The following is a 56,962-nucleotide window of genomic DNA, read 5'->3' as shown; positions in this document are numbered from 1 at the left end:
AGGCCACTGGTGGCTTCGGCCTGGAAGGCGGGAACGGGCTGGTCGATTTCTACGGACATGGACGTTTCCTCAGGGGGTTTGCGGGCGCCAGGGTTCGATCAGGGCATCCAGGTTCAAGGCATCGGCGAAATCCAGGAACTGGTCGCGCAGCCAACTGATCTGGGTGCCGGCGGGCAGGGTGACGGTCAGGGTCGCGTTGAGCATGGTGCCGCCGGTCTGCGGCGCCTGGTAGGTGTCGCAGCTCAGTGCTTCCAGTTCCACCCGGTGATCGATGAAGAACTGGCACAGTTCATTGAGAATGTCCGGGCGGTAGACCGCGCTGACATAGGCGACGTAGGGCAGGGCGTGGGGGCGCGCTTCCAGGGGCTCGCTGCGTACCACGTCGGCGCTGAAGGCGTGCTTCTTGGCCAGGGCCGGCAGCAGGCTTTCCATGCGCGCCAGGGCATCCCAGCTTCCCGTGATTTCCAGGACCAGCGCGCTGCACTCGCCGTGGCGGGACAGGCGGGTGCTGACCACCGAACAGCGGTTTTCGCTGCTGGCGCGGCAGAGCACATGGGTGAGCTCCATGGGGTTGGCGCCCAGGGCGCTGATGACAAGGAACTGTTCGCGGGGGGTGGCGGGGGTGGACATGCAGCATTCCTGGCGATGATGACTCGATCGGCCAGCCCGGCGAACGGATCGTCCGGGCTGAAAAGCCTTCAAGAGTAGCGAAATGCGCCCGGATAGGGAATGAGTGGCGTGCTCATGGCGTTAAATGCCGGCTTCGGGGGGCTGGCCCACATGGAATGGATGGAATCTGCATACTCGCAAAGCGTAATGGAGCCTTGTACCATAACGCCTCCCTATTTTCCGCCAGGAGCGATTGCATGATTTCGGGCAGTATTGTGGCATTGGTCACGCCAATGGACCCAACGGGTGGTCTTGATTGGAACAGCCTGAGCAAGCTGGTGGACTTCCATCTGCAGGAAGGTACCAATGCAATCGTTGCGGTGGGTACGACGGGCGAGTCGGCCACGCTGTCCGTTGCAGAGCATATCGAAGTGATCCGTCGTGTCGTGGACCAGGTCAATGGTCGTATCCCGGTCATCGCCGGTACGGGCGCCAACTCGACCAGCGAGGCCGTCGAACTGACCGAGAATGCCAGGAGCGCCGGGGCGGATGCCTGCCTGCTGGTCACGCCCTACTACAACAAGCCGACCCAGGAAGGCCTCTACCTGCACCACAAGCACATCGCCGAGGCCGTGGCGATCCCGCAGATCCTCTACAACGTGCCTGGGCGTACGGCCTGCGACATGCTGCCGGACACCATCGCGCGCCTGTCGCAGGTGCCGAACATCATCGGGGTCAAGGAAGCCACCGGCAACCTGGTGCGTGGCCAGGAAGTGCTCGATCGTGCCGGCAAGGACTTCCTGGTGTTCTCAGGCGATGATGCCACCGCCGGCGAGCTCATGCTGCTGGGGGCAAACGGCAATATTTCCGTGACTGCCAACGTGGCGCCCCGCGCCATGGCCGAACTGTGTCGCGCAGCGCTGGCGGGAGACGCGGCGGGCATGCGCGCCATCAACGAGCGCCTGCAGCCGTTGCACGAGAAGCTTTTCGTCGAGTCCAACCCGATCCCGGTCAAATGGGCGCTGCATGAAATGGGGCTGATGCAAGAAGGCATCCGCCTGCCGCTGACCTGGCTGAGCGAGCGATATCACGGGCAGGTTGCCCAGGCTCTGCGTCAGTCCGGCGTACTGGTTTAACAACGAAGGAACATCCATGAAGCGACTGGCCGGATTCTCTACCCTGGCACTGATCATCACCGGCACCAGCGGGTGCGGCTGGTTGTGGGGCGATGACGGATATTTCCGTGACCGTGGCGGTGATTACCTGGAGGCAAGCCAGACGCCTGCCATGCAGGTGCCTGACGGTGTTCAGGTGCGCGGGCTGGACCCGCTGCTGCCGATCCCGCGCCGGGTGGCCGATCTTTCCGTCGAGCCGGGTTCGTCCGAAGTCCCGCGCCCGCAACGCTTGCCGTTCGCCGCCGAGAGCGGCGATTTCAGCCTGCAGAGTTCCGAGGATGCGCGCTGGCTGGTCGCTATCCGTACACCGGCCCAGGTCTGGACCTCCGTGCGGCAGTATCTGACGGACAACGGCTTCGCTATTGCCGATGAGCGTCCGCAGACGGGCGAGCTGGTTACCGACTGGCAGAGCGGGGCACGCCTCGACCAGGCGCTGGCCCGCAACCTGGGGCTGCCGGCGGACAAGGAGATTCGCGTTCGTCTTCGTGTCGAGCCGGGCGTACAGCGCAGCACCAGCGAGATCTTCCTGGTCAGTGTGCAGCGTCCTGCAGGCAGTGGCACCGATGTACCCTGGCCGGAGACTTCCAGCGACAAGGAAGTCGATCGCGTACTGCTGGACGAACTGCATGCCAGCCTGTCGCGTACCGCCCAGGAAGGCGACTCGGTTTCCCTGCTGGCCGAGCGCGATTTCGATGCGCCAAGTCGTGTAGCGCTGGAAACGGATGGTAGCGGCAGCCCGCTGCTGCGCCTGGACAGCAGCTTCGACCGTGCCTGGTCGCGTATCGGTCGTGCGCTGGAGGCCAGCGATATCCGTGTCGATGACCTGGACCGTACGCTCGGCCTGTACTACATCAACCTGGCCGAGAGCGCCGACAAGGAAGCGGACAAGCCAGGCTTCTTCGCGCGTCTCTTCGGTTTCGGCGACAGCAAGCGTGAAATCGAAGCGCGTGCCGAGCGCTACCAGGTCCGCCTGACCAGCGTAGCCAGCGACGTGCTGGTCACACTGGAAAAGGATAGCGATACCCAGGCGCCGGCGGATGTTGCGCGACGCGTGCTGAACCAGTTGAACGAAAGCCTGGGGCAGTGACCCAGGCTCGCGCGCCGGCAGGCCTGGCCTACCCGGCGTGCGCTTATTTGCCCCGCTTATTTTCCGAACATCTTCTGGAAGCCTGCCATGACAACGCCTAGCGGCCTGAGTCTGAAGAAAATCTATTCCGGGAAAGTCCGCGACCTCTATGAGATCGACGACAAACGCATGCTGATGGTCGCCAGCGATCGCCTGTCGGCCTTCGACGTGATTCTCGACGAGCCGATTCCGCAGAAGGGCAGGATCCTGACGGCGATCTCGAATTTCTGGTTCGAGAAGCTGAAGGGGCTGGTCCCCAACCATTTCACTGGCGACCGGGTGGAAGATGTGGTCAGTGCCGAGGAACTGCCTCTGGTCGAGGGGCGCGCCGTGGTGGCCAAGCGTCTGAAGCCGCTGGCTGTCGAGGCCATCGTGCGTGGCTATATCGTCGGCTCGGGCTGGAAGGAATACCAGAGCAAGGGCACCGTATGCGGTATCGCCCTGCCTGCGGGGCTGCGTGAAGCGGCCAAGCTGGCGCAACCCATTTTCACCCCTTCGACCAAGGCCGCCGTGGGCGACCACGACGAAAACATCTCCTTCGAGCAGTGCGAGGCGATCATCGGCCCGGAGCTCGCCGCGCAGGTGCGTGATACCGCCATCGCCCTCTACAGCGCCGCTGTCGAGTACGCGGCGACCCGCGGCATCATCATCGCCGATACCAAGTTCGAGTTCGGCCTGGACGAGGATGGCACCCTGACCCTGATGGACGAGGTGCTGACACCGGATTCGAGCCGTTTCTGGCCAGCGGACAGCTACCGGGAAGGCAGTAACCCGCCGAGCTTCGACAAGCAGTTCGTGCGCGACTGGCTGGAGTCCACCGGCTGGAACAAACAACCGCCAGCCCCCGCTGTTCCGGTCGAGGTTGCGCAGAAAACCGCCGACAAATACCGCGAAGCCCTGACGCGGCTGACCGCCGAATAACCGAGAGGCGGCCGGAAAGGGCAGGGCGCGCCTGGACGCGCGCTCCATCTGCTTGAAAATAACGAAAAAACTATCGCAGCGGGCTTCGACAAATACGTTCGAGCTGCTATCATGCGCGCCGCTGGAGAGATGCCGGAGTGGTCGAACGGGACGGATTCGAAATCCGTTGTGTCAGCAATGGCACCTAGGGTTCAAATCCCTATCTCTCCGCCATATTGAAATAACGATAAGCCCCTGATTATGTTGAATATTTCAGGGGCTTTTTGTTTGTGGGGCGGAATGTTTAGGGCAATTTTAGGGCAAAATCGACGTTTTCCAGTCCGCTACTGGCCGTCGTTGTCCGCTTTGAACCCCATCATTTCGGAAACCATCTTGGCCATGCTCTTGGTATTTGCAGGTATCCAGCGGCCATAGTGTTTCTTGACCATGGTCGTGTCGGTGTGGCCAAGCTGCCGCGCTACCCACTCCAGCGGCACATAGCTGGAAATCGCCTGGCTGGCGAAAGTGTGTCGGCATTGGTTCGGCCCGCGATGGGTGACAGCCGATCGCTGCAGTTGATCCAGACATCTGCAGCAGGCTGGGCGGTGGCGGATACGGTTTATGTGCTCAAGGACGCATTGAAGGAAGTCTGGTACGCCCCGAGCGTATGGGAAGGCTGGCAACGCTGGCGGGCCTGGCTACGGCAGGCCCGTGACAGTGGCTTGGCACCACTACAGCGCTTCGCCAAAAACCTCGGGCGTTATATCCGCGGCATCCTCGCCAGCGCTAATTTCCCGATGCATACCAGCCTGCTGGAGGGTGTGAATAACCGCATCAAGGTGATCAAGCGCATGGCCTATGGCTTCCGGGACTCGGACTACTTCTTCCTGAAAATCAAGGCCGCCTTCCCCGGGAAAGTGCGATGAACCCTTTTTTAGCGGCGAGCGGTCACGCCTTTGCCTGGTATGTCGCTCTCGCTTCTGTTGGTTCCGGGGCGCAGGGAGCGCTTCAGGTCCGGTTTTTTTCGCGCCGGGACAGGATCTTCCTGGCCGAGGCGACGATTTCCTTCAGGGTTTCCGGGTCTTCTGTCCGGTAGGCGATGTCGCAAAGACTATGCCGCAGCTCCTGGCTGTCTGGTTCTGGCGGGGCCGGGATGGGTTTCAATAGGTCGTTGAAGAACGACTCCAGTGGATGCCCCAATGCCAGGGCTATCTCTTGCAGCGCCTCAATGCTGGGGGCGTAGCTGCCGCGCTCATAGCGGCTGACGGTCATGGGTTCGCAACCCAGAGTCTCGGCCAGTCGGGCCTGTGTCCATCCCTTGGCTTCGCGGAAGGCTTTGATCCGTTTGCCTAGAGCTGTGATGGCATTTTGACTCATAGGAAAGCCCCGAAAAATCAAATGCTTGCATCTGAGTACCTCCCTATGAAGGCCAAAAAATGGCTAGTAGTGATTTTTAGAATAGATATTTATTGTATAGTTTTGCTTGTCCTGACGAGCGGTGAAACACCTTTAAGCGTGGAAAATGGCTTTTTAAACAAGGTGTTAGGTTTTCGTTTGGGTTCTCTCGGCGATCACCGGCAGTGGCAAGCGCCGAGAGGTCAAGGTGCATTCCGAGGTGACAGGCTGGGAATGGGCAGGCATACGATCTGGAACTGGAGTTTTCAACATGCCGCATTGGTTCGATAACCTTGGTGTGACCTACAAGCTGGGGCTTGGCTTTGGCCTGGTCTTGGTGCTTACCACCCTGCTCGCACTGGTCGGCTGGAATACCCGCGACGAGTTGCTCGCCCGCAGCGAGGCCCAGGAAGTCTATGGTGGGCTCAATGAGTCGTTGGGCGATCTGCGTCTGTCGTTGCAGCGCTACCTGCTGGATAGTGACAATCCGGCCACCGAGCAGGCAGTCATCGCGGCGCTGGATGATTTCCAGCACAGGCAGTCGGCGGCACGGGCGCTGAGACTCTTTTTCCAGCCGGAATTCCTGGCGCGCGAGGACAGGCAAAGCGAACTGGTCGGGGACTATCGCAAGGCGCTCGGCATATTGCGGGCGGCCAACCGGGAGGCCCATGAAGCCGTCGTGGGCATGGTCGAACATGGCGATCACGCTTTCGCGTCTCTCGATGTCCTGCGTGACCTGGCTCTGCGCATGGATGTGCTGGATGAACGCCGCTTCGCTTATTTCCAGGTCGGTACGCTGTTCAGGGAGGAACTGTTCAAGGTCCGTTACCTGGCGCGCAGCTATATCGGTGATCACTCGGCCGATATCGAACGGCAACTGGAGGAGCAACTGCGCCTGGCGAATGAGAATGCCCAGCGCCAGGCTGGGGTGTTTGGCGAGCAGCCTCCCGAGGAACTGCAGGTGTTCCTGGCGGATCAACAGGCGTACGCCAGGAATATCGGTGAATACCGGGCCTCGATCGCCAGGCTGGAGCAGGCCCGGCAAGCGATGGTGCGGATTGCCGAAGAGACCCGGGACATCACCCATGCCTTGGGCCTGCGCCAGCTCGAGCTGCGAGATGAGGTGGCGGCGTCCAGTCGCGTCACGCAGTTCACGGTCACCCTGCTGGCGCTGCTGATCGGCTTCCTGGCCGCCTGGTTCATCACTCGGCAGATCACCCACCCATTGAATGAAACCCTGCTGGTGGTGAATCGGATTGCCGAGGGTGATCTGACCGGCATCCCGGATTTCCAGCGTCGTGACGAGATCGGTGTGCTGCAGCAGGGCGTGCAGCGCATGGGCAATGCCCTGCGCGAACTGATCGGTGGGGTCACGGAGAGTGTGACGCAGATCGCCAGTGCGGCCGAAGAGTTGTCGGCGGTCACCGAGCAGACCAGTGCCGGGGTCAACAGTCAGAAGCTGGAAACCGACCAAGTGGCCACCGCGATGAATGAGATGAGTACGACAGTGCATGATGTGGCGCGTAACGCGGCAGAGGCCTCGCAGGCGGCATCCAGCGCCGATGAGGAGGTCCGCGAAGGCGACCGGGCGGTGCTTGGGGTCATCGAGCAGATCGGCCTGCTGGCCGGGCAGGTCAACCGTTCGGCCGAGGCGATGCAGCACTTGCAGCAGGAGAGCGGGCGGATAGTCAGTGTGATGGACGTGATCAAGTCGGTGGCCGAGCAGACCAATCTGCTGGCCCTCAACGCCGCTATCGAGGCGGCCCGCGCGGGGGAGGCCGGGCGTGGCTTCGCGGTGGTCGCCGACGAGGTGCGGGGCCTGGCACGGCGTACCCAGCAGTCCACCCAGGAGATCGAGGATCTGGTGGCCGGGCTGCAGACGGGCACCCAGCAGGTGGCTGGCGAGTTGCATAGTAGCCAGGCATTGGCCGAGCGCAGTGTGGAGTTGACGCGCCAGGCCGGGGAGACCCTGGCGGGCATCGCCGGCAAGGTTTCCGCCATCCAGTCGATGAATCTGCAGATTGCCGCGGCGGCGGAGCAGCAGAGTTCGGTCGCCGAAGAGATCACCCGCAGTGTTGTGCAGGTTCGCGATATTGCCGATCAGAGTGCGGCGGCCAGCGAGGAAACCGCAGCCTCCAGTGTCGAGCTGGCCCGCCTGGGAACCCGTTTGCAGGCATTGGTCGGGCGCTTCCGGGTCTGACCCTCCGGTACTGGCGACGATGGGCATGCCTATGTTCCCGGGCCTGGACTGGCGGGACAGGGCGATGGCGCTATACCGTTACTCACCGGCAAGGTGCTTCGACAAAAGCGCTGGAGGCTGGAAAGCTGGGCGAAAAACACCGGTTGCCGCGCCCTTCCGTCCAGTCTCAAGCCTTCCAGCGCTGTTGTCGGCTCTTTGGCCGCATGGCGCGATTGCCCTGATTGGCGGGATCATGTCGGGCGCCTGGCAAGGTTGGCTTAGTGTACAATCCGCCCCCTGTCAATGACCTCGCTTGCCGATCAGGAGTCCCCGGTGTCTGTCGTGTTCGTCGCTGCCTCTCTACTGCCGACGCCGTTCGGTGTCTTCACCATGCACGGATTTCTCGACCAGGACACGGGCAAGGAACATGTCGCGTTGACTCTCGGGCAACTGGATGACGGTGCTCCGGTGCTGGGGCGCTTGCACTCCGAATGCCTGACCGGGGACGCCCTGTTCAGCCTGCGCTGCGATTGCGGTTTCCAACTGGAGGCCGCCTTGCGTGCGATTGCCGATGAAGGCCGCGGGGTTCTGCTTTACCTGCGCCAGGAGGGCCGTGGCATCGGGCTGTTGAACAAGATACGCGCCTACGCATTGCAGGATGCCGGGGCCGATACCGTCGAAGCCAACGAGCGTCTGGGCTTTGGCGCGGATATGCGCGACTACGCCATTTGCCTGCCGATGCTCGAGCACCTGGGCGTCGCCTCCATCCGCCTGATGACCAACAACCCGCGCAAGGTCAAGGCGCTGGAGGGCTTCGGCATTCGCATCGCCGAGCGTCGGCCCCTGCAGGTAGGGCGCAACCCGCATAATCAGCGCTATTTGCTGACCAAGGCCGGGAAACTGGGGCATATGCTGGGCGAGCTTCACCAGGGTGAAGCCAGAGAAGGCTGATGCGTTCGCGCTTGCGTGCCGAGGGCTGGTTGTGGGTGCTGCTGCTGGTGGCGCCCGTGCTGCTGGCCAGTGGGTTGCCTCGGGTTGGCACGGGATATGGCCCGCTGCTCTTCTCCCTCGGGCTGGCGCTGCTGTTTTTCAGTTTGCCTCGTTTCAACGCATTCAAGCATGCCCTGATCGATATGGAGCGTGCGCTGGGAAGTGGGCGTGAAGAGGACGCCTGGCGGCACCTCGCCAAGGTGCGCCGGCGAGCCCTGCCGTGCGCTGCCTTGCCAGCGTGGCTGGGCGCCCTGGGGATGCCGGCGGGCCTGGAGCCGGTCGCCGCTTATCTGTTGTTGACGGCCAGCCTGGTGTTGCTGCTGCTCTATCGCATACCCGGGCAGCTCGGCTGATGCGTATTGGCTGGCTGCTGTTCGCGCTCTGCCTGCCGGTTGTTTCCGTGGCCGCCGAGCGAGTGATCAGCCTGGCGCCCTCCCTGTCTGAAATCGTGCTGGAGCTGGATGCCGCCGGGCAACTGGTGGGTATGTTCGACGGTGGCGACAGGCCTGCGGCGCTGGCCGATGTGCCCTCGGTCGGGCGCATCGGGCAACTGGAGATGGAAACCCTGCTGGCGCTCGAACCGACCCTGGTACTGCTCTGGCCGGACAGTGTGTCCCAGGCGCAACTGCGCCAGTTGCGGCAGTTCGGGGTCGAGATACTGGTGGCGCGGCCCGATTCCCTGGAGCGTCTGGCGCAGGAACTCGAGCTGATCGGCGCGCGCCTGGGGCGGGCGGATAAAGGGCAGGCACTGGCCCGGCGCCTGCGCGAAAGAGTGGCCCAGTTGCGGCAGTTGCATGCGCGCGAGCGGCCCTGGCGCGTCTTCTACCAGATATGGGACAAGCCCCTGTATACCGTGGGCGGCCGGCAGATCATCAGCGAGGCCATCGCCGTATGCGGCGGGCGCAATGTCTTCGAGGATCTGCCGGTGGCCGCTCCCCAGGTGAGTGTCGAGGCTGTGCTGGCGCGTGATCCCGAAGTGATCCTGGCGGGTAGCGACGCGCAACTGGATGGCTGGAAGGCCTGGCCGCGTTTGGCGGCCGTGCGCGAGGGGCGTCTGCTACAGGTTCCGGACAAAGGCCTGGAGCGTCCGAGCTTCCAGATGCTGGGGGCTATCGAGCGATTGTGCGATGTGATGCGTTAGGTGTCGTACGAAAAGTGCCCGCACCCGCCGATTACGGCCCGGCACCCTTTCGTACAGCACCAGGAACCTGAATTTTTCTATTTGCGTGGCGAGTCCTATGAAGTCTTTCTCTGCGTTTCAGATAGCCAGCGCTGCGATCGTCGCTGTCGCGCTGCTGCTGGTACTGCCGTTCAAGCTGTTGCCGGCGCTGCTGGCGGGGCTGCTGGTGCATGCGCTGATCAACAGCCTGACGCCGCTGTTACAGCATATGTTCGCCGGGCACCTGGGGCGGGTGCTGGCTGTGGGCCTGCTGAGCGTGGTGATCATCCTCGGGCTGGGGGCGATCTTCGCGGGCGCCTTCTCCTTCATCCTGCATGAGGTGAGCAACCCCGGGCAGTTGCTGGGCAAGCTGATGGGGCTGATCGACCGTGCCAGGGCGCAGTTGCCGGAAGCCCTGGTGGCGTACCTGCCGGCCAATGTCGACGATATCCGCCAGACGCTCTACGACTGGTTGCGCGGGCATATCAGCGAGTTGCAGTTGCTCGGGCGCGGGGCGGTTCACCTGTTCGTGACGGTGCTGATCGGCATGGTGCTGGGGGCGGTGATCGCGCTGCAGCGCATGCCGCCGCCGGAAACCTTGAAGCCGCTGGCCGGGGCCTTGCTGGAGCGGGTGGCGCTGTTCGTCATGGCTTTTCGCAATGTCGTCTTCGCCCAGGTGAAGATTTCCCTGCTCAATACCCTGTTCACCTCGGTTTTCCTGGTGATCGTGCTGCCGCTGTTCGGCGTGCACTTCCCGCTGGTCAAGACGCTGATCCTGGTGACCTTCGTCGCCGGCCTGCTGCCGGTGGTGGGCAATCTGATTTCCAATACGGTGATCTTCGTCGTCGGCCTGTCGCTGTCCATCTGGATCGCCATGGTGGCCCTGGGCTACCTGGTGCTGATCCACAAGGTCGAGTACTTCCTCAATGCCCGCATCGTCGGCGGGCAGATCAAGGCCAGGTCCTGGGAGCTGCTGCTGGCGATGCTGGTGTTCGAGGCCGCGTTCGGCCTGGCGGGGCTGGTGGCGGCGCCGGTCTACTATGCCTATCTGAAGAGCGAGCTGAAGGGGCAGGGCTGGGTCTGAGCGGCATGTTGGGGGAGAGGCAGCCGGAAGCTGGAAGCGCAATCCACGTAACGCGATGGACTCGCTGTCGAGTCCATACTTAGGATGGGTTGAGCGCTGCGATACCCATCGGGTGCATGCCCCGGGTATCGCTGCGTTCAACCCAGGCTACGAGAAAGCGGCGGGATAGAGACGTTGAAAGGCATGGCTTCGAGCACCCAAGGCCGTCGGCTCGAAAACAGGCTGGCTTCACTCACTGATCGCTCGGGGTCGCGAAGTACACCAGCATTTTCAGATGCCGGTGCTGATCGACCACCAGCGTCTCATGCTGGAAATCCATGCGCACGCCATCGGTATTTTCGACCGAGCTGATGCCGCGCCGGGCGATTTCGCCATTCGACGTTTGCCACCCTTTCCTGAAGGCGGGCGAGAGGCGCTTCAAGTCATCTACCAGGGCCAGCATCGCCGGGTCGCCCGGGGCCACGGCGAAGTCGTAGCGGAACTGTGCCAGCAGCCTGGGCGCATCGTCGCCCCAGGCGGGCAGGCGCCGTCGCATGTCAGGGGCGGAGAACAGCATGCGCAGGAAGTTGCGCGTATCGCGGTGCCGCTGGCTGAAACCGAACAGGGTGTCGGCTGCGGCATTCCACGCAATCACATCCCAGCGCAGATTGAGCACGTAGGCCGGCCTTGCCTGCAAATCATCCAGCAACTGCTGGATCAGCGGCGTGACCGAAATCAGGTGGTGAGCCTCCGGCGGGGGCGGCCGCTTGTGGGCCAGCAGGAACAGGTGGCTGCACTCGGCATCGTCCAGCTTGAGCGCGTAGGACAGGCTCAACAGGAATTTCTCCGAGACCTGGATATCACGCCCTTGCTCGAACCACGTGTACCAGGTCAGGCCGACGCCGGCCAGCGCGGCCACTTCTTCCCGGCGCAGGCCGGGTGTACGCCGCCGCCCGCCGGAGGGCAGCCCGACATCGGCGGGCATCAGCTTTTGCCGATGCCTGAGCAGAAACTCGGACAGCTCGCCCTTGGTGCGGCTGAGACTTCGCTCGATCATGGCCATTACTCTCTGTAATAGGATAATTGCTTAAATTGTACTGTGATTATAGCCGCCTGAAGATGTGCTCTCCGCAACCGATCCGAGCATATCTGGAGGCTGGTTTTGATAACCCATGGCGACCCTTGCCCGCTTCAGCAAAGACCTGAGGAAACGACCCCTCTCCACCCCCGGGCTGCCGGGCCGCGCGAGTGGATCGGGCTGGCGCTGCTGGCGCTGCCCACGCTGCTGATCGGACTGGAAGTCACCCTGCTGCATCTGGTGTTGCCGGTGCTGGCGGTGGATTTGCGCCCAACCAGCGTGCAGACGCTGTGGATCGTCGATATCTACGGCTTCATGATCGCCGGCTTTCTCGTCACCATGGGCACCTTGGGCGATCGCATCGGGCGGCGCAGGCTGATGATGATCGGCGCCGCCGGCTTCGCCATTGCGTCCGTGATCGCCGCCTTCTCGAGCAGTGCGAGCATGCTGATCGCGGCGCGCGCGGCGCTCGGCGTGGCGGGTGCGACCTTGATGCCTTCGACGTTGGCGCTGATCAGCAACCTGTTTCTCCAGCCCCGGCAGCGCGCCCTGGCCATTGGGCTGTGGGCCACCGTGCTGGCACTGGGCATGGCTGCCGGCCCGGTGGTCGGCGGCGTGCTGCTGGCGCATTACTGGTGGGGCGCGGCGTTTCTCATCGCCGTTCCCATCGTCGCCTTGGTGTTGCTGGGCGCACCCATTCTGCTGCCGGAGTACCGTGCCCCGTGGCCGGGCCGGCTGGACATGCCGAGTGTCGTGCTGTCGCTGGCAGCCTTGCTACCGGTCATCTACGGCATCAAGCAACTGGCCAAGGGTGGGCCTGGCGCTGTGGCTGGTTTCGCCATCATTGTCGGGCTTGTACTGATGGCCTTGTTCGTCCGGCGGCAACGCCGGCTGGCCAGCCCCTTGATCGACCTCGGTCTGTTTGCCAGCCGTGCATTCAGCGTCGCCCTGGGCGTGCTTCTGGTCGGCCTGGTCGGTGTGGGGGGAACGCTGTTGCTGGTCACCCAGTACCTGCAACTGGTCGCCGGATTGTCGCCCCTGGCGGCCGGACTATGGCTGATGCCACCCGCACTGGCCATGCTGGCGGCCGGCATCGGGGCGCCCCTGCTGGCCCGCTGCGTTCGCCCCGGAAGCCTGATCGGCCTGGCGCTGCTGCTGTCCGCCGTTGGCTACCTGATGCTGGCACGGCTCGATAGTGGCTCCGGGGAGATCCCATGGGTGATCGCGTCCTTTTCGCTGGTGTACTTCGGGCTGGGCACGCTCGCCGCGTTGGGTACCGAGCTGGTTGTCAGTGCCGCGCCCGCCGAGAAGGCCGGATCGGCCGCGGCTCTCTCGGAGATGGTACAGGAACTGGGGCTGGCGCTCGGCATCGCCACCCTCGGTAGTTTGGCCGGTACGCTCTATCGCTTGCGCATGACGGCTCAATTGCCCGGCGGCTTGCCCCCCGGCGTCGAGGATGCGCTGGTGGACAGCCTGGCGGGTGCCGTTTCGCAGGGGAAAGCGTTGCCGGCCGGTTTGCTGGAGCAGGCGCAAGACGCTTTCGTCGCCGGGTTCAGCCTGGCCACCACGACCTGTGCCATCGCCATCGCCCTGCTCGCACTGCTGGCGGCCGCGATGCTGCGGCATGTCGATTGATGGCGCATGGGCGGGCGCTGGAACTGCGCCCCTGTGCTGTTGCTTGCCATCGCCGAACAACTGCGTTCTGCCCGCGCAGCGGAGCTGCGGTATCTCGAACAGTGCCGCTGCCGCGGGCTGTCAAGGAGCCTGAAGCAGGTTGCAACTGCTCCCGTCTCGCGCAGCAGATCGTGAACAGGCTCTCAGAAGCATGCCTTTCAAGGTCTTTGCCAGGGCGAGCAGTGGGGACGACTGGACGGCGGGTATCCGTGCATACGCAGATGTCCCCCCCTCGCGGGAGAGGTCCGGGGAGAGGGGCTGCCGTCAGGCAGTCCGGGACTGAGTGCCATCACAGAAGTACCCTGGCGGGTACCACCCCTCTTCCCCAACCCTTCTCCCGCAAGGGGAGAAGGGAGTCGTACGCTGCACACCGAAGCGATAATGGAAGTGGGTTACGACAACCGCAGGCAACACGTTGAAAGACCTGGTTCTCAGAAGCGATAGCCGACGCTGAGCTGGATGTCTTCTTCGGCCGCCGGGTAGCGGCTGGTCTTGCTGGCGAAGCCGTCGTAGCGTTTGCCGGTCAGGTTGTTCAGCCGCAGCCGTGCATCGAACTGGCGATAGTCATAGCGCAAGGCGGCGTTGAACAGGGTGTAGCTGCCCGCCTGCCCTTGCTCATTGGAATCGTCCCCCGAGTAGTAGCGCTTGCCGGTGTAGAGCGTTTCCAGGTAGCCCCTGAGCCCGGGCAGGATCTGGTAGGCCAGGTGGGCGCTGGCGCTGTGGCGGGAAACCCAGGGGACCTGCTTGCCCTGGAAGCTGCCGGCGCGGTATTCGGCATCGGTGAAGCTGTATTGGCCGCCGATGCTCAGGGCGCCGCTGAGCTGGCGCTCACCCTCCAGCAGCAGGCCTTTGCGCAGGGTCTTGTCGAGGTTGATGTTGGCGCCGTCCGACCAGGGGCTGTAGGGGCCGGTGGCGAAGGGGTCGTACATCAACTCGTTGTCCAGGGCCAGGCGATAGAGCGTGGCCTGGTAGCGCTGGCGCGCATCCTTCCACTCGATACCGGTTTCCCAGGAGTCACCGGTCTGCGGCTTGAGGAACACCACATCGGGAGCGGTGAAGGCGTTCTCGTCGACGTTCGCCCAGCGCAGCACATCCTCGCGCTTGATGAAGGCGCGCAGGTTCCGCTCGATCTGCCAGCTCAGGCCGATGCTGGTGCTGCCTTCACGGTCGCGGTGCTCGAGGTCCAGCCCGTGGTTGTCATCGTCCACCTCGCTGGCGCGATAGCCGAGGGTGAGGGTCAGGTCGTCGTGGAAGGTCTGGCTGAACTGGGTGTACCAGTCGCGCAGGGTCTGGCGGCTGAGGGTGTCGCTCCAGGCCGCGCGGTTCTCGTAGTCGCTGGTGATATGGTCATGGCCCAGCAGCCATTCGGCACGCCCCAGGCGGTTGTCGAAGCGGCCGGTCAGGCGCGGGCTGAAGGTTTCGATCCGGGTGTCCTGGCTGAACTCGGAGCCTGGCCCCCAACTGCCAACGCCATCCTGGTCGCTGTCGCTGTAGTCGAAGTTCAGGCTCCAGGTATCGTTCAGGCGCTGCTCGAGTGCGAAGCGATGGACCTGGGTCTTGCTGTCGAACCAGGCTTGCGAGTCGCTGAACTGGCGGTCGATATGGCGCTGCGCACGGGATAGCGCGTTGGGGTAGAGCAACTCATCGTCGACGGTCTGGTATTCGTAGAGCAGGTGGCCGTTCGCGTGGTCGTGGCGCAGGCGGGCGAAGGCGCTGCTGTAGTTACCGTCGTTGTGGTCGCGGTAGTTGTCGCTGTTGCGCGTCTCGCCGCTGGCATACAGCGAGAATCCCGCCCCCAACTGTTGGTTGACATGGCCGCGATAGGCTTCCAGGTCATGGCTGCCGCGGCTGGCCTCGAGGTAGGCCTCGTTCTGCCGCGGGGTGCGGGTGATGATGTTGATCACGCCGCCGACGGCCTGGTCGCCGTACAGCACGGTACCGGCGCCACGGATGATTTCGATGCGCTCTATGTTGGCCAGCGGCACGCTGTTGAGATCGGGGCCGGCCAGGGTCGGCTGGTTCAGGCGGCGCCCGTCGACCAGCACCAGGGTGTTGTTCGTCGAGTTCTCGCCAAAGCCGCGCAGGCTGGGCATGGCGCGGTTGCCATCGCCCATGCTGTCGCGGATCTGCAGGCCGGCCTGGCCGCGCAGCAGGTCCAGCAGGTCGTTGCTGGCACTGGCGTCGATCTGTTGCCGGGTGATCACGGCAACACTGGCCGGCGCCGGGTTCTTCAGCTCCGTGGCGCGGGTGATGATGGTGGGGGACAGTTCCAGGGGATCGTTGCCGGCAGCGTGCGCCGCGAGGGGCAGCACGCTGGCAAGCAGGGCGAGGCGTGACAGTTTCATCGGGATATTCCTCAAAAGAGCGTAATGCTTTTGAGGAGGGCAGGAGCAGGTACCGGGTCTGCCGGAGCCTGATGGTGCTGCCCTCCGCAACACCAGTGGGTTCCATGCAGGCCGGTCTCCGGGCTTTCGATTCATCCCCCGCCTTCCCACACCGGAGTGCAGTGGCTGCTGAGGGATGCCGAGGGTCAGTCGGGATCGATTACCGTTGCGGGGGCAGCGCCGGCCTTGCCATGGGCTCACCGGCTTCCCGTTTAATGCCCTGGTGGGCACACCTGTACGGATATGAAGCGTGCGCACCATACGGCCTGTGCCTCCGGTGCGCAAGGGATGGGCTGGCGTTCAGCCAGCCACCAGTACGCGGATCGCCTCCAGGCGCAGCGCGGCTTTTTCCAGCATGGCCAGGCCATCCTCGCGCTGCTTGCGCAGGGCGTCGATCTCGCTGTCGCGTACGCTCGGGTTGACCGCCTTGAGGGCGATCAGGCGCGCCAGTTCTTCATCCAGGTCGGCCGTGAGCCGCTGCTGGGCCTCGCCGACACGCTTGGCATGGCCAGGCGCGACCTTGCTCTCGGCGACGGCGATGCGCTTGCCCAGTACGTCACGCTGGGCCTGGATGAATTTGTTGGCGCTGGCGCGCGGCACGCTTTCCAACTGGTCGTTGATGGTGTCGAAGGCGACCTTGGGCGCGAGATCGTTGCCGTTGGCGTCGAGCAGGCAGCGAATCGCCAGGGGCGGCAGGAAGCGCGCCAGTTGCAGCGCGCGCGGGGCGACCACCTCGCTGACGAACAGCAGCTCCAGCAATACGGTGCCCGGCTTCAGCGCCTTGTTCTTGAGCAGCGCCACCGCGGTGTTGCCCATCGAGCCGGACACCACCAGGTCCATGCCGCCCAGCACCATCGGGTGTTCCCAGGTGATGAACTGCATGTCTTCGCGCGACAGCGCCTGGGCGCGGTCGTAGGTGATGGTCACCGCCTCGTCGTCGCCCAGCGGGAAGCTGGCGTCCAGCATCTTTTCGCTGGGGCGCAGGATCAGGGCGTTTTCCGAGTGGTCCTCGCTGTCGATGCCGAAGGCGTCGAACAGTTCTTCCATGTAGATCGGCAGGCTGTACTGGTCATCCTGCTCGGCGATCGCCTCGACCAGGGCGGCGCCTTTTTCGCCGCCCGCCGAGTTCAGCTCCAGCAGGCGGTCGCGGCCATCGTGCAGTTCCGCTTCGAGGCGTTCGCGCTCGCTGCGTGCTTCCTCGAGCAGCGCCTGGAAGGGTTCGGCCGCTGCCGCGTCGAGCAGGGCCAGCAGGCGCGGGCCGAAACGGTGCTGTAGCGCGTTGCCGGTCGGGCAGGTGTTGAGGAAGGCGTTCAGGGCCTGGTGGTACCACTGGAACAGGCGCGCCTGCGGGCTGTTCTCCAGGTAGGGCACATGCAACTGGATGGTATGGCGCTGGCCGATACGGTCGAGGCGGCCGATGCGCTGCTCCAGCAGGTCCGGGTGGGCCGGCAGGTCGAACAGCGCCAGGTGGTGGGCGAACTGGAAGTTGCGGCCTTCGCTGCCGATTTCCGAGCAGATCAGCACCTGGGCGCCGAACTCCTCATCGGCGAAGTAGGCGGCGGCGCGGTCGCGCTCGAGAATGCTCATGCCTTCATGGAAGACCGTGGCGGGGATACCGGAGCGCACGCGCAGGGCGTCCTCCAGGTCCAGGGCGGTTTCGGCGTGGGCGCAGATCACCAGCACCTTGTGCTTCTTCAGGGTCTTGAGGGTCTCGATCAGCCACTCGACCCGTGGGTCGAAGGTCCACCAGCGCGGTTCGCCCTCATCCTGCCGGTCCTGCAAGCCGACTTCCGGGTACAGCTCGGCCTGTTCGCCGCCGGCCAGTTCGCCGTATTGCTCGGGGCAGGGCAGCGGATAGGCATGCAACTGGCGTTCGGGGAAGCCCTGTACCGCCGCCCGGGTGTTGCGGAACAGCAGGCGGCCGGTGCCGTGGCGGTCCAGCAGTTCGCGTACCAGGCGCTGGCCTGCCTCGGCGTCGCCGTGGTTGACGGCATCGAGCAGCTCCTGGCCCTGGGCGCCGAGGAAGTTAAGGATGGTCTGCCGCGCCTGGTCGCTCAGGCGGCCCTGGTCGAGCAGTTCCTGCACGGCCTCGGCCACCGGCTGGTAATGGCCGCTTTCGGCGCGGAAGGCTTCCAGGTCGTGGAAGCGGTTCGGGTCCAGCAGGCGCAGCCGCGCGAAGTGGCTGTCCAGGCCCAACTGTTCCGGCGTAGCGGTGAGCAGCAGCACGCCAGGGGTGACCTGGGCCAGTTGCTCGACCAACTGATACTGCGGGCTGGCGCCTTCGGGGTGCCAGACCAGGTGGTGGGCTTCGTCCACCACCAGCAGGTCCCAGCCGGCGGCGAACAGCGCATCCTGGGCATGTTCGTCGTCCTGCAGCCATTCCAGCGCCACCAGCGCCAGTTGGCTGTCCTCGAAGGGGTTGCTGGCATCGCTCTGCAGGAAGCGCTCGGCATCGAACAGCGCCACTTCCAGGTTGAAGCGCCGACGCATTTCCACCAGCCACTGGTGCTGCAGGTTCTCCGGCACCAGGATCAGCACCCGGCTGACCCGCCCGCTGAGCAACTGGCGATGGATCACCAGGCCGGCCTCGATGGTCTTGCCCAGGCCCACTTCGTCGGCCAGCAGTACGCGCGGGGCGATGCGGTCGGCGACCTCGCGGGCGATGTGCAACTGGTGGGCGATGGGCTGCGCGCGAACGCCGGCCAGCCCGGTCAGCGTCGACTGCGACTGCGCGCTCAGGTGCTGCAGGGTGTGGTAGCGCAGGGTGAACCAGTTCAGCGGGTCGATCTGCCCGGCGAACAGACGGTCGCTGGCCAGGCGGAACTGGATGAAGTTGGAGAGCTGGGTCTCGGGCAGGGTACGGGCTTCGTTCTGTGTATCGAGACCGTGGTAGACCAGCAGGCCGTCGATGTCGTCGACCTCGCGCACGGTCATCTTCCAGCCTTCGAAGTGGGTCACTTCATCGCCGGGGACGAAGCGCACCCGTGTCAGCGGCGCACTGCGGGTCGCGTACTGGCGCGTTTCACCCGTCGCCGGGTAGAGCATGGTGAGCATCCGTCCGTCCTGGGTCAGGACGGTTCCCAAACCCAGTTCCGCCTCGCTATCGCTGATCCAGCGTTGTCCTGGTAGATACTGCTGCGCCATGCTGCCTCCCGCGGTGAAAAAAGCCGCTTATGGTAACGGAACACTGCCCACAGAGCGATGAAATATGCCACTGTAGCGGCGGTGAAACCCGCGCCAGTCCGATGACTCCAATGATTACGACGGGCATGGTGGCCCTGTCGCTGCCCAGGAGATCGATATGCTGCCTCCGATTCCATCCGGTGTGATCCAGGTCACCGCCCAGCAGGATGTGCCCAAGCCGCGTCCGGATATCCCGCCGGTCGTCCCGGCGCAGCCGAGTTCGTCGGAGACTAACGTTGGCCTCGATCAGCGCAATCCGCACGAGGCGGGCGATCTGCTGCGGGAAGAGCAGCAGCGCCGACAGCGCCGCGAACGCAAGCCCGCCCAGCCGGGCGGGCTGGAGGAAGAGGGCGGCCCGCCGCTGCCAGGCGCTCCCGACGAGCCGCCGCGCCAGGGCCAGTGGGTGGATATAGAGGTTTGACGACTGTACAGAGATGCCGAGCGTGCCTGCATGAGCCATGACGAGAAACTGATCGACTTCACTGCCGAACGCGCCAGACGCATTCATGACCTGCATGACCAGCGTCTGGACGAAATGCGCCGCGCCTTCGAAAAGGCCCTGCCCCTGGGCAAGGGCAAGAAACGCGGCAAGAGCAAACCGAAGAAGCGCTGACAGATAAATGCGGCCGCAGGCTTCAGGTCGCCAAGCTTCAAGCGATACTCCTTCCCTGGATTGCACCGCGTCGCTTGCCAGATGTGTACGAGCACGCCCTGTCCGAGGTTCAAGCTGCAGGCTTGCGACTGCCAGGGCGGTCGTACTCTCACGACAAACGACCGAAAAGAGCGCTGGAGGCTGGACGAAAAACACCGACCGCCGCGCTCTTTCGTCCAGCCTCCAGCGCTTTTATCGAAGCCCCCTTCCCCATGAATCACGGCATAGCGCTATCGCCCTGTTGCAATTGCCCTTGCGACCCTCTGTCGCGATTATTTCGCCTCTATCTTCCGTTTTCTTGATTTGGATCAGCCGCGCCGGATGCGCCGTCCTGGGCTTTCCTGGGTATTGATCTGGATCAATTTTTTTCCGTCGTTCCGGGGTAATTTCTCCACATCGGATTCAGGGGCATTATTACGGAGGTCGATCATGTTTCTCGATAATGTGGTGCTCGCAGGGGTTGTCACAGTCGGTCTGATGATCGTCTTCATGGGCGGTTTAGGTTATTTCATCTGGCGGGATTCCCAGAAAAAGAAGTAATTCATCCCGCCTGATCAAGGGCACGCAAGGCATTTAGGCGACTTCGGTCGCCTTTTTTTATATGCGCCCGGCACGGGTGCAATCTTGCGGGTGGGAGCCCCATCGCGAGCTGCATACCAGTCCCAGGCCCGGTGGAGCCGCCGAAAGCCGAAAAGAGTGCTGAAGGCTGGAGCAGAAACCGAGACCTCCGCCCCATGCTGTCCAGCCTCCGCGCTCCTTTCGGCTTTTACCCGGTAGTCGCCTCGCCCAGTCGCCAGCTTCTTGTTGAAGCAGATGGGGCTCAGCGCTTTTTCAGGATCACGCTGCCGATCGAATAGCCCGCGCCGAAGGAGCTGAGCACACCGATGCTGCCGACCGGCAGGTCGTCCTGGTGTTTGTGGAAGGCGATCACCGAGCCGGCCGAGCTGGTGTTGGCGTAGGTATCGAGGATGACCGGCGCTTCATCCGCGCGGGCATCGCGCTCCAGCAGGCGGCGCACGATCAACTGGTTCATGCTCAGGTTGGCCTGGTGCAGCCAGAAGCGGCGCACCGTTTCGATGGGAATGTGGTTGTCATGCAGGTGGCTGCCGATCAGTTCGGCGACCATCGGGCAGACTTCCTTGAATACCTTGCGGCCTTCCTGCACGAAGAGTTTGTCCCGGTCGTTGGCGTGTGCCTCGTCGGCGCGGTTGAGAAAGCCGAAGTTGTTGCGGATGTTGTTGGAGAAGCGGGTGACCAGCCGGGTATCGAGCACTTCCCACTGATGGCTGGAGACGGCCAGCTCGGCGCGCTCCAGCAGGACCGCGGTGCAGGCGTCGCCGAAGATGAAGTGGCTGTCGCGATCGCGGAAGTTCATGTGCCCGGTGCAGATTTCCGGGTTGACCATGAGGATGGCGCGCGCCTGGCCGAGGTGGATCGCGTTGACGGCGTTCTGGATGCCGAAGGTGGCCGAGGAGCAGGCCACGTTCATGTCGAAGCCGAAGCCTTCGATGCCGAGTGCGGCCTGGACCTCGATGGCGATGGCAGGGTAGGCGCGCTGCAGGTTGGAGCAGGCGACGATGACGCCGTCGATGTCGCCGGCTGTCCTGCCAGCCCTGGCCAATGCTTCCTCGGCGGCCTTCAGCGACATTTCGCAGAGAATCGACCACTGCTCGTTGCTGCGCTCGGGAATGTGCGGTCGCATGCGTTGTGGATCGAGGATGCCGGCCTTGTCGATGACATGGCGGCTCTTGATGCCCGAGGCCTTTTCGATGAATGCGGCGCTGGACTCGGCCAGTGGCTGCACACTGCCGGCGGCGATGGCCTGGGCATGCTCCTCGTTGAAAGCTCGCACATAGGTGTTGAATGAGGCCACGAGTTCATCGTTGGAGATGCTGTGGGGCGGTGTGTAGAGGCCGGTGCCGCTGATGACGACGTTGTGCATGTCGATGCTCCCGATCTTTAGACGTCATTGTTTTGCCGGCCATTGTGCATGAAAAGCCGGCCAGGCCGTATCGGGGAGCGATGCTTTGCGACCGGATTGGCAATAGTGTGTCTGGCTGGCTATATGTACTGCGTTACCTCAAGGTCATCGCCCCTGTGCGAATGCCAGGTGGCGGGACGGGGCACGCGTGAATACATCCCTGTAGCTCTTCGCCGCCATCCCTGGCGGCGAAGGCCCCGTCCCGCCACCCGGCATCCGCACAGCCACCTTAAGCAGCGCCTGTAGGAAAGAGCGCGACACTGCAAGCCCTACGGATGATTCGGCACTGCGCCGGCGGCTCTTTCCATGGTCGCCTCGATATTCGCCGCGAGCCCGGCCAGCCCCGCTACGAAACCTTCGTCGGCAGGGACACCAACGAAGAGGCCCCCCTTATTGATATGTGCGACGGGTTCATGCGTGTTTCGTAGCGGGGCTGCCCGGGTTCGCGATAATACGGACAACAGAACACCGATAGCGGTGTTCTGCCAATCGCAGACTTGATTGCCAATCCAGTCGCACTGTCTGGCCCCTGAAGCAGGACATATGCCTGCCCGGGAGCGCAGGTGAGCGTTCAGGCGATCGCCCTGGGGAAGGCGCTGGAGGTCAGTGCGTGCGCTGTTCGTGCATGCGCGCCAACTGGCGCTCCAGCAGCGCCGGGTAGGGATCGAGCAGGCGCTCGACGCAGTAGGCGCCTTCCGGGTTGGCGATGGCGCGGATGCGTGCCCGGCTGCCCAGCAGGCCGTCCTTGCCGATGGCGTTTTCCAGCAGCAGCAGGTTGCGGCTGTGCAGCGACATGGCCAGCGCATCCTGTGCCGCCTGGCTGAGCAGCAGGTCGCCCTGGCTCAGGCCGTAGAGGTTTTCACCCTGGGTCAGCGCCAGTTGCAGTTGCAGGGTGATGCCGCTGTCGAGCACCTCGATCTGCAGGGCGTGGCCGAGTGCGCGCATCAGTTCGCCGCAGCACAGGGCGTGGATCAGGTATTCCTGCGGGTTGTCCTGGGCGTGGAAGACGATCAGGCTGCTGCCGTCGTTGAGGGTATGCAGGTTGCCCTGGTAGAGCGAGGCGGCCTGCTGCAGGCTGTCGCGGTAATGCTGCAGCAGGTCGGTCAGGCGCTCACGGGAGAGTCGGCGCAACTGCTCCTGGCCGCCGAGCTGGATGGCCAGTACGGCACTCTTGCCCGCTCGCGGGGCGGCGGCGGGCGCCGCCGTGGCGAAGCTGGTCAGCGGCTGGCGGCGGGCGGCCTCGAAGGGTGGGTCGTCGTCGAAGTCGTCGATCTCTTCGCTGAAGGTCGGCCCTTGTCCGCTGTCGGCATACAGGTCGATCGCGTCCGTATCGGTATCGGCAAACGGGCGGGCTGGCGGCACGGGGCTGTCGAGGATATCTTCCAGCGCCTCGTCCAGTTCGATCTCGATCTCGGGCTCGGGTTGCTCGGGGACCAGGCGTGCTTGCAGTTGGCGCGCCAGGTCGCCGATCTCGTCCCGCCGGACCGCCCCGGGCGCGTTGTCGTCCGGGTCACGTAGCCATTGGCGCAATTGCAGCAGCGGCAGTGACAGCTTGCGCCCCAGGCGCATGCTCAGGATCAGGCTGAGTGCCAGCAGGATCAGCGCCAGCAGCCCCATGCTCTGCAGGCTGATGGTCATCGGCTGCTGGAACTGGCGCATGTCCAGGCTGAGCCGCAGATGCCCGGCGATCACCTCCTGGAAGCTGATGGGTGAGGAGTAGAGCCCCGGCTCATCGCCCAGCAGGCCCTGCGCCGGACGGCTGCCGGACTCGGCGAGCAGGCGATTGTCGACGCTGTAGATGGCCGCATGGGCGACCAGCGGGTTCTTCACCAGGTTGTTCAGCAATACGTTGAGGCTGAGGATGTCATTGGCCACCAGCGACTGCGTGGCCGATGCGGCGGTCTGCGATACCAGGCTCTGGCCCAGGGCGTCGGCATGCTGTTCCATGGCGCTCCTGAACTGCATGCCCATGACCCAGGCGTAGATCGCCAGGGCCAGCGCTACCAGCAGCAGGGTATGGCTGACGATACGCAGGACCAGCGGCACACGGCGCTGGAACAGGGCGCGATAGAGCAGCAGGAAGAAATTGTCTGGTTTTACTGACGATGGCCGCTTCACAGCGCTCGGCTCTTCTCGGTGGGGAAATTGCGGGCAGTATACGAGATGCAAGACTGACTCAGAAGGTCTGGTAATCGGAAACTCAGGGCAATCGCGCTCTGCACGGCAAACAGCCGAAAACAGCGTTGGCTGGAGGCTGTACGAAAGCGCGTGGCAGCCAGTGTTTTTCGTCCAGCCTCCAGCGCTTTTATCGAAGCCCCTTCCCGGTGAATAACGGTATCGCGCGATCGCCCTGATCGGAAACTGGACGGGGAGGCTACAGGCGGCGGGCAAAAGCGAAAAAAGCGCTTGGCAGGGTTTTGGCCCCGCCTCGCACACTGACTAGGCTTGCAGCTTGCAGCTTGCAGCTTGCAGCTTGCAGCTTGCAGCTTGCAGCTGCAAAGTAGACTGCCGTAATTCAGCGACAGCCCTGCCCATGCATATTGATCTTCGCCAGTTGCGGCATTTCATCGCTCTGGTCGAGCACCGCAACTTCACCCTGGCGGCGCAGGCCGTGAATATTTCCCAGTCTGCCTTCAGCCGTAGTATCCAGGCCCTTGAACAGGGCTTCGGCGCGCGCCTGGTGGACCGCAACCGCAACCTCGAGCCGACCCGCAAGGGGCTGGTGGTGCTGGAGCATGCCCGGCGGCTGATGGGCGACGTGTACGAACTGATCAACGACGTGCAGCAGTTCAACGAGCAGGAGTCTGGCGAACTGCGCTTCGCCTGCGGCCCGGCCCCGGCGGCCTGGCTGATGCCGCGGGCGATCGGCCTGTTCACCGCGCGCCTGCCGAAGGTGCGGCTGCGCTTCCAGGTGGACAACTGGCAGGTGCTCAGCCAGCGCCTGCTGGCCGAGGAATTCGAGTTCATCGTTGCCGACTGCCGCAACTTCGAGGTCGACCCGGACTACCAGGTGCAGCCGCTCAGCCGCCATCGCTGGGGCTTCTGCTGCCGCGCCGGGCATCCGTTGGCGGCGTTCGAGGAAGTGAGTGTGGAGCAGTTGCTGAGCTACCCGATCGCTGGCACGGTGCGCCCGCCGAACCTGCGCAAGGCGCTGGTGGAACTGAGCGGCAAGCCGGATTTCCAGACCAGTATCGAGTGTGAGAACGGCTACAGCCTGATCGCCGTGGTGCAGCACTCCGATGCCATCGGCACCACCAATATCAGCGCCAGCAATCCCTACCTGGGCGAGGGCGGCTTGCGCTTGCTGAAGGTCGCCGGGCTGGATATGCAGACTGACGAGTTCTTCACCCACTACGGCATCATCAGCCGCGCCGGCTACCGGCTGTCGTACCCGGCGCAGGCGCTGATCGAAAGTTTCCTCGAAGCCGATAGCGAGTTGCAGGCGCGCGAGGCCGGGGGGGATAGCCGGTAGCTGGCGCGTCATATGGGGAATACCGGATTGGTCATTTTGTGTGGGCTGGTGCTGCTGTGGTGTTCTGTCTTTCTGCGTACACCCGCCGCAGCTGTATCTGGCTGATCTACGGGTTGCGCCCTTACGGCGCCTCACTTTTTCTTGCTTGCCCAAGAAAAAGTAAGCAAAAAGAAGGGCACCCCAACATCCGGCCCCTGCGCTTCGCTCCGGGGTTCCCTCGCTCCATCGCTGTTCCAGTGGCACGTCGCGGCATCCCTGCCGCTCAACCTCTTACACGACGATTCCACTCGGCCTCCTGACGGGGAGGTGAAGCGGGTGGCGCCTGAAATATCGAATCAAATCAATCAATCGTTTTTTACTATGCGAATCGGTTCCATTGGCGCCGCATCCTCGCCCCCGTTCCAGAAGGCTGAACGCAGGCATTGCGCAGGGCCGCGAGTGGCTGGGATGTCACGAGGGGTGTAAAGGGCCATTGATAGTCCTTGTACACCGGCCCCCGGAGCGATGCCGGAATGAATGAAGGGAACGTAGCGAAGCGGAGCTCAGGCGCCGAGGGGCGCAACCGGTGGCTCAGTCACTGCTTCTGCGGCGGGTGTACACCACAAGGGCGAACACCACCAGCCCACACAAAATGACCAACCCGGTCGCCATGCCCTTCCCTTCGACACCAGGCCCCGCCTGTGCGGAAGCGACCGGGGGCGGGTGGGGCTGCTGTGTTTTCAGGGGGCTGGCAGGCTATGCCAGGCGCAGCACCCGGAAGTGACTGATGAGCTGGCGCGACCAGACCGAGCGGAAGCCAAAGTAGCCGCCGCCGCTGGTACCCTGGTGTCGCGTTTCGAAAAACAACTGCCCATCGACCAGGAAGCGCGTGCCGATGCCATCCACCTCGATACCGATGTGGTAGCGCCGGTTGGCTTGCAACAGGTGGCCGGGGTCGCTGTATTCCCCCAGCAGCGGCCGCTCGCCAGTGCCGTCGTAGTGGCGAAAGCGCGTGGTGGTGTTGCCGTTGCCGCCCATGCCGACGTAGTACAGGTCCAGCTCGTCGTACTCCTCCAGGATGCCGTTGCGGGTGAACAGCGCGGCGCGGCGCGGGTCGCGCGCGCCCCAGAACTGGTTGAGATCGGACAGGCGGTCGTTCGGCCCGTCGCCCAGCAGCACCTGGCGCTGGAACTCGATGCGGTAGGCGCCGTCCAGCGGCTGGTCGAGCCAGACGGTGACGCCCTGCGGGCTGTCGATCAGCAACTGGCCATCGGCGACGCCGACCCGGGTGTCCGGGTGCTGGGCCTCGACTCGCCAGCGCTGGCTGGAAAACCGCTGGAAATCATCCTCGACGAGAATCTCCGGGGCGCAGGCTTCGTGGTCGAATGGCTGCGCCGTGGTCACGCGGGTGGGCATGCGATTGCTCTCTGTTATGAATGGATCGTTCAACGCGCCGGTCCCGCCAGGGCCAGCAGCGCGATGGCGGTCAGGCCCCATTGCGCGACGGCGTTGGTGGACAGGTTGGCGTCATGGGTGCTGCCGGAGCGCTGGTCGATGACGGACACCGGCTCGGCCTCGCGCACCGGGTGCAGGTAGGCCGGCACGGCTATTTCGCGCATACGCTGGTTGGGGCGGGGAATGCCGCCTTCGCCCGCGTGGAACTCGGCCCAGGCGCGCGCTTGCAGGGCCGGGTCGTGGTGCCAGTAGCCGGCGAAGGCGCTGAGGCGTGCATGGGCCTGCTTGAGATTGGTTTTCGGCAGAGGCTGGCCGAGCGCCTGGCGCTGCTGCTCGGGCGTGGCGTTGTAGAGCCGGCAGTAGTCCAGCCAGGCGCGCTCGAAAGCCGGTTCCGGCAGCAGTTGCAGCAGCTCGCCGCAGATTTCCGCCAGGCCGAACACCGCGCTCAGGTGCAGCACGTAGAGCTGCCCGCTGTCGTTGCGCTGGAAACTGCCGCTGTCGATATGCAGGTCCGCCGAGCCGCTGAAGAAACCATGGGGCTGGGCGGCGATGCTGCGCATGCCGTTCAGCAGGCGCTGGCGGATGGCGTCGTCGCCAGTGCGTTCCCACTCGGTCAGCCAGGCGGCGGCGACCGCCCCCCAGTCGATGCCGAAGAACAGGTTGACCTGTTGCGGGTCCGCCGCCGCCTGCTGGCCGATCTTGCGCGCCGGTACCACCCGTTGCAGGGTGCGCAGCGCTTCGTTCTGCGCGCGCAGCAGGTCGCCGGTGCGCTCGTCGGCGGTCAGGTAATAGAGGAAGCGCCGGTTGGCGGCGGTGGAGACGCGCAACTGCTTGGCGCTGTCGCCCCAGTGGCGCACGTTGTGGCGCGAGCCGAGGGGCGCGAACGGGCCGATGTGGTGTACGTCCACCTCGCCGGTGTGGCGGGTCATCGCCTCGGCCATGCGGAACACGTCGCGGCGCCCGCTGCGCAGGAAGTAGTACCAGAGCCAGAGGTCGGTGGAGAGCTCCGAGTTGTCCCAGGCATAGCCGCCGACATCGTAGCGCCAGACATGGCGGTCGCCGTCGTAGGTGTGCATGACGTCGCCGTAGTCCCAGAAGCCGTACCAGCGGCGTTGCTCGACCTCGTCGCGGTAGAACTCGAAGTACCAGGACAACTGGCTTTCCAGCGCCTCTTCGCCCGCCCGCCGTGGCGACCAGGCCGGGCCGAACACGCCGGCGGCGTGCAGGCGCTCGGGGCTGGCCAGCAGCAGCGGCGGCTCCTGGATGCGCTCGGCGATGGCCAGCAGGCGCTCGCTGGAGGGCGTGGCGGCGATGAACTGCAGCTCCAGTTCGCTGGTGCGGGCCACGCCCAGCGGCGAGCCGAAGCCGGGCTCGTAGTCCTCGTAGGTGATGTCCAGGGCTTCGCGCTGCTTGGCGTGGCTGTCCTGGCCGAGGCCATCGTGGTAGAAGCGCAGGTCCATCGGCTGTGCCTGTGGCGCCCATAGCCAGAGGGTGACCCTGGCCTGCTCGGTATGGGCGTCCTCGATGTCCAGTTGGCCGGGATAGCTCTGCCAGAAATTGCGGATGCCGAACACCACGCCGCCGTCCGGGGCGCCGAGGTAGCCGACGCCGGCGGCGCGTTCGCCGCTGGCGGCCTGTATCCAGCCCTGGCCGCTGGCGGTGCGCTTGGCGATGGAGAAGCCGTCCGGGTGCGCCTGCAGCAGCCGGTAGCTGCCGAAGGCGGGGATATAGCCGAGGCCGCTGGCCACCGGCTCCGCCAACGGCGGCGTGGCGCGCCCGGCCCGTTGCGCGGCGATCACGCCTTCTCCCGGATCGCGGCGCAGCCCGGACAGGCCACGCACCGCCTCGCCGAACAGGCCGCCATTGGCGCCGACGAAGCGCACATGGCGATCATGCAGCGGCGCTTGCAACGGCACTTGAAAGCTCAGGCCCAGGCCCTGGATGAAATCCTCTTGTTCGTTGCCGTCATAGACGATGCTGTGCAGCAGGCGCAGTGCGCTGGAGCCGGCGTAGGCGTACAGGCGCACGCTGAAGGGCAGCAGGCTGTGGCCGTCAGCGGCGCTGTGCACGCCGCGCAGGGCGATCACCGCGCGCACCGGGCCGTGCTGCTCGACGACGGCCTCGCGTACCTCGCTGCGGTAGTGGCGGGTTTCCTGCACCGGCTGGTCCGGATCGCCCTGCACCCGCAGCAGCAGCTCGCCACCGAGCAGGGCAGGTTGGCCCTGGCGACGGATTTCGCTGATCAACTGACTGCCCTGGCGCGGGATCACGCAGCGCAGCGGGCCGGTGTCGAGCACCAAGGCCGTGGCGCTTTCCGTGACCAGGGGCTTGCCCGCCGCAGCGGGTTGGGCCACGGGCTGCAGGATGTACTGGACATCCGTCGCGTCGTGCGCGGCGAGGGCATGGCCGCTCCATTTCAGCGAGCCGTCCGGCCAGTACGCCAGCGGCCAGCTCTGCAGGTCGAAGGCGTGCCCGTGGCTATCGCTCAGTTCGAAGCCACTGCCGGCCGCCACCTGCCCACGCGGCCAGGGCGTGCCCCAGGTGACGCCGGCAAAGGCCGCAGGCCGCTTGCCGGACAACCAGTGCAGGGCGACGCCTGTGGCGGAGGTATCCGGCGTCTGGCGCGGGCCGGCCAGCGCGGTGCCTGCCAGCAGCGGCGTGGCCAGCGCCGCAAGGCTGCCGCCCTTGACGAAGGCGCGGCGGGAAAAAGTCGGCGTGTTCATGGATGTACCTGTTTTTAGCGGCACGCTTCAAGCGGCAAGCGACAAGTCAAAAGCCCGCTGCTTTTCTCTTGCGGCTTGAAGTGTGCCGCGTGCCGCTGCCTCAAAAGTCATAGCCCAGTGTCACGCCCAGGGTACGGGGTTCGCCACGGTTGCCGTATACCTCGCCATAGCTGCCGGCGCTGAGGGTGCGGTAGTAGGTCTTGTCGAGGGCGTTGTTCAGCCATACCGAGGCGTTCCAGCGACCGTCGCCGTACTGCCCGCCGAGGCCGGCCGAGAGGTTGAGCAGGCCATAGCCGGGGATGCGCGTGTAGCGCGAGTTGTCGACCGTGCCATAGGCCCAGGAGCGATAGCTCCAGCGTGCCTGCAGGAAGGCGTCGAGGCCGTCGCCGGCGCGCCAGTCGTAGCGGCTGGTCAGGTTGTAGGTGACCTTGGGCGAGCGGAATACCTGCTCGCCGGACAGGTCGCAGGTGGCTGGCGCATTGCCCCTGAGGGTCACTTCCGCCGGGCAGCGGGCGTTGTCGAACTCCATGTAGCTGGCGTCGAGCAGGGTGCCGTCCAGGTTCAGGCTCAGGCCTTCGACGGGATACAGGCCGATGCTGGCGGCGATGCCGCGCGAGCGGATGCTGCCGGCGTTGATCAGGTAGGAGGTCTGGAATTCCTCGTCGTAGGCGTTGGTCTGGAAGTCCTTGACCCGCGACCAGAACAGCGCCACGTCGGCACTCAGGCGTTGCTCGAACCATTTGCCCTTGAGGCCCAGTTCGGCACCACGGGTGGACTCGGGCAGGATGAACAGGCTGTCCATGCCGGCGCGGTTGGCGGCACCGGAGGAAATGTTCAGGCCGCCGGCCTTCTCGCCATAGCCCAGGGTCAGGTAGCCCTGCAGCTCCGGCTGGAACCAGTAGCTGAAGTTGAGCAGGCCGGAGGGCAGGAACTTGCGCTGCACCAGGTCGCCGGAATCGAAGTCGTTGCGGTTGACCCGCACGAAGGAGCCGGCCTTGCGCTGGTGGGTGCCGCGCACGCCGGCGGTGATGTCGAATTTGTCGGTGACGTGCCAGGTGCCTTGGGTGAACAGCGAGAATATGCGTTCGTCGATCTCGCCCCAGCGCTGTACCAGCTTGCCGTTGAGGTTGCGGTTGCCGTACCAGATCGGTGCCTGGTCGTTGTCGGCGTAGTAGTCGTGGGCGTAGGTGTCGAGATTCTCGCCGAAGTAGAGGGCGCCGAGGGCGTAGTCGAAGTGCTCGCCGCGCGGTGAATCCAGGCGGATTTCCTGGGACCAGATGCGGTCGCGCACGTCGGCTCCGCTGTTGGAGTACAGCGGGATATCCAGGGTGTCGGTGGTGCTGGGCTTGTAGCCGAAATAACGGAAGGCGGTGGTCGAGCGCAGGTTGTAGCCACCCGCCAGGGCCCAGTTGGCTTCGGCGGAGACGCCACCCTGCTGCAGGCGGGTGTGGTTCTCGTCGTCGGTGTTGACACCGCCGATCACCGGGTTGGCCCCGGCAGCCCGAGCACGTTCGAGGAACAGGTCGCGGCCATTGGTCAGGTTGGTGGATTCGAGTACCGCCACCGGGGCGTTGCGCGCGTCGTTCCAGTCGGCGATCAGGCGCAGGCTGAAATCGTCGGCCGGTACCCAGAGCAACTGGCCGCGCACGCCATCCTTGATGCTGCCGCCCAGGTCATGCCCGCTGTAGCGGTTCTTGACGTAGCCGCCACGCTCGCTGTGGGAGAGGTTGATACGCCCGGCCAGGGTCTCGCTCAGCGGGCCGGAGAACATCGCCTGGGTCTGGGTATGGCCACGCTGGCCGAAGGACTGGCGGATCGAGCCTTCCGGCTCGAAGGTCGGCTTGCGCGTCTGGATGTCGATGGCGCCGCCGGTGGTGCTGTAGCCGTACAGGGTGCCCTGGGGGCCGGCCAGCACGGTGGCGTTCTCGATGTCCAGCAGGTCGTTGGAGAGCATGCCGGGACGGCTCAGGTAGACGTTGTCGAGGAACAGGCCGACGCTGCTGGGCATGCCGATGTTGATCTCGGTACCGCCGCCATCGCCGATGCCGCGGATGGTCAGGCGCGTATCGAAGGGGTCGACTACCGCCACATCCAGGCCGGGCGCCAGTTGCGGCAGGTCCTCCAGGGACTGTATGCCCTGGCGCTGCAGCTCTTCGCCAGCGATCACGGTGGCGGCGCTGGGGGTGCGCTGCGGGTCCTGCTGCTGGCGCTGGCCTTCGACACGCACGGTTTTCAGGCGTGGTGCCGTGTCGCTGGCGGTTTTCTCTTCGGTGTCCGTCGTTGCGGCGAAGCCCTGGGTCGAGGCGAGCGCGACGGCCAGGTAGATCAGTGAGGGCAGGTATTTCATGGTCTTTCCTTTCTTGCGTTCGTGTGGCGCCCGCCGCCGGTAGGGCCGGGCGGTGGGGCAGGTCAGGGTGGCGACCGCGTCGCTCAGGGGGTGGCTGTGGCGCGGGTCTGCTCGAGGAATTCAGGGGCGAGCCATTGCTGCAGGTCGATATCGCGGCGGATCAACCCGGCCTGGCGCGCGCTGGCGACGGATGCCCGCAGCTTCTCGACGAAACCCTGGTCGAGTTCCGGCGACAGCAGTTCGCTCAGGGGGGGCGCACCTTCCAGTTCGGCACGCAGCAGGCTTTGTGGGTAGCCGCTCTGGTGGGACTGCAGTTCGAGGTAGGCATCGAGATTGGCCGGGTCGCTGGCCCAGCGTGCCGCCTGGCGGTGCACGCTCAGCAGGCGCCGCAGCCAGTCCGGATGGGCTTCGGCGAAGGCGCGGGTGGCCAGCACCAGCCCGCTCAACTGGCCGGCGCCGTCGCGGGTCTGCTTGGTCGACAGCGGTAGCCGGGCGAGGCCACGCTCCGCCAGAGCCAGGGCATTGTTGCCGCCCCAGGTGGCGTCGATATGGCCGGCGGCGAGGGCGGCGCTGGCGGCGGCGAAGTCGAGGTTGATCACCCGCAGGTCGCGCTCGGAGAGCCCGGCCGTCTGCAAGGCGTCGATAAAGGACAGTTGCGCGGCGGTGCCACGGAACAGGCCGACCCGTTTACCCTTGAGATCGGCGAATGTCTCGATACTGGAGTCCGGGCGCACCGCCAGGTAGTGGTTGACGCCGCGTGCCGCCGCGGCCACCACGCGGGTATCCAGGCCACCGGACTTGCCGATGATGCTGGCCAGGTCGCCGAGGTAGGCGAGATCGACCTGGCCGTTGGCGAAGGCCTCGTTGATCAGCGGGCCGGCGCCCTTGATGAAGACCCAGCGCACCTGGATGCCGTCTTCCGCGAACTCCTGCTCCAGCAATTGCCGTGCGTAGAGCACGTCCACCAGACCGCCGCCGCTGTGGCGCGTGGTGGCGCCGATATCCGACACGGCGATGCGGATTTCGCTGGCGGCCCATGCCGGCTGGGCCATCCAGAGCGTGGCCAGCAGTGCCAGGGCGTGCCCCGCGCTGCGGAAGACTGTTCGGGCGAAGGTGCCCGGATGGAAAGGAATCATGGTGGCTCCGTCGATTCGACTGCTCGGCGGCGGCACCATCAGGCAAAAGAAACCTGAAATTAAATACTTAAAAATTATCTGCTTATTCTTTTAATGCATGAGTCAGTGTTGGCGCTGGCCGCAAGAACTATGTCGGAACAGCAAAAAAACTATGATGAAAACGCATTGGCATGGGCCTACTGCAAGCCGCTTGAATACGGCCCCCGATCCGTCCTGGCCTTTCCCTCCCGATGGCGACAAACCGCTCCCTGGCATGGCCGCTACTGCTGGCGATCAGTACCGCGCACCTGTTCAACGACATGCTGCAGGCGCTGTTGCCGATGCTCTACCCGCAGCTCCGGGAGGCCCATGGCCTGAGCTATGGGCAACTGGGGGCGGTTACCTTCGTGTTTCATCTGGTCGGTTCCGTGTGCCAGCCCCTGGTCGGTGCCTGGGGCGACCGCAGGCCGCGCACGGGCCTGCTGCCGCTGGCGATGCTGTGCAGTGGCCTGGCGCTATCGCTGCTGGCTTTCGCGCAGTCCTTCAGCGGCTTGCTGCTGGTGGCCGGGTTGCTGGGACTGGGCTCGTCGCTGTTCCACCCGGAAGGTTCGCGGTCGGCGCGCATGGTCTCTGGTGGGCGCCATGGGCTGGCGCAGTCGGTATTCCAGTTGGGCGGCAATATCGGCTCGGCCCTGGCGCCGCTGCTGATCGCATTGCTGATCTCGCCGCTGGGCCTGGGGCTGCTCGGCTGGCTGCCGCTGCTGGCGGTGGCCGGCGGCGGGCTGCTGCTCTGGTTGCGGCCACGGCTGGCGCCTTACCGGGCGGCGTGCCCGCAGGGCGGTACGCTGGCGGATGGGGGGCGGCTGCATACCGTGGCGATGCTGTTGCTGAGCGTGCTGATCCTTTCCAAGTACGTCTACCTGGCGGCGATGGCCAACTACTACAGCTTCTACCTGATCGAGCGCTTCGGGCTGAGCGCGGCCCAGGCGCAATTGCAGTTGTTCGTGTTCCTCGCCGCGGTGGCCGTGGGCACCCTGCTCGGCGGCCCGCTCAGCGACCGCTTCGGCCAGCGCCCGGTGATCCTGCTGTCGATCCTCGGCAGTTGCCCGTTCACCCTGCTGTTGCCGCAGGTCGGCCTGGAAGGGGCGATCCTGCTGTCGGTGGCCATCGGCGTGACCATGGCCTCGGCGTTCCCGATCATCATCGTCTATGCCCAGCGCCTGATGCCGCAGCGCATCGGCCTGATCGCCGGTTTCTTCTTCGGCCTGACCTTCGGCATCAGCGGTATCGCCGCCGCCGTGCTGGGGCTGCTGGCCGACTGGAAGGGCATCGTCTTCCTGTTCGAAGCCTGTGCCTACTTGCCGCTGCTGGGCATTCTGGCGCTGTGGCTGCCGCGTAGCGAGAAGGCCGTGACTCCCGGTCTGGAGGGCGTGGCCTTGGGCAGCAAGCCATAGCGGGCGCCGGACGCTTGCGCACCCTAAAGCCCGAGCGGCAACGCGGCGTGCGACGAAATGGCAACAGCCCGGGGCTTAAGCTTTCCGCAAAGACTTCCGGCAACTGCCCGGCGAACAGAATCCGTACCGCCCATCGTTTCAGCCCGGATTCCGTGGCGGCTTCCAGGCGTTGTTCCATATCTGCTGGCAAATTTCCGAATTTGAGGAATAACTGTTTGTGCAGGGTTTCCTGCAGCGCACTGGTACGTCCTTTATCGAACCCTTTTGCCTGTGCCTTGCGTTCGAATGAGCTGACGCAAGGCATAATCGTCTTCTGCTGTAACGGGTGATTCGTGCATCGTAGTAATCACCGGTTTCGCTCGGCAAGGCCACCATCCACCAGGGCCTCGATATCCGGGAACAGCAGTTGCAGGAATGGCCGGAAGAACACTTCCAGCGCTTCTTTCCAGGGAGAGTCGTGATCTTCGCTCATGGTGCATGGCTGCCCGCAGATGTTCGTTTGGCCGCCAGATTGTGGGTGAGCTGCGCTGTGCTCAAGGGATGTATGCGAAAAGCGTGAAGCCAGTCACAGCGTAATGCGCTGTTTTATGGGGCGCATCACATACTACGAGTCCGATCCAGGCACATACGTCCTTTGGACGGGTTCCGCTCTGGCGTTTGCCGCTTGCCGCTTATAAGCTCACCGCCCATGAATCGGACTCTCTATACCCTGCTGTTCCTCCTCGTGCTGCCAGTGATCCTGGGGCGGCTGTTCTGGCGTGCCAGGCGTGCGCCGGCCTATGCGCAGCGCATCGGCGAGCGTTTTGCAATCGACCTGGCGGATTTCCAGCCAGGAGGTATATGGCTGCACGCGGTGTCGGTGGGCGAAAGCATCGCCGCGGCGCCGCTGGTGCGTGAGTTGATGGCGCGTTATCCGCACCTGCCGATCACCCTGACCTGCATGACGCCGACCGGCTCCGAACGTATACGCGCATTGTTCGGCGACCAGGTGCAGCACTGTTATCTACCCTACGACCTGCCCTGGGCGGCGGCGCGCTTTCTCGACCGGGTACGGCCGAAGCTGGCGCTGGTGATGGAGACCGAGCTCTGGCCGAACCATATCCACCAGTGCCAGCGGCGCGGCATTCCGGTGGCGTTGCTCAATGCGCGGCTCTCCGAGCGTTCGGCGCGGGGCTATGCGCGCTTTGCCCGGCTGACCGCGCCGATGCTGGCCGAGTTGTCGCTGATTGCCGTGCAGACCGAGGCCGAGGCCGAGCGCTTCCGCCAGTTGGGTGCGCGGCCAGCGGCTGTCGAAGTGACAGGGTCGATCAAGTTCGACCTGCACCTCGATGCCCAGTTGTCGCCCCGTGGCGATGAACTGCGCGCGAGCTGGCAGGCCAGCGCAAGGCCGGTCTGGATCGCCGCCAGTACCCATGCCGGCGAGGACGAAATCGTGCTGGCGGCGCATCGCCGCCTGCTGGCGTATTCCCCGCAGGCCCTGCTGATCCTGGTGCCGCGCCATCCGGAGCGCTTCGACGGCGTGTACGAACTTTGCCGCCTCCAGGGGATGAACACGGTGCGCCGCTCCAGTGGGGCGCCGGTCCAGTTGCAAACCCAGGTCATGCTCGGCGACACCATGGGCGAGCTGCTGTTTCTCTATGCCCTGGCCGATATCGCGTTCGTCGGCGGCAGCCTGGTGCCCAACGGCGGGCACAACCTGCTCGAACCCGCCGCGTTGGGCAAGCCGGTGCTCAGTGGCCCGCACCTGTTCAACTTCCTGGATATTTCCGCACAGCTACGCGAAGAGGGCGCCTTGCTGGAGGTCTCCGACGATGAAAGCCTGGCCCAGGCCCTGCAGACGCTGGAGCAAGAGCCGGACCGCCGTGCGGCGATGAGCCAGGCCTGTCTGCGCGTGCTGCAACGCAACCAGGGGGCGCTGGATAGGGTGCTGGAGGCGGTTGATAGGGTGTTGGAAGGGGCCTGAAGCTGGAAGAAAAACCTTGACAGGGTTTTTTGAGCGCCTTTCACACTGATTACGCTTGCAGCTTGCAGCTTGCAGCTTGCAGCTTGCAGCTTGCAGCTTGCAGCTTGCAGCTTGCAGCTTGCAGCTTGCAGCTTGCAGCTTGCAGCTTGCAGCTTGCAGCTTGCAGCTTGCAGCTTGCAGCTAGATCAGTGCCTACGTTCGACTATATAGCTCGCCAACTCCCATAATGGCCGGGCGTGCTCGCCGAAAGGTTGCAGGGCCTGCTGCGCCTCCGTGCAGAGTTCGCGGGCATAGTCCTTGGCGGCCTGCAGGCCGAGCAGGGCCGGGTAGGTTGGTTTGTCGTGAGCCTGGTCCTTGCCCTGGGTCTTGCCGAGGGTGGCGGTGTCGCTCTCCACGTCGAGCACATCGTCCTGTACCTGGAAGGCCAGGCCGACGGCTTCGGCATAGCGGCGCAGGGCGTCGAGGCTGGCCGGATCGGCATTGCCGCTGGCCAGTGCGCCGAGGCGCACGCTGGCCTCGATCAACGCGCCGGTCTTGTGCCGGTGCATGCGCATCAGGTCTTCCTGGCCCAGTCGCTGGCCGACCGAGCCGAGGTCGATGGCTTGCCCGCCGACCATACCGGCGCCGCCCGCCGCCCGTGCCAGGGTACTGAACATGCTCAGGCGCAACGCCGGGTCGGCGGGGTTGAGGCGCGCCTCGGCCAGGGTCTCGAAGGCCAGGCTCTGCAGGCCATCGCCGGCGAGGATCGCGCAGGCTTCGTCGAATGCCTTGTGGGTGGTCGGTTGGCCACGGCGCAGGTCGTCGTCGTCCATGGCCGGCAGGTCGTCATGCACCAGCGAGTAGGCATGGATCAGTTCCACCGCGCAGGCGGCGCCATCGGCCTGGGCGCGGTCGCCGCGCAGGGCGTCGCAGGCGGCGTAGACCAGCAGCGGGCGTATACGCTTGCCGCCGTTCATCACGCTGTAGCGCATGGCCTGGTAGAGGCGTTCGAGCTGGGCCAGGGGCGGCGTGAAAAGACTGTCCAGGCAGTGGTCGACACGTTCCTGGCAGTGGCGCTGGTAGTCGCCGATCATGCCTGCGGGTCCGCGTCGAAAGGCTGCTCGCGCAGCTCGTCGCCCTGTTGCAGCAAGACTTTCACTTTCTGCTCGGCCTGGTCGAGGGCGGCCTGGCAGTCACGGGTCAGGCCGATGCCCTGTTCGAAGCAGGCGAGCGAGTCTTCCAGCGACAGCTCGCCGCTTTCCAGGCGTTCGACCAGTTGTTGCAGATCGGCAAGGGATTTTTCGAAATCGAGAGTGGCTTTCTTGCGGGCCATTGGCAAACCTGTGGTTCAAGGCGGCATTTGAAGGTGGGCGCGACATTAGCAAGAAAGGTCACAACGGGCCACCGTGGCACTTTCCTACAATTCCTCGAACTCTTCCCAGCCGCCCATTTCCTTCCAGCGGTTGACGATGCCGCAGAACAGTTCGGCGGTCTTTTCCGTGTCGTAGCGGGCCGAGTGGGCCTCGCGCCCGTCGAAGTCCACACCGGCGGCCTGGCAGGCCTTGGCCAGCACTGTCTGGCCATAGGCCAGGCCGCCGAGGGTGGCGGTATCGAAGCTGGAAAAGGGATGGAAGGGGTTGCGCTTGATATCGCAGCGGGCGATGGCCGCATTGAGAAAGCCGAGGTCGAAACTGCTGTTGTGGCCGACCAGCACGGCGCGCTTGCAGCCGTTGGATTTCACCGCCTTGCGCACGCTGCGGAAGATTTCCCCGAGCGCGTGCGCTTCGGAAACCGCCATGCGCAACGGGTGGTCGAGCTTGATGCCGGTGAATTCCAGCGCGGCTTGCTCGATATTGGCGCCGGCGAAGGGCTCCACGCGGAAGAACAGGGTTTCCTGGGGGTAGAGCAGGCCCTGCTCATCCATGCCGATAGGCACGGCGGCGATTTCCAGTAGTGCGTCGGTGGCACAGTTGAAACCACCGGTTTCCACGTCCACCACCACCGGTAGGAAACCACGGAAGCGTTGTGCCATCGGCGAGCGGGATTTCCCCGGATGCCCTTCGAATTCGTCCTCGAACTGATCGCCGCTCATGCTTGGGCCTCCAGGCGCCAGTGCAGGGTTTCGCCCGCGCGCAGCGGAATGACCTGTTGGTCGCCGAAGGGCAGGCTTTCCGGCAGCGTCCAGTCCTCGCGGCGCAGGGTGACCCGCTCGGTATTGCGTGGCAGGCCGTAGAAGTCGGGGCCATGGAAGCTGGCGAAGGCTTCCAGGCGCTCCAGTGCGTTGCGTTGTTCGAAGGCCTGGGCGTACAACTCGATGGCGCTGTACGCGGTATAGCAGCCGGCACAGCCGCAGGCGCTTTCCTTGGCGTGGCGGGTATGGGGCGCCGAGTCGGTGCCGAGGAAGAATTTCCGGTTGCCGCTGGTGGCGGCGTCGAGCAGCGCTTCCTGGTGGGTATTGCGCTTGAGCACCGGCAGGCAATAGAAGTGCGGGCGGATACCGCCGGCCAGCAGGTGGTTGCGGTTGTACAGCAGATGATGCGCGGTGATGGTGGCGCCGACATTGGCTGGCGCCTCCGTGACGAACTGTGCCGCGTCACGGGTGGTGATGTGTTCGAAGACGATCTTCAGCCCGGGGAAGCGCTGCACGACCTGGCTCAACTGTTCGTCGATGAAGTGCTTCTCGCGGTCGAAGATATCGATTTCGCTACGTGTCACTTCCCCATGCACCAGCAACGGCAGGCCGACTTCGGCCATGGCTTCGAGGGTCGGGAAGATGTTTTCCAGGCGGGTCACGCCCGATGACGAGTTGGTGGTGGCGCCTGCCGGGTAGAGCTTGGCGGCATGCACGAAGCCGCTGGCCTTGGCCTGGCGAACATCCTCGGGGCTGGTGGCGTCGGTCAGGTAGAGCACCATCAGCGGTTCGAAGCGGCTGCCCTGTGGCCGTGCGGCAAGGATGCGCTCCCGGTAGGCGGCGGCTTCGTCGCGGTTACGTACCGGCGGCAGCAGGTTGGGCATGATGATCGCGCGGGCGAACTGCCGCGCGGCATCGGCCACGGTATGGGCAAGGACCGCGCCGTCGCGCAGGTGGATATGCCAGTCGTCGGGGCGTACCAGGGTGATTCGGTCTTGCATGGGGAGTTTCCAGGCCATCGAGCGTGGGCGAATGCTACCGGAAAATGCGCCCGCAGGCTGCAAGTGGCGGCTATGCAGTGCAAAGGGCCGAAAAGAGTGCTGGAAGGCTTGAGGCAGGACGAAAGAGCGGGGCAGTTGGGTGTTTGCGTCCAGCTTTCCAGCCGCCAGCGCCCTTGTCGAAGCCACTTGCACGTGGATAACGGTATGACGCGATCGCCCTCAAGTTTCTCCCGGCGGCACCGATACTCCCAGTGAATGCCGTTTTCCGTGGAGCCTGCCGTGCGCCTGCGCCCCGTTCTATTGTTCTGCCTCATGACCTCGCCGGTTCACGCCATTACCTTCCAGACCCGCCTGGAGAGAGTGCAGTGGCATGTGGAAGGCGATCAGTTCGAATGCCGCCTGATCCAGCCCATCGCCGATTTCGGCAGTGGCGAGTTCGTGCGGCGCGCCGGCGAGCAGGCGGTGTTCCGTCTGAAGGTGCCGGAGCGCTGGTTCGGTGGCGGTTCGGCGACCTTGCTGGCCGCCGCCGCGCCCTGGCAGCCGGGGCGCGGCGACATCAATCTGGGCGTACTGACGATCGCTGACGGGGAGATTCCGTTCAGCAGTTCCCAGGTACAGGCCGGGCGGCTGTTGAGCGGGCTGCTGGACGGGCGCAGCCCGGTCGTGCGGCACCGTACCTGGCACGGCGGGGACAGGCTCGAGGTGCGCCTGCTGCCGGTTCGTTTCGGCAAGGCCTATGAGGATTTCCGTGTCTGTACCGCCAAGCTGCTGCCGTTCAACTTCGATCAGGTCAAGTTGTCGCAGATAGGCTTCCCCGGTGGCGATGTCATTCTCGATGACAACGGCAAGGCCAGGCTGGATGTGATCCTGGCCTATATGGCCGCCGACCCCAGCGTCAACCATATCGAGCTGGACGGGCACTCCGACAGTGGCGGCAACCGCCTGTTCAACCGCGATCTTTCCCGGCGCCGGGCCCTGGCGGTCAAGGACTACTTCCTCGCCAGGGGCATCGCTGAGGAGCAGATCGTGCTGCGCTTCCATGGCGAGCGCTATCCGCTGGTGCCCAACAGCACGGCTGCCAACCGTGCGAAGAACCGCCGCGTCACCGTACGCCTGGATCGCGTGGATATCGCCCCGACGGAGCAGGCGACCGCACCGGCGGCGGAGCCGGCCCCGGCCAAGGAGACGTCCACCTCCTCCTGAGCCTTGGCCCTTGCCGCCCACCGGCTCACGCCCCGGCACTTTCTCGCTTGCAGCTTGCAACTGACTTTCCCCTGTAAATCGCCGGCCCCGACCAGTAGAATCGTCGTTTTCCGTACAATCCCGGGAGTGGATGGCAATGGCCGATGTAAAGAAGGTGGTCCTGGCTTATTCCGGTGGCCTGGACACTTCGGTGATCCTCAAGTGGCTGCAGGATACCTATGCATGTGAAGTGGTGACCTTCACCGCCGATCTGGGGCAGGGCGAAGAAGTCGAACCCGCTCGCGCCAAGGCACAGGCCCTGGGCGTCAAGGAAATCTACATCGATGACCTGCGCGAAGAGTTCGTGCGCGACTTCGTGTTCCCGATGTTCCGTGCCAATACCGTCTATGAAGGCGAGTACCTGCTGGGCACTTCCATCGCCCGCCCGCTGATCGCCAAGCGCCTGATCGAGATCGCCAACGAAACCGGTGCCGACGCCATTTCCCACGGCGCCACCGGCAAGGGCAACGACCAGGTGCGTTTCGAGCTGGGCGCCTATGCGCTGAAGCCGGGGGTCAAGGTCATCGCTCCCTGGCGCGAGTGGGACCTGTTGTCCCGCGAGAAGCTGATGGACTATGCCGAGAAGCATGCCATCCCGATCGAGCGCCACGGCAAGAAGAAATCGCCTTACTCCATGGATGCCAACCTGCTGCACATCTCCTATGAAGGTGGCGTGCTGGAAGACACCTGGACCGAGCACGAAGAAGACATGTGGCGCTGGACCGTCTCGCCCGAGAAGGCGCCGGATGCCGCCACCTATATCGAGCTGAGCTATCGCAACGGCGATATCGTCGCCATCGACGGCAAGGAGCTCAGCCCGGCCCAGGTGCTCACCGAACTGAACCGCATCGGCGGCGCCAATGGCATCGGGCGCCTGGATATCGTCGAGAACCGCTACGTCGGCATGAAGTCGCGCGGCTGCTACGAAACCCCCGGCGGCACCATCATGCTCAAGGCGCACCGTGCCATCGAGTCGATCACCCTCGACCGTGAGGTGGCGCACCTGAAGGACGAACTGATGCCCAAGTACGCCAGCCTGGTCTACAACGGCTACTGGTGGAGCCCGGAGCGCCTGATGCTGCAGCGGATGATCGACGCTTCCCAGGCGACGGTGAACGGCGTGGTGCGCCTGAAGCTGTACAAGGGCAACGTCATCGTAGTCGGCCGCAAGTCCGACGACTCGCTGTTCGATGCCAATATCGCTACCTTCGAGGAAGACGGCGGCGCCTACGACCAGCAGGACGCGGCCGGTTTCATCAAGCTCAATGCATTGCGCATGCGCATCGCGGCGGGCAAGGGCCGCTCGCCCCTCTGAATGATCGGGGCTTGACGCTGTCCGACCGATAACGAGCCCCGGCCCACGAGCCGGGGTTTTCAATTCAAACCGTGAGGAAGATCCGATGCGTCTTTTGCATACGATGTTGCGAGTCGGCGACCTGGACCGCTCCATTGCCTTCTATACCGAAGTGCTGGGCATGACCCTGCTGCGCCGCAAGGACTATCCAGAGGGGAAGTTCACCCTGGCCTTCGTCGGCTATGGCGACGAAGAACATAACAGCGTGATCGAGCTGACCCAGAACTGGGGTGTGGAAAGCTACGAACTGGGCAACGGCTATGGCCATATCGCCCTGGAAGTCGCGGATGTCTACAAGGCCTGCGAGGGTATTCGCGCCCGTGGCGGGCGCATCACCCGCGAGCCGGGGCCGATGCTGCATGGAAGCAGCATCCTGGCGTTCGTCGAAGACCCGGATGGCTACAAGATCGAACTGCTCTCGCCGCAACGCGCGGACTAGGATTATCAGCTACAAGCGGCAAGCCACTCTTCTTGCCGCTTGCCGCTGCTCTACAGGTCGAAGTCGTATTCGTTCAGTTGTTTCTGCAACCTGCGTTCTTCGAGCAGGTTGTCGATGATGCGGCGTTTGGTCAGGTTGGTTTTGGCAACCTCGATCGGGGTATCGGCATCGTCTTCATCATCGGTGATGAAGTCGTCTTCCAGCTGGCTATCGTCTTTGTCTGACACTGAGAGCACTCCGAAGCTAAGGCAACTTCCGCAGGGATCGTGAGAGCCGCCATTGCAGGCTTCCACACGCCTTGTCTGGCCGCACCTTATAACGACAAACCAGGGCTCCGGTAAAAAAGATTTTTTCAATCGGGACAACGGTTTTTGTCGATATTCATCAATCGTCGGAAGTCTTCTGCGGGTATTCGCAGAGGTCTTCGATACGGCAACTGCCACATTGCGGTTTGCGCGCTTTGCAGACATAGCGTCCATGCAGGATCAGCCAGTGATGGGCGTCGAGCAGATACTCCCTTGGCACGAACTTGAGCAGCTTGCGCTCCACTTCCAGTACGTTCTTGCCTGGCGCGATACGGGTACGGTTGCTGACGCGGAAGATATGGGTGTCTACGGCCATGGTCGGTTGCCGAAAGGCGGTGTTGAGCACCACGTTGGCGGTCTTGCGGCCAACGCCGGGCAGGGCCTCCAGGGCTTCGCGATTATCCGGCACCTGGCTGCCGTGCCGCTCGATGAGGATGCGGCAGGTTTCGATGACGTTCTTCGCCTTGCTGTTGTAGAGGCCGATGGTCTTGATGTACTCGGACAGTCCTTCCACACCGAGTGCATGGATCGCCTCGGGGGTGTTGGCCACCGGGTAGAGGCGGGCGGTGGCCTTGTTGACGCCGACATCGGTGGCCTGGGCCGAGAGGATCACCGCGATCAGCAGCTCGAAGGCATTGCTGTAGGCCAGTTCGGTGGTGGGGTTGGGGTCGTCCTCGTGGAAGCGGCGGAATATTTCGCGGCGTTTTTCGGCGTTCATGGCAAGTCGGTCGGTGACGCCGGTGATTCTGTCCCGGCATGGAGGGAATGGGATTGCCCTGGCAGGCGCTCGCGGCGCCGTTGCTCCAGGCGGTTGTACAGTGCGATCAGCAGGCCCAGCAGGATGAAGCCGCCCGGCGCCAGCAGGGGCAGGGCAAAACCCTGGTAGTCGCCCAGTGCCAGGCCCCAGCCCTGCGCCCGCGGGCCGAACAGCAGATGAGCGTCAGCCAGCAGGCGACCGCTGCCAAGCGACTCGCGCAGTGCGGCCAGGGGCAAGAGTAGCAGCACGAAGCCCAGGCCCGTGAGTGCCGCATCGGTTGCCGCAGTAAGGGGCGCGTGCGGGCCGGCGCGGTGCCGGGTTGCCAGTAGCAGGCTGCTGCTGGCCAGCAGCGCAATGAAGATACCGAGGCGCTGCTGCAACTCGTAGGCGAAGGCCAGCAGCAGCAACTCGGCGCAGGCGGCCAGGGTCGCGTTGATCAGCAGCAGTGCCGGCAGGCGTACGCGAATGCCGGGCACGCGCCCGACCAGCGCCGCGCCCAGGCCGGCCAGGGGCAATACCAACAGTACCGCCAGGCCGAGCCCGAGGGCCTTGACCAGCGAGTCGCTGACCGCCAATAACGGGCACAGGCCGAGCAGGCGCCGCAGCGCCGGATTGTCCTGCCAGAGGCTTTCGCGGGCGAGTTGGCGTAGTCCTTCGTTCATCGCTGGCCTGCCGTATCGAGCAACTGTTGCCGGTGGGCTTCGAAGTATTGCAGGGTGCGCCGTACGGCATGGACCACCGCGCGCGGGGTGATGGTGGCGCCGGCGAACTGGTCGAACTCGCCCTGCTGTTTCTTCAGCGTCCAGCCCGCGGCGGCGGGATCGTCCAGGGACTTGCCGGAGAAGCCTTGCAGCCAGTGGCTTTTGCCCGCCTCGATGCGGTCGCCCAGGCCCGGGGTTTCCCGGTGCTCGAGCAGGCGCACGGCGCTGATGCGGCCATCCGCGCGTATCGCTACTTGCAGATGGATGCTGCCGTTGTAGCCATCCACGGCGGTAGCCGGGAGAATCACCGCCACGGCCCGGCCCTGGCGCTGGGCGATATAGGCCGGTTGGGCATGGATGCTGCCCAGCAGTGGGTGCTGGAGGTCGCGGCGGCTGTCGAGCAGGGCATCGTCGCGCAGTTCGGGGGGCAGCAGCCGGTTCAGCTCGCGACTCTGCAGCGCGCGCTCGGCCTGGCGGGTGCGCTCGGCGACGAGTTGCTGGAGGCCGCTCAGCAGGGCGACGGCCAGCAGCGTCAGGCCCAGCAGGAGCAAGCCGTTGGCTAACAGCGGGTGCGGGCTTTTCATCGGTTCGCGCCCTGCCGTGCAAGGCACTGCTCGATAAGCGGGGCGGCGAGATTCATCAGCAGTACGGCGAAGGCCAGTCCATCCGGGTAGCCGCCCCAGGTGCGGATCACATAGACCAGCACGCCCACCCCGGCGCCGAACAGCAGCCGGCCGCGTGGGCTGGCGGCACCACTGACCGGGTCGGTGACGATAAAGAAGGCGCCCAGCATGGTGGCGCCACTGAACAGATGGAACAGCGGCGAGCCGTTGCCATCCGAGCCGCTGCCGTTCCAGAACAGCAGGCTCATCAGGCCCAGGGCGGCCAGCATGCCGAGTGGCGCATGCCAGGTGTACAGGCGCTGGCGCAGCAACCACAGGCCGCCGGCGAGAAAGGCGAAATTGACCAGTTCGCTGCCGGCGGCGCCGACCAGGCCGAATACCGGTGCCTGCCAGAGCTCTTCCAGGGTCAGGCGGTCGTTGTGCGCGAGTACGTCCAGCGCGGTGGCCTGGCTCCAGCCATCGGGCCGCCCGGCCTGGCCGAACACCTGCGCCAGGCCGGTAGCGAAGTCCAGGGTATGCGGTAGCGGCCAGCGGCTCATTTCCTGCGGAAAGGAAACGAGCGCCAGCGCATAGCCGACCATGGCCGGGTTGAAGGGGTTCTGCCCGAGGCCGCCATAGGCCTGTTTGCCAAGGCCGATGGCGCTGGCGACGGCCAGGGCGATCAGCCACCAGGGGCTATAGGGCGGCAGGGCGAGGGCCAGCAGCAGGGCCGTCAGCAGGGCGCTGCCGTCACCCAGCGCCTGCCCTGGCGGGTGGCCACGCAGTTTCACCAGCAGCGCCTCGCAGGCCATGGCCTGCGAGGCGGCCCATAGCAGGTTGGACAGTGGTCCGCTGCCGTACAGCCATACCAGGGCGCAGAGGCCGGGCACGGCGGCGAATATCACTTGGCGCATGGGCTGGCCGCTGTGCGGCCGGGCGGGAACGGGCGCGCGTGGGTTCATGATGGCCCTGCCGGGCCTTCGAGTCGTTCCAGCCGTTGTTCGGCCAGGCGCAGGCGTGCCTGGGCCGCCGCCAGCCGCGCCGGTGCGCTCTGTGGGTCGCGCTGCAGCCTGCTCAGGTCGGCGCGGGCGAAGGCCAGCTCGGTTTTCAGCGCCTGGCTGGCTGCTGTGACCGGGCGTTTGTAGGTCCTTTGCAGGTCAGGAGGTGGCTTGCCGGAGGCTTCTTCGGCGGCATGCAACTGCCGTTCGGCTTCGGCCAGGGCTTCGCCCAACGCCTGCAGGCGCGTTTCGTCGGTACCTTCCTGGCGGGCTTTTTTCAGGGCGCTACGGCAACTGACCAGATGGATCTTGGCCCGCCGCAGCGCCTCGACGCCGGCCGGCCGGGCGACCGGCGCGGTGGCCGCGGGGTGTTGCGTGGCCTGCGCCAGTTCGGCCTGGGCCTTTTCGCTGGCGCCCCGCAGTTGCTCCACCTGGGCTTGCAGTTGCGGGTTGGGGCGGCTGGCCAGTTGTTTCAAGGCTTTACTCAATGCCACCTGGGCCATGTTGGCGGCGATTCGCAGCTTCTTGAGGGCATCGGCATGCTCGTCGCGGCGCTGCTCCGGCAGGCGTTCCCGCGCTGGCGCAAGCCGCGCATGGTGTGCCCGCTGTTCGCTACTGGCCTGTCGCTCCTGCCGCTCACGCTGTTCCCCCAGGCGCAGGCGCGCCTGGCGCCGCAGGAAGCGTTGGCGGGCGTGGTCGGCCTTGTGCTGTCGGTCGCGGGCCTGCTCGGGAGCGGTTTCGAGCATATCGATACAGTCCACCGGGCAGGGCTCCAGGCACAGGTCGCAGCCGGTGCATTCGGCGCTGATGACGGTGTGCATCAGCTTGGCGGCGCCGACGATGGCATCCACCGGGCAGGCCTGGATGCATTTGGTGCAGCCGATGCATTCCGCTTCGCGGATATGGGCGACCCGCACTGGCGGTTCGGCGATGCCCGATTCCACTGGTACTTCCGCTACGCCGAGCAGTCTGGCCAGGGCGCGTACGGTCGCCTGGCCACCGGGCGGGCACTTGCCGATCCCTTCGCCCTCGACGATGGCCTGCGCATAGGGCATGCAGCCCGGGTGGCCGCATTGCCGGCACTGGGTCTGCGGCAGCAGTGCGTCGATGCGTTCGGGCAGCGGGCGGAGGTCGTGGGGGCTGCTCGATATCCAGGTTCCGTTCATGCCTTGAGCAGCCCGTTGAAGCCCATGAACGCCAGGGACATCAGCCCCAGGCTGATCATGTCGATGGCGGCGCCACGAAAGGCTACCGGGATGGCGGGCTGTGCCAGGCGCTGGCGCAGGGCGACGAACAGCACCAGTACCAGGGTGAAGCCCAGGCCTGCCGCGAGGCCGTGGAGCATGGCGGTGCTGGCGCCGCTCGCGGGCCGCTGCGCATCGAGCAGCGCCACCCCCAGCAGCAGGGCATTGCAGGCCAGCAGCGTCAGCAGCGCCTGTGGCTTCAGCGCCAGGCGCGGCAGGTAGCGCCGGCTGAACATGACGGCGGCCTGCGCCAGGGGCAGGATCACCAGGATGAATGCCAGGTTGCGCAGATAGACCAGCTCGAGGGGCAATAGCAGGTGTTGCAGCAGCAAGTGATTGCACAGCGCCGACAAGGCCGCCACGGCAGTGCTGAGCAGGCCGAGCAGCAGTGCGCTTTGCAGTTGGCGTGGCGCCGCCGGCAGGGAGGACAGGCCGATGAATTGCGCCAGCACGAAATTGTTGACCAGGATGGCGCTAACCATGATCAGGGCGGGTTCGGTCATCGCGGGGTTCCGTCGCGCGCAGCGAAAGCATGGCTGAAAGGCCCGCTATTATCGGGAAGCGCCTGGGGCGGTACAAGCACTCCGGTGTCGCCGACCGGGCTCGCGGTAAATACCGAGGCGACTATGGAACGGGCCATCGGTGCAATACCGAATCGTCCGTAGGGCTTTCGGTTTCGTGCTCTTTCCCACCGGAACGGTGCCCCGGGCCCGTGCGCCAAGGCCGGGAAATACGGCTAGGCGTGTGCGGCGCAGGCCCGCTCAGCGCTCCCGCAAGGCTTCGGCCCTGGCGCGGATGATGGGTTTGAGCAGGTAGCTGAGAATGGTCTTGCGCCCGGTGATGATATCGACCGAGGCCACCATGCCGGGAATGATCAGCAAGGGGTTTTCTTCGCTGCCCAGGTGGTTCTTGTCCGTGCGCAGGCGGATCAGGTAGAAGCTGTTGCCTTCCTCGTCGGTGATGCTGTCCGGGCTGATGTGCTCCAGCTTGGCCTGCAGGCCGCCATAGACGGTGAAGTCGTAGGCGGTGAATTTGACGATGGCCTCTTGGCCGGGGTGCAGGAAGGCGATGTCCTGCGGGCGTATCTTGGCTTCGACCAGCAGGGTGTCGTCCAGTGGCACGATTTCCACCAGGCTGTCGCCCGGCTGGATGACGCCGCCGATGGTGTTCACCAGTATCTGTTGCACGATCCCGCGCACCGGTGAGGTGACCAGGGTACGGTTGACTCGGTCCTCCAGGGCCCTGCCGGTGGCGGTGATCTTGTTCAACTCGGCCTGTGCCTCGCTGAGTTGCTGCAGGGCATCGCTTTTGTAGCGGCTGCGGGTTTCCTTGACCTTGTTCTGCACTTCCTTGATGGCGGCCTCGGCCTTCGGGATGGATAGCGTGATGGCGGACAACTGGCCCCTGGTTTCCACTTCGGCGCGGCGCAGGCGCAGCACTTCCACCTGGGAAATGGCGCCGGCCGCGATCAGTGGCTCGGACATGCGGATTTCCTGTTGCAGCAGGGCCAGGCTGCTGCGGAACTGGTTGGCGTTGGACTGGAACTCGCGCAGTTCCTGCTGGCGCTGGATCAATTGCTCGGACAGCCCGGAAACTTCTTCCTCCAATTGCTGGCGGCGGCTGTCGTACAGCGCCTGTTCGCCCCTGGCGACGCCGGGCGCGCGTTCGAGGATATCCTCGGGCAACTCCAGCGGCTGGTTGTCGATCTCCGCCTGCAGGCGCGTGATGCGGGCGCTCAGGGACAGCCGGTCGGCCTCGGTTTCGCCAACGTTGGAGGAGAAGCGGGTGTCGTCCAGGCGCAACAGGGGTGCCCCGGCTTCGACTATCGCGCCGTCGCGGACGAATATCTCCGAAACGATCCCGCCTTCCAGGTTCTGGATCTTCTGCAGCCTGGAGGACGGGATGGCCTTGCCATCGCCCCGGGTGACTTCCTCGATACTGGCGAAGCCGGCCCAGACCAGCAGGAACAGCAGGAACGCCACGATCCCCCAGATGGTCAGGCGCACGATGCGCGGTGCGTCTTCGACCAGGGCGCGGTTGACCTCGGGCACGGCCTGCAGGCCGCTGTCGTCCTGTGGCTGGAAGTAACGGCGGAGGGTTCTTGCGAAATCAGCGAGAGACATTGATCTGTCCCTTCTTCAAGGCGGTCATGACGGTTGCTTTCGGGCCATCGGCGATGACCTTGCCCTTTTCGATGATGATCAGGCGGTCGACCAGCGACAGCATGGAGGCGCGGTGGGTAACCAGTATCAGTGTCTTGTTGGCGACGATCGGTGTCAGCAGGGATTTCAGGCGCTCCTCGCTGCTGTTGTCCATGGCGCTGCTGGGCTCGTCCATGACCAGGATCGGCGGGTCGAGCAGCAGCGCGCGGGCGATGGCCACGGCCTGGCGCTGGCCGCCCGAAAGGTTCTGGCCGCGCTCGCCGACCTGCAGGTTGTAGCCGTCCGGGTGGAGCCGGGCGAAGTCATGCACGCCAGCCAGTTCGGCGGCGCGCAATATGGCTTCGTCTTCCACGTAGCGGGCGCCCATTACCAGGTTGTCGCGCAGGGTGCCGCTGAACAGTTGGATGTCCTGGGGAACGTAGCCGATGTTGTGGCGTATCTCGCTGACATCCAGTTGGCGGATATCCATGCCATCCATCAGCAGGCTACCGGCGCTGGGGGCGTAAAGGCCGAGGATGAGTTTTTCCAGGGAGCTCTTGCCGGAACCGGTGCGGCCGATGATGCCGACCTTCTCGCCGGGCTGGATGTGGATGTTGACGCCTTCCAGCGACAGCGTCTGCTGCTCGGGGTAGCTGAAGTCCACCTGGCGCAGCTCGATCTCGCCGTGCAGGGACGGCCGTTGCAACGGCCTTTCGGTGCTCTGCCGCTCCTGCGGCAGGTCCATCATCTGGTCGGTCGATGTCATGGTCAGGCGCGCCTGCTGGTAGCGCGTGATCAGGCCCGACAGTTGCCCGAGGGGGGCCAGGGCGCGGCTGTTGAGCATATAGCTGGCGATCAGCCCGCCCATGCTCAGGTTGCCGGCCATGATCAGGTAGACCCCGGCGACGATCATGGCGACCCCGGCGAATTGCTGGATCCACTGGGTCAGGTTGACCGCCAGCGAGGACAGCACCTTGGCGCGCAGCTCCAGTTTGCTCAGGCTGCCGATGGTGTGTTCCCAGTGGTACTGGCGTTCGCTCTCGGCATTGTTGATCTTGATCGCATCCAGCCCGCCGAGGGTCTCGATCAGGGTGGACTGGCGCTCGCTGGCCAGTTTCAGCGAGCGCTCGATGGTCGCCGCCAGGGGTTTCTGCAGGGCCCAACTGGCCAGCAGGGCGATCGGGAAGGCCAACAGCGGCACGAATACCAGCGGGCCGCCGAGCAGGCCTATGACCACCAGGATCAGCAGGGTGAAGGGCAGGTCGATCAGCGCGGTCAGCGTCAGCGACGAGAGGAAGTCCCGCAGCGACTGGAATTCGTGGATGTTCTGGGCAAAGCTGCCGATGCGCGACGGGCGTGCCTTCATCGACATGCCGGTGATGCGCTCGAACAGCGTGGCGGAAATGATCAGGTCGGTCTTCTTGCCGGCGATGTCCAGGCACAGGCCGCGCAGGGTCTTGAGGATCAGGTCGAACAGGAAGGCGCCGCTGATGCCGATGGCCAGCACCCAGAGCGTGGCCTCGGCCTGGTTGGGCACCACACGGTCGTAGACGTTCATGACGAACAGCGGGGTGGCGATGGCGATCAGGTTGATGAAGAAACTGGCCGCTATCGCATCCATATAAAGAAAGCGTGACAGCTTGAGGGTGTCGCGGAACCAGGAGCGGGTGCGTGGCACCAGTTGTTCATGGTGGAGATCATGCTGGTGGCGCGGCTGGGCGAAGAGCACGCGCCCGCTGTACTGCTCCCGCAGTTCCTCGACCGGCAGGGCGATTTCCCCGCCTTCGGTTTCGCAGGGCATCAGCCGGGCCCGGCCCTGCTGGTCATAGCCGAGCAGGATGGCGGTACGTTCGTCACGCAGGAACAGCATGGCCGGCAGCGACATGGCTGGAATCTTCTCCAGCGGGCGGCGCATCAGTCGTGCCTGCAGGCCCGCACGGGCGGCGGCCCGGGGCAGCAGGTCATCGCTCAGGCGCTGGTCCTTGAGCGGCAGGCCGGAGGTCAGCGTGGCGCGGCTGGCCGGGCGATCATGCAGTGTGCAGAGAATCAGCAGGCCATCGAGCAGGGGGTCGTCGTGCATCTCGCGAGGATCACGGCGTTCCTGCCTGTGGCCGGACTCAACAGCGTTGGCGTCTGGCAGAGGGGGGACTGTCGGATCGGCGGTATCACTCATGGGTAGGGTTTCTTCTGCGAGATATCTTGCATGAACGACGGGGGATCCGGCTCCGGAGTCCCCCGCTCTTTATTGCCCGGAAGCGATCAGTTCAGGCCTGGCAGATCGATCCTGGTCTTGCTGTCACTCAGTACTGTACTCGCCATCGGGGCCACCACGGACTGGCTCTTCAGCAACTCGCCGGTCGTACCAAGGATCCGGTACTGGGTGAATAGTTCTATGTATTTCACCTCGGTATGGCGGCGCTGTGCCGTGAACAGTTCGTTCTCGCTGTCCAGCAGGTCGAGCAGGGTTCGCTCGCCAAGGGCGAACTGCTGCTGGTAGGCGTCGCGGACTTTCAGCGAGCGGTCGGCGTAGTCCTTGGCTATCGGCAACTGGCGACGGGCATTGTCCAGTGCGGAGTAGCCCAGGGTCAGTTCTTCGTTGAGCTGGCGCAGGGCGTTGTTGCGCACGTCCAGGGCTTCGTTGACCTGGTAGGCGCGTGCTTCCCGGGTCGCCTTGTTCGACCCGCCCTGGAACAGGGTGTAGTTCATTCGTACCATCGCCTGCCATTCATTGACGTGCCCCTCGGTGCCGTCGATGTTGTTGTCCGCGGCGCGCGACAGTTGTGCATCGAAGCGAGGGTAGTAGGTGGACTTGGACGTGGCGTACTGGCGTTCCGTCGCCTCGATGTCGGCCTCCGCGGATTTCAGCAGCGGATTGGTGGCGATCATGATCTTCCGGGCGTCCTCCAGGCTGGCCGGCAGGCGGCCTGCCAGCGGCGTCGGCGTGGCGAGGGCCTCGGGCAGGGTGCCGGTCACGCTGAAGTAGTTGGTCTTGGCATCGGTCAGGTTGGTTTCTTCCGTCAGCAGGTTGTTGCGGGCCTGGGCCAGGCGGGCCTCGGCCTGATCCAGGTCGGCCAGCCGGCCCACGCCACGCTCGGTGCGCAGGCGGATCTGGTCGAAGATACGTTCATGGCTTCTCAGGTTTTCACTGGCCAGGTGCACGAACTCCTGCCTCTGCAGCACATCCAGGTAGACCTCGACGGCGCGCAGGGCGGTGTTTTCGCTGGTGCCCAGCACGGACCAGGCACGGGAATTGACGGTGGCTTTCATGCGGCCGACTTCGTTGGGCGTGGCGAAGCCGTCGAAGATCATCTGGTTCAGGTTGATGCTGCCTTCGCTACGGTGCAGGTTTCTCCAGTGGCTGCCACCGCTGCGGGTCGATGGGCTGTCGGTGCCCTCGCGGCCAGTGCCCGCGCTCAATGTCACGGAAGGCAGGTAGCCGCCTTTCACGGCACGCAGCTCTTTCTCTGCGACGTGGCGGCTGTTTATGGAGCGGCTCACTTCAGGGTGGTAATTGAGCGCCTGCTGGATGGCGTTAGGCAGATCTTCCGCTGATGTGACGCCTGACATGGCGAGCATTATTGAGGCGGCTGCAAGGCTGCGCTGGAATTTCATGCGAGGAGTTCCTTTGGGATGTTACAGATAACGTCCGGTTCTTAATGTCGCTGTTTCCCAGCGGTGAAATACTGACGTGGGAATGATCTTTCCCATGTTAGGGCGCAGGGTTGTCCCTGCATAGAGTACGAGCGGTGAGGATTGTTAAAAGCAGTGTTGCTTAAAATGATGTTTTTTTGTGTCTATGCATGGGTTAGGTCCGCTTCTTTTGCTGATTTCTATATATATATTCGGCGAATTTCCAATATTCATCGAATCTAGGGTAATTGTCGTGGAAGTCCGGCGTTTGCTGGGGTCGGGATGAGGTTAGGTGATGTAATTATGGCGTCAAAAAAATGGTTTTCCGATTGTCGGCGGGTGTCGGTTCGGGTGCGAATTGTGGATGGTAAGTTGTAAAAAAGCGCATAGGTGCGGGGCGGTCGAATGGGTATAGTTGGGGCAGCGATGTGCTGGCTATTCTTGTTGGAAGGCTATTAAGCCCGGCTGCACTTTACAGATTAAGAGTGTTCTCAAGGAGAAACCCATGGCTATCATTGGTGTTGTCAAAGGTGTTGTAGGACAGGTCTTCGCCGTCGCCGCGGATGGCGCCCGCCGTTTGCTGGTAGAGGGGGACCGGGTCTTTACCGGTGAGGAAGTTCTGACCGGTGCGAGTGGCGCCATCACCATTGAGTTGCCGGACGGGCGTACCCTTGATGTAGGGCGTGAAAGTCGCTGGGGCGAGGTGGCCGGGCTGAGCGAGGATCGGCCCGCCAGTGGGCCTGGCGACGATATAGAGGCATTGCAGCAAGCCATCGCCGATGGGGCCGACCCGACGGATCCGACCAGCGGGCTCGAGGCGACCGCCGCCGGTGCGGCGGCCGCGGGCGAGGCTGGCGAGGGTGGCGGCAGCCACACCGCCGTGGTGCTCGACCTGACGGGGGAGCGGGTCGTGGCCGATCCGGGTTATCCGACAGAAGGCATCTCGGTCGAATTCAACAACAGCCGGGAGACGCTCGGCGAGCCTGAGTCCGGCAGTTCATCCTTTGCCGCCATCCTCACGCTCACCGCCCCGCAGCAGATCGTCGAAGGCGAGCCGATTACCTATACGCTCACGGTCAACAGCCCCGTGGTGGGGAGTCCGCTGGTGGTCACCCTGACCAACGGCGTGGTGATCACGATCCCTGTCGGCGCGACCAGTGGCACTGGCAGCATTCCCTCGAGCCGGCCTGATGACAGCTACAGGCAGGCCGACGACGTGCTGACGGTCGGCATCGGCGGCACCACTGGCGGCAACTACAGTTCGCTGAACACTTCCAGCACCACGACCACCACCGTGGTGGACGATAGCGATGAAACCACCGTCTCCCTGACGGCCACGCCAAGCGTCAATGAAAATGGAACGGTGACCTACACCGCCAGCCTGACCAATCCGGCGCAGGGCGATGTGACCGTTACCCTGAGCAACGGCCAGACCATCACCATTCCCGACGGCGCTACCAGCGGCTCGGTGGATTATGTGGCGGGCAACGATATCTACAACGGCGCGCCGGACCTGTCGGTTGCCATCACCGACGCCACCGGCGGCAATTTCGAAACCCTGGTGGTAGACCCTTCCCCGGCCAATACCGTGGTGGACGATACCGTCGACACCACCACCCTGACCCTGGGCGATGTGACGGTCGACGAAGGCTCGGGCACGGCGACCATCAGCGCCACCCTGAGCAACCCGACCGATCGCGACTTCACCGTGACCCTGGACAACGGTGCGACCATCACCTTTACCGCCGGCAGCAGCACCGCCGTCTCGACGCCGTTCAGCGTGCAGGGCGACGACGTCTATGTGGACGGTGAAAGCTACGTGGTCAGCGTCAGCGATGCCGGCGCTCACAACTTCGAGGGCCTGGACAGCAGCGATACGGCGACGGTGACGATCAACGACACCATCGACACCACCACGGTGGCGGTATCGACCACCGACGTGACCGAGGATGACGCGGGCGTCACCTTCAAGTTCCAGTTGAGCAATCCGCCGCAAGCCGGTACTCCGGCGACGCTGAGTGTGGACGTAGGCGGTACCGCGTACACCGTGGTGGTGGATGCGAGTGGCTACGGCGAACTCTTTATCGCGACCCAGGACTCGGATGTCTATGTCGATCCGAGCAGCCTGACCGCGACGGTGGCGGCGATCGACGGCGGCAACTTCGAAGCCACCGATGTGACCGGCGCCACGGCGACGGCGCAAATCAGCGATACCATCGACACCACCACCCTGACCCTGGGCGATGTGACGGTCGACGAAGGCTCGGGTACGGCGACCATCAGCGCCACCTTGAGCAACCCGACCGATCGCGACTTCACCGTGACCCTGGACAACGGTGCGACCATCACCTTTACCGCCGGCAGCAGCACCGCCGTCTCGACGCCGTTCAGCGTGCAGGGCGACGACGTCTATGTGGACGGTGAAAGCTACGTGGTCAGCGTCAGCGATGCCGGCGCTCACAACTTCGAGAGCCTGGACAGCAGCGATACGGCGACGGTGACGATCAACGACACCATCGACACCACCACGGTGGCGGTATCGACCACCGACGTGACCGAGGATGACGCGGGCGTCACCTTCAAGTTCCAGTTGAGCAATCCGCCGCAAGCCGGTACTCCGGCGACGCTGAGTGTGGACGTAGGCGGTACCGCGTACACCGTGGTGGTGGATGCGAGTGGCTACGGCGAACTCTTTATCGCGACCCAGGACTCGGATGTCTATGTCGATCCGAGCAGCCTGACCGCGACGGTGGCGGCGATCGACGGCGGCAACTTCGAAGCCACCGATGTGACCGGCGCCACGGCGACGGCGCAAATCAGCGATACCATCGACACCACCACCCTGACCCTGGGCGATGTGACGGTCGACGAAGGCTCGGGTACGGCGACCATCAGCGCCACCTTGAGCAACCCGACCGATCGCGACTTCACCGTGACCCTGGACAACGGTGCGACCATCACCTTTACCGCCGGCAGCAGCACCGCCGTCTCGACGCCGTTCAGCGTGCAGGGCGACGACGTCTATGTGGACGGTGAAAGCTACGTGGTCAGCGTCAGCGATGCCGGCGCTCACAACTTCGAGAGCCTGGACAGCAGCGATACGGCGACGGTGACGATCAACGACACCATCGACACCACCGCGGTGGTGGTATCGACCACCGACGTGACCGAGGATGACGCGGGCGTCACCTTCAAGTTCCAGTTGAGCAATCCGCCGCAAGCCGGTACTCCGGCGACGCTGAGTGTGGACGTGGGCGGTACCGCGTACACCGTGGTGGTGGATGCGAGTGGCTACGGCGAACTCTTTATCGCGACCCAGGACTCGGATGTCTATGTCGATCCGAGCAGCCTGACGGCGACGGTGACGGCGATCGACGGCGGCAACTTCGAAGCCACCGATGTGGCCGGCGCCACGGCGACGGCGCAGATCAGCGATACCATCGACACCACCACCCTGACCCTGGGCGATGTGACGGTCGACGAAGGCTCGGGCACGGCGACCATCAGCGCCACCTTGAGCAATCCGACCGATCGCGACTTCACCGTGACCCTGGACAACGGTGCGACCATCACCTTTACCGCCGGCAGCAGCACCGCCGTCTCGACGCCGTTCAGCGTGCAGGGCGACGACGTCTATGTGGACGGTGAAAGCTACGTGGTCAGCGTCAGCGATGCCGGCGCTCACAACTTCGAGAGCCTGGACAGCAGCGATACGGCGACGGTGACGATCAACGACACCATCGACACCACCGCGGTGGTGGTATCGACCACCGACGTGACCGAGGATGACGCGGGCGTCACCTTCAAGTTCCAGTTGAGCAATCCGCCGCAAGCCGGTACTCCGGCGACGCTGAGTGTGGACGTGGGCGGTACCGCGTACACCGTGGTGGTGGATGCGAGTGGCTACGGCGAACTCTTTATCGCGACCCAGGACTCGGATGTCTATGTCGATCCGAGCAGCCTGACGGCGACGGTGACGGCGATCGACGGCGGCAACTTCGAAGCCACCGATGTGACCGGCGCCACGGCGACGGCGCAGATCAGCGATACCATCGATAGCGTCACCGTCAAGCTGACGGCCACCGCCAGCACCAGCGAAGACGGCGGCAGCATCACCTACACCGCCAGCCTGGTGGATGCCAACAACAACCCGGTGACCACCAACAACGCGATCAGCGTGACGCTGCAGAATGGCGAGACCATCACCATCGCCGCCAACGCCAGCAGCGGCTCGGTGGACACGGCGGTCAACCGCGACGACGTGTACCTGGAAAACGACAGCATCGCCAACGCCATCACCGGCGTCAGCGAAGCGAACGCAGGGCAGCCGGGCGCGCTGGAGAACCTGGGCTTCGACAGCACGGCGGTGAGCACCGAGATAC

46 protein-coding genes, 1 tRNA gene, 1 pseudogene and 1 riboswitch (1 of these 49 cut by a window edge) are annotated in these 56,962 nt (G+C 64.6%); of the genes and pseudogenes, 21 read left to right on the top strand and 27 right to left on the bottom strand.

The window, feature by feature from the left end:
- Both DNJ95_RS14110 and DNJ95_RS14105 read right to left on the bottom strand, forming a co-directional pair.
- Positions 1 to 59: the beginning of a peroxiredoxin gene (locus tag DNJ95_RS14110; protein ID WP_131185363.1), read on the bottom strand. The gene continues 415 nt to the left of window position 1, outside the view; 59 of the gene's 474 nt are visible here — the first part of the coding sequence; the start codon lies at positions 57 to 59; the stop codon falls past the left edge of the window.
- 10 nt (positions 60 to 69) lie between these two features.
- A complete protein-coding gene (locus DNJ95_RS14105) occupies positions 70 to 630 on the bottom strand; it encodes a glycine cleavage system transcriptional repressor (RefSeq protein WP_131185362.1) in 561 nt (186 codons plus the stop codon).
- A gap of 236 nt (positions 631 to 866) precedes the next feature.
- Between DNJ95_RS14105 and dapA the strand changes: the two genes are divergently transcribed.
- The 5 genes and pseudogenes from dapA to DNJ95_RS14075 all read left to right on the top strand — a co-directional run.
- Positions 867 to 1,745, top strand: coding sequence for a 4-hydroxy-tetrahydrodipicolinate synthase (gene dapA / locus DNJ95_RS14100; protein ID WP_131185361.1), 879 nt, complete (start codon positions 867 to 869; stop codon positions 1,743 to 1,745).
- Between the two features lie 16 nt (positions 1,746 to 1,761).
- On the top strand, positions 1,762 to 2,871 hold the full coding sequence (bamC, locus tag DNJ95_RS14095; protein ID WP_131185360.1) for an outer membrane protein assembly factor BamC: 1,110 nt from the start codon (positions 1,762 to 1,764) through the stop codon (positions 2,869 to 2,871).
- An 87-nt stretch (positions 2,872 to 2,958) separates the two neighbouring features.
- Positions 2,959 to 3,831: a phosphoribosylaminoimidazolesuccinocarboxamide synthase gene (locus DNJ95_RS14090; RefSeq protein WP_131185359.1), complete on the top strand. Its 873-nt coding sequence runs from the start codon at positions 2,959 to 2,961 to the stop codon at positions 3,829 to 3,831.
- 123 nt (positions 3,832 to 3,954) lie between these two features.
- Positions 3,955 to 4,044 (top strand) — tRNA-Ser (locus DNJ95_RS14085).
- Positions 4,045 to 4,424: 380 nt separating this feature from the next.
- A pseudogene (locus tag DNJ95_RS14075) lies at positions 4,425 to 4,736 on the top strand (ISL3 family transposase); the annotation flags it as partial.
- Between the two features lie 82 nt (positions 4,737 to 4,818).
- On the opposite strand, the gene DNJ95_RS14070 reads toward DNJ95_RS14075, so the two are convergent.
- Positions 4,819 to 5,187: a helix-turn-helix domain-containing protein gene (locus tag DNJ95_RS14070; RefSeq protein ID WP_131185358.1), complete on the bottom strand. Its 369-nt coding sequence runs from the start codon at positions 5,185 to 5,187 to the stop codon at positions 4,819 to 4,821.
- Between the two features lie 289 nt (positions 5,188 to 5,476).
- On the opposite strand from DNJ95_RS14070, the gene DNJ95_RS14065 reads away from it, so the two are divergent.
- From DNJ95_RS14065 to DNJ95_RS14045, 5 genes are all read left to right on the top strand, one after another.
- Positions 5,477 to 7,405, top strand: a complete 1,929-nt coding sequence (locus tag DNJ95_RS14065) for a methyl-accepting chemotaxis protein (RefSeq protein ID WP_131185357.1) — start codon at positions 5,477 to 5,479, stop codon at positions 7,403 to 7,405.
- A gap of 312 nt (positions 7,406 to 7,717) precedes the next feature.
- A complete protein-coding gene (gene ribA / locus DNJ95_RS14060) occupies positions 7,718 to 8,335 on the top strand; it encodes a GTP cyclohydrolase II (protein WP_131185356.1) in 618 nt (205 codons plus the stop codon).
- Entirely contained in the window at positions 8,335 to 8,727 is a 393-nt protein-coding gene (locus DNJ95_RS14055; RefSeq protein ID WP_131185355.1) for a hypothetical protein, read from the top strand. The genes ribA and DNJ95_RS14055 overlap by 1 nt, the downstream gene beginning before the upstream one ends.
- Positions 8,727 to 9,515: a cobalamin-binding protein gene (locus tag DNJ95_RS14050; protein WP_131185354.1), complete on the top strand. Its 789-nt coding sequence runs from the start codon at positions 8,727 to 8,729 to the stop codon at positions 9,513 to 9,515. Before DNJ95_RS14055 ends, DNJ95_RS14050 begins: the two co-directional genes overlap by 1 nt.
- A gap of 97 nt (positions 9,516 to 9,612) precedes the next feature.
- Positions 9,613 to 10,617, top strand: coding sequence for an AI-2E family transporter (locus DNJ95_RS14045; protein WP_131185353.1), 1,005 nt, complete (start codon positions 9,613 to 9,615; stop codon positions 10,615 to 10,617).
- Between the two features lie 232 nt (positions 10,618 to 10,849).
- Here DNJ95_RS14045 and DNJ95_RS14040 read toward each other — a convergent pair whose 3' ends face one another.
- On the bottom strand, positions 10,850 to 11,653 hold the full coding sequence (locus DNJ95_RS14040) for a helix-turn-helix transcriptional regulator (protein WP_131185352.1): 804 nt from the start codon (positions 11,651 to 11,653) through the stop codon (positions 10,850 to 10,852).
- Positions 11,654 to 11,758: 105 nt separating this feature from the next.
- On the opposite strand from DNJ95_RS14040, the gene DNJ95_RS14035 reads away from it, so the two are divergent.
- Entirely contained in the window at positions 11,759 to 13,309 is a 1,551-nt protein-coding gene (locus tag DNJ95_RS14035; protein ID WP_242671959.1) for an MFS transporter, read from the top strand.
- A 470-nt stretch (positions 13,310 to 13,779) separates the two neighbouring features.
- Here the strand turns inward: DNJ95_RS14035 and DNJ95_RS14030 are convergent, their stop codons facing one another.
- Together DNJ95_RS14030 and rapA are read right to left on the bottom strand one after the other, a co-directional pair.
- On the bottom strand, positions 13,780 to 15,693 hold the full coding sequence (locus DNJ95_RS14030; protein WP_131185351.1) for a TonB-dependent receptor: 1,914 nt from the start codon (positions 15,691 to 15,693) through the stop codon (positions 13,780 to 13,782).
- A gap of 92 nt (positions 15,694 to 15,785) precedes the next feature.
- A riboswitch (cobalamin riboswitch) is annotated at positions 15,786 to 15,984 on the bottom strand.
- Between the two features lie 48 nt (positions 15,985 to 16,032).
- The gene (gene rapA / locus DNJ95_RS14025) at positions 16,033 to 18,876 is read right to left on the bottom strand and encodes an RNA polymerase-associated protein RapA (protein ID WP_131185350.1); all 2,844 of its coding nucleotides are present in this window, start codon (positions 18,874 to 18,876) and stop codon (positions 16,033 to 16,035) included.
- 157 nt (positions 18,877 to 19,033) lie between these two features.
- Here rapA and DNJ95_RS14020 point away from each other — a divergent pair, with 157 nt between their 5' ends.
- The 3 genes from DNJ95_RS14020 (at position 19,034) to ccoM (ending at position 20,107) form a co-directional block, all read left to right on the top strand.
- The gene (locus DNJ95_RS14020; protein WP_131185349.1) at positions 19,034 to 19,336 is read left to right on the top strand and encodes an aspartate-semialdehyde dehydrogenase; all 303 of its coding nucleotides are present in this window, start codon (positions 19,034 to 19,036) and stop codon (positions 19,334 to 19,336) included.
- Positions 19,337 to 19,366: 30 nt separating this feature from the next.
- Positions 19,367 to 19,528, top strand: a complete 162-nt coding sequence (locus DNJ95_RS19230; RefSeq protein ID WP_165491621.1) for a hypothetical protein — start codon at positions 19,367 to 19,369, stop codon at positions 19,526 to 19,528.
- Between the two features lie 468 nt (positions 19,529 to 19,996).
- On the top strand, positions 19,997 to 20,107 hold the full coding sequence (gene ccoM / locus DNJ95_RS19695) for a cytochrome c oxidase subunit CcoM (protein WP_276330887.1): 111 nt from the start codon (positions 19,997 to 19,999) through the stop codon (positions 20,105 to 20,107).
- Positions 20,108 to 20,387: 280 nt separating this feature from the next.
- On the opposite strand, the gene DNJ95_RS14015 is transcribed toward ccoM, so the two are convergent.
- Positions 20,388 to 21,509 (bottom strand): beta-ketoacyl-ACP synthase III, encoded by a 1,122-nt coding sequence (locus DNJ95_RS14015; RefSeq protein ID WP_131185348.1) that lies wholly within the window; start codon positions 21,507 to 21,509, stop codon positions 20,388 to 20,390.
- Positions 21,510 to 22,151: 642 nt separating this feature from the next.
- A complete protein-coding gene (locus tag DNJ95_RS14010) occupies positions 22,152 to 23,666 on the bottom strand; it encodes a histidine kinase (RefSeq protein WP_131185347.1) in 1,515 nt (504 codons plus the stop codon).
- Positions 23,667 to 24,081: 415 nt separating this feature from the next.
- On the opposite strand from DNJ95_RS14010, the gene DNJ95_RS14005 reads away from it, so the two are divergent.
- A complete protein-coding gene (locus tag DNJ95_RS14005; RefSeq protein WP_131185346.1) occupies positions 24,082 to 25,020 on the top strand; it encodes a LysR family transcriptional regulator in 939 nt (312 codons plus the stop codon).
- Positions 25,021 to 25,755: 735 nt separating this feature from the next.
- On the opposite strand, the gene DNJ95_RS13995 is transcribed toward DNJ95_RS14005, so the two are convergent.
- The 4 genes from DNJ95_RS13995 to DNJ95_RS13980 all read right to left on the bottom strand — a co-directional run bounded on the left by DNJ95_RS13995 (position 25,756) and on the right by DNJ95_RS13980 (position 32,576).
- Positions 25,756 to 26,415 carry a DUF6250 domain-containing protein gene (locus tag DNJ95_RS13995; protein ID WP_131185344.1) on the bottom strand — a complete coding sequence of 220 codons (660 nt, stop codon included), beginning with the start codon at positions 26,413 to 26,415 and terminating at the stop codon, positions 25,756 to 25,758.
- A gap of 29 nt (positions 26,416 to 26,444) precedes the next feature.
- Positions 26,445 to 29,177 (bottom strand): exo-rhamnogalacturonan lyase family protein, encoded by a 2,733-nt coding sequence (locus DNJ95_RS13990; protein ID WP_131185343.1) that lies wholly within the window; start codon positions 29,175 to 29,177, stop codon positions 26,445 to 26,447.
- Positions 29,178 to 29,277: 100 nt separating this feature from the next.
- On the bottom strand, positions 29,278 to 31,524 hold the full coding sequence (locus DNJ95_RS13985; RefSeq protein ID WP_131185342.1) for a TonB-dependent receptor: 2,247 nt from the start codon (positions 31,522 to 31,524) through the stop codon (positions 29,278 to 29,280).
- Between the two features lie 83 nt (positions 31,525 to 31,607).
- Positions 31,608 to 32,576 carry an ABC transporter substrate-binding protein gene (locus tag DNJ95_RS13980; protein WP_131185369.1) on the bottom strand — a complete coding sequence of 323 codons (969 nt, stop codon included), beginning with the start codon at positions 32,574 to 32,576 and terminating at the stop codon, positions 31,608 to 31,610.
- A 314-nt stretch (positions 32,577 to 32,890) separates the two neighbouring features.
- On the opposite strand from DNJ95_RS13980, the gene DNJ95_RS13975 reads away from it, so the two are divergent.
- Positions 32,891 to 34,093, top strand: coding sequence for an MFS transporter (locus DNJ95_RS13975; protein WP_131185341.1), 1,203 nt, complete (start codon positions 32,891 to 32,893; stop codon positions 34,091 to 34,093).
- A gap of 346 nt (positions 34,094 to 34,439) precedes the next feature.
- On the opposite strand, the gene DNJ95_RS19690 is transcribed toward DNJ95_RS13975, so the two are convergent.
- Positions 34,440 to 34,565, bottom strand: a complete 126-nt coding sequence (locus DNJ95_RS19690; RefSeq protein WP_276330886.1) for a hypothetical protein — start codon at positions 34,563 to 34,565, stop codon at positions 34,440 to 34,442.
- Between the two features lie 216 nt (positions 34,566 to 34,781).
- Between DNJ95_RS19690 and waaA the strand changes: the two genes are divergently transcribed.
- Complete coding sequence (waaA, locus tag DNJ95_RS13970; protein ID WP_131185340.1) at positions 34,782 to 36,056, top strand: lipid IV(A) 3-deoxy-D-manno-octulosonic acid transferase; 1,275 nt, start codon at positions 34,782 to 34,784, stop codon at positions 36,054 to 36,056.
- 185 nt (positions 36,057 to 36,241) lie between these two features.
- Here waaA and ispA read toward each other — a convergent pair whose 3' ends face one another.
- The 4 genes from ispA to pyrC all read right to left on the bottom strand — a co-directional run bounded on the left by ispA (position 36,242) and on the right by pyrC (position 39,167).
- The gene (ispA, locus tag DNJ95_RS13965) at positions 36,242 to 37,129 is read right to left on the bottom strand and encodes a (2E,6E)-farnesyl diphosphate synthase (RefSeq protein WP_131185339.1); all 888 of its coding nucleotides are present in this window, start codon (positions 37,127 to 37,129) and stop codon (positions 36,242 to 36,244) included.
- Complete coding sequence (locus DNJ95_RS13960) at positions 37,126 to 37,368, bottom strand: exodeoxyribonuclease VII small subunit (protein WP_131185338.1); 243 nt, start codon at positions 37,366 to 37,368, stop codon at positions 37,126 to 37,128. Before DNJ95_RS13960 ends, ispA begins: the two co-directional genes overlap by 4 nt.
- Positions 37,369 to 37,452: 84 nt before the next feature.
- Complete coding sequence (rnt, locus tag DNJ95_RS13955; protein ID WP_131185337.1) at positions 37,453 to 38,127, bottom strand: ribonuclease T; 675 nt, start codon at positions 38,125 to 38,127, stop codon at positions 37,453 to 37,455.
- Positions 38,124 to 39,167, bottom strand: coding sequence for a dihydroorotase (gene pyrC, locus DNJ95_RS13950; RefSeq protein ID WP_131185336.1), 1,044 nt, complete (start codon positions 39,165 to 39,167; stop codon positions 38,124 to 38,126). The genes rnt and pyrC overlap by 4 nt, the downstream gene beginning before the upstream one ends.
- 279 nt (positions 39,168 to 39,446) lie before the next feature.
- On the opposite strand from pyrC, the gene DNJ95_RS13945 reads away from it, so the two are divergent.
- From DNJ95_RS13945 to gloA, 3 genes are all read left to right on the top strand, one after another.
- Entirely contained in the window at positions 39,447 to 40,370 is a 924-nt protein-coding gene (locus tag DNJ95_RS13945) for a flagellar protein MotY (protein WP_131185335.1), read from the top strand.
- A 136-nt stretch (positions 40,371 to 40,506) separates the two neighbouring features.
- On the top strand, positions 40,507 to 41,724 hold the full coding sequence (locus tag DNJ95_RS13940; protein WP_131185334.1) for an argininosuccinate synthase: 1,218 nt from the start codon (positions 40,507 to 40,509) through the stop codon (positions 41,722 to 41,724).
- Between the two features lie 85 nt (positions 41,725 to 41,809).
- A complete protein-coding gene (gene gloA / locus DNJ95_RS13935; protein ID WP_131185333.1) occupies positions 41,810 to 42,202 on the top strand; it encodes a lactoylglutathione lyase in 393 nt (130 codons plus the stop codon).
- A gap of 50 nt (positions 42,203 to 42,252) precedes the next feature.
- On the opposite strand, the gene DNJ95_RS19225 is transcribed toward gloA, so the two are convergent.
- From DNJ95_RS19225 to DNJ95_RS13890, 10 genes are all read right to left on the bottom strand, one after another.
- Positions 42,253 to 42,429, bottom strand: coding sequence for a PA3496 family putative envelope integrity protein (locus DNJ95_RS19225; RefSeq protein WP_165491622.1), 177 nt, complete (start codon positions 42,427 to 42,429; stop codon positions 42,253 to 42,255).
- Between the two features lie 157 nt (positions 42,430 to 42,586).
- Entirely contained in the window at positions 42,587 to 43,225 is a 639-nt protein-coding gene (gene nth, locus DNJ95_RS13930) for an endonuclease III (protein ID WP_131185368.1), read from the bottom strand.
- Entirely contained in the window at positions 43,222 to 43,926 is a 705-nt protein-coding gene (locus DNJ95_RS13925) for an Rnf-Nqr domain containing protein (RefSeq protein ID WP_242671960.1), read from the bottom strand. The genes nth and DNJ95_RS13925 overlap by 4 nt, the downstream gene beginning before the upstream one ends.
- Positions 43,923 to 44,549 (bottom strand): electron transport complex subunit RsxG, encoded by a 627-nt coding sequence (gene rsxG, locus DNJ95_RS13920; protein WP_242671961.1) that lies wholly within the window; start codon positions 44,547 to 44,549, stop codon positions 43,923 to 43,925. Before rsxG ends, DNJ95_RS13925 begins: the two co-directional genes overlap by 4 nt.
- Positions 44,546 to 45,529, bottom strand: a complete 984-nt coding sequence (locus tag DNJ95_RS13915) for an RnfABCDGE type electron transport complex subunit D (RefSeq protein WP_242671962.1) — start codon at positions 45,527 to 45,529, stop codon at positions 44,546 to 44,548. The genes rsxG and DNJ95_RS13915 overlap by 4 nt, the downstream gene beginning before the upstream one ends.
- On the bottom strand, positions 45,526 to 46,731 hold the full coding sequence (rsxB, locus tag DNJ95_RS13910) for an electron transport complex subunit RsxB (RefSeq protein ID WP_131185331.1): 1,206 nt from the start codon (positions 46,729 to 46,731) through the stop codon (positions 45,526 to 45,528). The genes DNJ95_RS13915 and rsxB overlap by 4 nt, the downstream gene beginning before the upstream one ends.
- The gene (locus DNJ95_RS13905; protein WP_131185330.1) at positions 46,728 to 47,312 is read right to left on the bottom strand and encodes an Rnf-Nqr domain containing protein; all 585 of its coding nucleotides are present in this window, start codon (positions 47,310 to 47,312) and stop codon (positions 46,728 to 46,730) included. The genes rsxB and DNJ95_RS13905 overlap by 4 nt, the downstream gene beginning before the upstream one ends.
- A gap of 258 nt (positions 47,313 to 47,570) precedes the next feature.
- A complete protein-coding gene (locus DNJ95_RS13900; RefSeq protein WP_131185329.1) occupies positions 47,571 to 48,932 on the bottom strand; it encodes an HlyD family type I secretion periplasmic adaptor subunit in 1,362 nt (453 codons plus the stop codon).
- Positions 48,919 to 51,030: a type I secretion system permease/ATPase gene (locus DNJ95_RS13895; RefSeq protein ID WP_242671963.1), complete on the bottom strand. Its 2,112-nt coding sequence runs from the start codon at positions 51,028 to 51,030 to the stop codon at positions 48,919 to 48,921. The genes DNJ95_RS13900 and DNJ95_RS13895 overlap by 14 nt, the downstream gene beginning before the upstream one ends.
- Before the next feature lie 179 nt (positions 51,031 to 51,209).
- Positions 51,210 to 52,562 (bottom strand): TolC family outer membrane protein, encoded by a 1,353-nt coding sequence (locus DNJ95_RS13890; RefSeq protein WP_131185327.1) that lies wholly within the window; start codon positions 52,560 to 52,562, stop codon positions 51,210 to 51,212.
- Between the two features lie 523 nt (positions 52,563 to 53,085).
- Between DNJ95_RS13890 and DNJ95_RS13885 the strand changes: the two genes are divergently transcribed.
- On the top strand, positions 53,086 to 56,962 hold a 3,877-nt coding region (locus tag DNJ95_RS13885), incomplete at its 3' end, for a retention module-containing protein (RefSeq protein WP_131185326.1).

Source organism: Stutzerimonas kirkiae (assembly GCF_004327335.1).
Classification (GTDB): Bacteria; Pseudomonadota; Gammaproteobacteria; order Pseudomonadales; family Pseudomonadaceae; genus Stutzerimonas; species Stutzerimonas kirkiae.
This window is presented reverse-complemented; position numbering and strand designations above follow the sequence as displayed.

What these genes read in the sequence shown, in the direction of transcription:
- ispA (WP_131185339.1), bottom strand. Translation starts at nt 37,129, where the DNA reads ATGATCGGCGACTACCAGCGCCACTGCCAGGAACGTGTCGACCACTGC.
- DNJ95_RS14045 (WP_131185353.1), top strand. Translation starts at nt 9,613, where the DNA reads ATGAAGTCTTTCTCTGCGTTTCAGATAGCCAGCGCTGCGATCGTCGCT.
- DNJ95_RS13990 (WP_131185343.1), bottom strand. Translation starts at nt 29,177, where the DNA reads ATGAACACGCCGACTTTTTCCCGCCGCGCCTTCGTCAAGGGCGGCAGC.
- DNJ95_RS14015 (WP_131185348.1), bottom strand. Translation starts at nt 21,509, where the DNA reads ATGCACAACGTCGTCATCAGCGGCACCGGCCTCTACACACCGCCCCAC.
- DNJ95_RS13900 (WP_131185329.1), bottom strand. Translation starts at nt 48,932, where the DNA reads ATGTCTCTCGCTGATTTCGCAAGAACCCTCCGCCGTTACTTCCAGCCA.
- waaA (WP_131185340.1), top strand. Translation starts at nt 34,782, where the DNA reads ATGAATCGGACTCTCTATACCCTGCTGTTCCTCCTCGTGCTGCCAGTG.
- ccoM (WP_276330887.1), top strand. Translation starts at nt 19,997, where the DNA reads ATGTTTCTCGATAATGTGGTGCTCGCAGGGGTTGTCACAGTCGGTCTG.
- DNJ95_RS13925 (WP_242671960.1), bottom strand. Translation starts at nt 43,926, where the DNA reads ATGAACGAAGGACTACGCCAACTCGCCCGCGAAAGCCTCTGGCAGGAC.
- DNJ95_RS13980 (WP_131185369.1), bottom strand. Translation starts at nt 32,576, where the DNA reads ATGGCCCAGCCGGCATGGGCCGCCAGCGAAATCCGCATCGCCGTGTCG.
- DNJ95_RS19230 (WP_165491621.1), top strand. Translation starts at nt 19,367, where the DNA reads ATGAGCCATGACGAGAAACTGATCGACTTCACTGCCGAACGCGCCAGA.
- DNJ95_RS13975 (WP_131185341.1), top strand. Translation starts at nt 32,891, where the DNA reads ATGGCGACAAACCGCTCCCTGGCATGGCCGCTACTGCTGGCGATCAGT.
- DNJ95_RS13905 (WP_131185330.1), bottom strand. Translation starts at nt 47,312, where the DNA reads ATGACCGAACCCGCCCTGATCATGGTTAGCGCCATCCTGGTCAACAAT.
- DNJ95_RS14030 (WP_131185351.1), bottom strand. Translation starts at nt 15,693, where the DNA reads ATGAAACTGTCACGCCTCGCCCTGCTTGCCAGCGTGCTGCCCCTCGCG.
- DNJ95_RS14020 (WP_131185349.1), top strand. Translation starts at nt 19,034, where the DNA reads ATGCTGCCTCCGATTCCATCCGGTGTGATCCAGGTCACCGCCCAGCAG.
- nth (WP_131185368.1), bottom strand. Translation starts at nt 43,225, where the DNA reads ATGAACGCCGAAAAACGCCGCGAAATATTCCGCCGCTTCCACGAGGAC.
- DNJ95_RS14105 (WP_131185362.1), bottom strand. Translation starts at nt 630, where the DNA reads ATGTCCACCCCCGCCACCCCCCGCGAACAGTTCCTTGTCATCAGCGCC.
- rsxG (WP_242671961.1), bottom strand. Translation starts at nt 44,549, where the DNA reads ATGAAAAGCCCGCACCCGCTGTTAGCCAACGGCTTGCTCCTGCTGGGC.
- DNJ95_RS14090 (WP_131185359.1), top strand. Translation starts at nt 2,959, where the DNA reads ATGACAACGCCTAGCGGCCTGAGTCTGAAGAAAATCTATTCCGGGAAA.
- DNJ95_RS13995 (WP_131185344.1), bottom strand. Translation starts at nt 26,415, where the DNA reads ATGCCCACCCGCGTGACCACGGCGCAGCCATTCGACCACGAAGCCTGC.
- DNJ95_RS14065 (WP_131185357.1), top strand. Translation starts at nt 5,477, where the DNA reads ATGCCGCATTGGTTCGATAACCTTGGTGTGACCTACAAGCTGGGGCTT.
- pyrC (WP_131185336.1), bottom strand. Translation starts at nt 39,167, where the DNA reads ATGCAAGACCGAATCACCCTGGTACGCCCCGACGACTGGCATATCCAC.
- rnt (WP_131185337.1), bottom strand. Translation starts at nt 38,127, where the DNA reads ATGAGCGGCGATCAGTTCGAGGACGAATTCGAAGGGCATCCGGGGAAA.
- rapA (WP_131185350.1), bottom strand. Translation starts at nt 18,876, where the DNA reads ATGGCGCAGCAGTATCTACCAGGACAACGCTGGATCAGCGATAGCGAG.
- DNJ95_RS14055 (WP_131185355.1), top strand. Translation starts at nt 8,335, where the DNA reads ATGCGTTCGCGCTTGCGTGCCGAGGGCTGGTTGTGGGTGCTGCTGCTG.
- DNJ95_RS13895 (WP_242671963.1), bottom strand. Translation starts at nt 51,030, where the DNA reads ATGCACGACGACCCCCTGCTCGATGGCCTGCTGATTCTCTGCACACTG.
- DNJ95_RS13985 (WP_131185342.1), bottom strand. Translation starts at nt 31,524, where the DNA reads ATGAAATACCTGCCCTCACTGATCTACCTGGCCGTCGCGCTCGCCTCG.
- bamC (WP_131185360.1), top strand. Translation starts at nt 1,762, where the DNA reads ATGAAGCGACTGGCCGGATTCTCTACCCTGGCACTGATCATCACCGGC.
- DNJ95_RS14040 (WP_131185352.1), bottom strand. Translation starts at nt 11,653, where the DNA reads ATGATCGAGCGAAGTCTCAGCCGCACCAAGGGCGAGCTGTCCGAGTTT.
- DNJ95_RS13890 (WP_131185327.1), bottom strand. Translation starts at nt 52,562, where the DNA reads ATGAAATTCCAGCGCAGCCTTGCAGCCGCCTCAATAATGCTCGCCATG.
- dapA (WP_131185361.1), top strand. Translation starts at nt 867, where the DNA reads ATGATTTCGGGCAGTATTGTGGCATTGGTCACGCCAATGGACCCAACG.
- rsxB (WP_131185331.1), bottom strand. Translation starts at nt 46,731, where the DNA reads ATGAACGGAACCTGGATATCGAGCAGCCCCCACGACCTCCGCCCGCTG.
- DNJ95_RS14005 (WP_131185346.1), top strand. Translation starts at nt 24,082, where the DNA reads ATGCATATTGATCTTCGCCAGTTGCGGCATTTCATCGCTCTGGTCGAG.
- DNJ95_RS13960 (WP_131185338.1), bottom strand. Translation starts at nt 37,368, where the DNA reads ATGGCCCGCAAGAAAGCCACTCTCGATTTCGAAAAATCCCTTGCCGAT.
- DNJ95_RS13915 (WP_242671962.1), bottom strand. Translation starts at nt 45,529, where the DNA reads ATGAACCCACGCGCGCCCGTTCCCGCCCGGCCGCACAGCGGCCAGCCC.
- DNJ95_RS14070 (WP_131185358.1), bottom strand. Translation starts at nt 5,187, where the DNA reads ATGAGTCAAAATGCCATCACAGCTCTAGGCAAACGGATCAAAGCCTTC.
- gloA (WP_131185333.1), top strand. Translation starts at nt 41,810, where the DNA reads ATGCGTCTTTTGCATACGATGTTGCGAGTCGGCGACCTGGACCGCTCC.
- DNJ95_RS19690 (WP_276330886.1), bottom strand. Translation starts at nt 34,565, where the DNA reads ATGAGCGAAGATCACGACTCTCCCTGGAAAGAAGCGCTGGAAGTGTTC.
- DNJ95_RS13940 (WP_131185334.1), top strand. Translation starts at nt 40,507, where the DNA reads ATGGCCGATGTAAAGAAGGTGGTCCTGGCTTATTCCGGTGGCCTGGAC.
- DNJ95_RS14050 (WP_131185354.1), top strand. Translation starts at nt 8,727, where the DNA reads ATGCGTATTGGCTGGCTGCTGTTCGCGCTCTGCCTGCCGGTTGTTTCC.